Below are 48,789 nucleotides of genomic sequence, written 5' to 3' on the forward strand. Positions count from 1 at the left end.
ACCACGATCACCGGCCGTTCGCTCGCTTTCAGGATCGCGATGGCCGCCTTGATCTCGTCCGGATGCGGCGCCGGGCGGGGATTGATCGTGAGGCCGTGCGCGGGCCGGACGTCGTCCTTGTGGGCGCGCATGTGCAGCACGTCGATCGGCACATCGAGCAGCACCGCGCCGCGGCGGCCGGTGGTCGCCTTGCGGATCGCCAGCGCGGTGAGATCCGGGATACGCTCGGTGTTGGTGATGCGATGCGCGTATTTCACCATCGGCAGCGTGACGGCGATCTGATCGACGCCGCCTTGCAGCGCATTGGTCTCGGCCTCGCGCAGCGGCGGCGAGCCGACGATGAACAGCGTGGGAATGCTGTCGAGCTGCGCGTTCAGGATCGCGGTGACGCCATTGGTGAAGCCGGGTCCGGCGGTGATCACGCAGACGCCGAGCTTGCCGGTGGCGCGCGCATAGCCGTCGGCGGCGTGGCCGGCCGAGGATTCATGCCGGAAGTCGATCAGTCGGATGTCGTTTGCAATGCAGCCGCGATAGAAGGATTCGAGGTGACCGCCGTGGAGCGCGAACACGGTGTCGACGCCGGCGTCGCGGAGTGTGCGGGCCAGCAATTCGCCGCCCTCGAGCCAGTCGGCGGCCGGTGATGTCGCTGCGGACATGGGTGTTTCCTTTTGTTGTTGGTCGGCGCGAAGGGGCGGCTCAGGGCGCGGGCGCCAGATGCCCGAGGAAATTCGGCTGCCCGGTGCGGGCGGTCAGGCCACCATCGACCGCGAAGGCGACGCCGGTGACGTAGGACGCATCGTCGGACGCCAGGAAGGCGATCGCGCCGGCGATTTCCTCCGGAGAGCCGGCGCGGCCGAGCGGGATCGACCGGTCGTACTCCGCCATCACGGCCGCATTGTCCCGCAGCTTCAGCGACAGCGGCGTGGCGATCAGGCCCGGGCACACCGCGTTCACACGGAGCCCCTCGCGGCTGTAGTCGAGCGCCATGTTGCGGGTAAGATTGATCACCGCGCCCTTCGCGGCGTTGTAGGCGGCAAAACCGTAGTCCCCGAACAGGCCGGAGATCGACGCGGTGTTGACGATGTTGCCGCGCGTCTGGATCAGATGCGGGATCGCGGCGCGGCTGGCATGAAAGATCGAGTCGACGCAGATCCGGAAGACCCGCTGCCAGGCCTCCGGCGTCACCTCGGTGATCCGCCCGAATGCGCCCATGCCGGCGTTGTTGATGAGGATATCGAGCCGCCCCTGCTCGCGCGCTGCGACGTCGATCAGCTCCGAGACCTGCTCCGGCACGGTGACGTCGGCCACCACCGTCGAAATCCGGTCAGCAACGTCGGCCAATGCTTCGGCCTGTCGTGCCAGACCGTCCTGATCAATATCGGAAAGATAAACGTGCGCGCCTTCGCGCGCGAGGCGGGCAGCCGTGGCTGCGCCAATGCCCGATGCGGCTGCCGTGACGACAGCCACCTTGCCGTTGAAACGCATGACGATGCGTCCTCCCGAAGTCCGCGCCGCTTGGCAGCTGCGGTGTGACGTTGACCGTCACTTTTGATATAACGCGTTATATCAATTGCCGAGGCTGACCGTCAAGGCGTGGCAAGTGACCCGATCGCCGCAGGCGATTTCGCGAATGCCGCGCGGGCGACTACAACAATCAGCTCAGGTCACGGATACAGGACTGCCCCATTGCCCCCACGCGAGCAGGCCCGCGAAGAGCTCCGGCAGAAGATCATCGCCGGCGCGCGCGCGTTGCTGTCCGAAACCGAGTCGGCGGAGTTCTCGATGCGGGCGCTGGCCGCCCGGGCCGACGTCGCGCATATGACGCCCTACAACGTGTTCGGCTCCAAACAGGCCGTACTGCTCGCCGTGCTGGACGCCGACATGGCCGACTTCACCCGCGCGGTGCAGCAACGCGACGTCGCCGATCCGCTGGCCGAACTCTACGAAGTGGTCGGCCTATGCGCCGAGTTCTGGTTTTCCGACCCGGTCTTCTACAAAACGCTGTATCGTGAGCTCCTCGACCTCAAGGGCGCGCCGCATCAGGCGCTGGCGACGCCGCTGCGCGACGGGTTCTGGCGGCGGCTGACGCATGCCCTGGCGGAGCACGGTTATCTGCAGGCTTTCGTCGCCGAGGCGCCGCTGGCGATGAACCTGCGCCGCATCGCCCTGCAGGCGATCAGCGTCTGGATCTCCCGCGATCTGTCTAAACCCGAGGTCGAGGCCGAGCTCGGCTACAGCACGTCGCTGGCGCTGCTCGGCGTCACCACCGCGGCGGCCTCCGACCGCGTGCGCGAGCGGCTGCTCACCTACCAGAGCGTCCTGACCGCGGCCGAGGCGAGCCGGAGCACAGCCGAGACCGGCAACTAGCACGGAACTTGCTTTGGTGCGTCCGACATGGATGCCGCATGAACCTGATCAGTCTTGATATCCGCATGCTCCGGTCGCTGATCTCGGTGGTCGAGACCGGCAGCATCACCGAGACCGCGCGCCGCCTGGGCCGCACTCAGCCGGCGATCACGCTGCAATTGCAGCGGCTCGAAGAGCTGACCGGCAAACAGCTGTTCCTCCACAGCGGCCGCCGGCTGACGCTGACGGAGGACGGGACGATGGTCCTGACCTACGCCAAATCGATCCTCCGGCTGCACGACGAACTGATTTCCCAGCTCGCCTCGCAGGAGATCGAAGGCCAGGTCGTGCTCGGCACGCCCGATCTCTACGCAGCCTTCATGCTGCCGTCGATCCTCGCCGTCTTCCGCAAATCGTTTCCGCGCATCCAGGTCGAACTCAACTGCGCGCTGTCGACGCCGCTGGTCGGGCTGGTGAAACGCGGTGACGTCGATATCGCCCTGGTGACGAGGATGAACGACTTCACCGGCGGCCAGGTGGTCCGGCACGAACAGCTGGTGTGGATGACCGGCGAGCACTCGCGGGCACATCTCGAACAGCCGATTCCGCTGGCGCTGCTGCCGTCGGGAAACATCTACCGCGACTACGCGATCGACGCGCTGGAGCGCGCCGGGCTGCGCTGGCGCATCGCCTGCGTCAGCGAAAGCGTCGGCGGCTTGCAGGCCGCCGCCTTTGCCGGCATGGCCGTGACCGTGATGGGCCGCAGCGCGCTGGTGCCGACGATGCGCGAGATCGGCGCCGCCGAGGGCCTGCCGCCGCTGCCGAAGGTCGAACTGCTGCTGTACAAATCCAGCGCCGCGACCTCGAAGGCCGCGACCGCATTGCACGATTATCTGGCGCACTATCTGCGCCTGGACGAGGACCTCGGCGCCCGCGGCACGCCGATCGAGCTGTCCTGAGCGGCGGCCGGTTCAGCCGCGCTGCGACGGCCACATCGCGGCCCAGGGCCGGGCGCGTTCGAATGCCGCCGCCACGCGGAAGATCGTCGGCTCGTCCAGCCATGGCGCCACGATCTGCAGCCCGATCGGCAGGCCGTCGCGATCGAAGCCGCACGGCACCGTCGCGGCCGGCAGGCCGGCCAGGTTGATCGGCCAGGTGAACGGCGACCAGCCGAGATGCGGATCGACATCGACACTGTCGATGCGGCCGACTCCGAGCGTCCCCGCCTCGAACGCCGTGACCGCAACCGTGGGCGTCACCAGCACGTCGACGCGCTCGAACAGTTTCAGGAAGGCGCTGCGGGCCTGACCGCGCCGATAGCCGGCTTCGATATAGTCGGTGCCGCTGTAGCTGCGGCCGAGATCGACGACGGCGCGATACTCCGCCTCCGAACTCGCCAGTTCCTCCGCACTGCGCGCCGCGACCGCGGCAGCCTGTTCGGTGAAGGCGATCGGCTTCAGCGTGTGGTCGAGGATGCCGGGATCGAGTGCAGGACCATCGCGCCTGACCGCGGCGCCGCAGGCCTCCAGCACTCGCACCGCCTCTGTGAAAGCGGCGCGCACCTCTTTGCTGACCGCCGCGTAGCCGAAATCCACACTGGCGCCGATGCGCAGGCCGTCGAGCGGCGCGGCATCGGCATCGAACCGGCGCGACGGCACTGGCAGGCTCGCGGCGTCGCGCGGATCGAAGCCAGCGATCAGTCCGAGCACCAGCGCCGCATCGGCGACCGTGCGGGTGATCGGCCCGGTATGCGCCAGCGACGCCCAGGACGGCGGCGCGAAGCCCGGCGAACGCGGCACCAGGCCGAAGGTCGGCTTCAACCCGAACACGCCGCAGAACGACGACGGCACCCGGATCGACCCGACGCCGTCGGTGCCGATCGCGATCGGGCCACAGCCCGCCGCCACCGCCGCCGCCGCGCCGCCGCTCGAGCCGCCGCTGGTGCGGGTGGTATTCCACGGGTTGCGGGTGATGCCCGACACCGGGCTGTCGGCGGTGAGTTTGTACCCGGACTCACAAGTCGTGGTCTTGCAGGTGAGGATCGCCCCGGCGGCCTTCAGCGCCTCGACCACCGCGGCATCGGCCTGCGGTACGAACGCCTTGTTTATCGGCGAGCCCGCATAGGCCGGCACGCCGGCCACATAGACCAGATCCTTGATCGTCACCGGCACGCCGGCGAGCGGCCCGCAGGCCTCGCCGGACTGCATCGCCTTGCTGAGGCGATCCGCCTCCGCCCGCGCCTGCTGATACATCGGCGTGACCACCACGTTGCAGGCGGCATCGGTCGCCTCCAACGCAGTAATCACGTCGTCGACGACGTCGCGTGGCGTGAAGGCCTTGCGCCGATAGCCGTCGATCAGCTCGACCGCGGACAGGGCGCCGAGCCCGGCGGACGCCGACAGGCGCGTCGCGACAGGAGAACCGTCAGTCATCATGTATCTCGCAGTTCAGGCCAGGGCCGCGTCGACCGCGCGCTTGGCCATTACGGTGACCAGATGGGCGCGATAATCGGCTTCCGCATGGATGTCGGAGGTCAGGCCCTCGGTATCGATCTTGATCGCCGCGATCGCCGAAGGATCGAAATGCTGCGTCAGCGCCTGCTCCATCGGCGGCACCCGGAACACGCCCGGGCCGGCGCCGGTGACGGCGACGCGCACGCCCTCGGCAAATTGCGCCACGAACACCCCGACCAGCGCATAGCGCGAGGCCGGTGCCTTGAACTTGGCGTAGCCGGCCTTGAGCGGCACCGGAAACCGCAGCGCCGTGATGATCTCGCCGTCGCGCAGCGCGGTTTCGAACAAGCCGACGAAGAACTGATCGGCCGGGATCTCGCGCATATTCGTCACGACAGTCGCGCCGAGCCCGAGCACGGCGGCCGGATAGTCCGCAGACGGATCGTTGTTGGCGACCGAGCCGCCGATCGTGCCGCGATTGCGCACCGCCGGATCGCCGATCAGCGACGCCAGCGTCGCCAGCGCGGGCAGCCGCTCCGCCAGAAGGGTGGAGCGCGCGACTTCCGCATGCCGGGTCATCGCCCCGATGGTGATGGTGGCGCCTTCGTCCGTGATGCCGGAAAGGCCCGGCAGCTTCGACAGGTCGATCAGCGCCGGCGGCGTCGCGAGCCGCTGCTTCAGCGTCGGGATCAGGGTCATGCCGCCGGCGACGAGCTTGCTGTCTTCGACGGCTGCGAGCAGTCCGGCCGCCTCGGGGATCTGGCTCGGCTGGTGATAGGCGAACGATTTCATTGTGGTGTTCTCCTTACTCGGCGGCGATCGGCAGCGACGCGTTCTGCAGCAGGCGCCAGATCCGGTTCGGGGTCGCCGGCATGTCCACATGGGTGACGCCGAGATGCGACAGCGCGTCCACCACCGCGTTGATCACCGCCGCGGGCGAGCCGATGGTGCCGACCTCGCCGCACCCCTTCACGCCCATCGGCGTGTGGGTGCACAGCGTCGAATGCGTCGCGATGTTCATCATCGGCATGTGATCGGCGCGCGGCATGCAGTAGTCCATCAGCGAGCCGGACAGCAGTTGTCCCGAACCATCGTCATAGACGGCGTTCTCATACAGCGCCTGGCCGACGCCCTGGACGATGCCGCCGTGCAGCTGGCCTTCGACGATCATCGGATTGATCACGGTGCCAACGTCGTCGACCGCCGTGTAGTTCAGCAGCTCGACCACGCCAGTCTCGGGATCGATCTCGACCTCGGCGATATGGCAGCCGCCCGGATAGGTGAAGTTGACCGGATCGTAATAGGCCTGCTCTTCGAGCCCCGGCTCCAGCACTTCGAGCGGATAATTGTGCGGCACATAGGCGGCGCCGGCGATCTCCTCGAAGGTCTTGACGCGGTCGGTGCCTGCCACCGAGAATTTTCCGGCTTCGAAATGGATGTCCTGCTCGCTGGTCTCGAGCAGATGCGCGGCGATCTTCTTGCCCTTGACGATGACCTTGTCGGCGGCCTTGGACAGCGCCGCGCCGCCGACCACCAGCGAGCGCGAGCCGTAGGTGCCCATGCCGAACTGGACGCGGTCGGTGTCGCCGAACACGATATCGACGTTGTCGAACGCCACGCCGAGCTTCTCCGAGACGATCTGCGCGAACGTGGTCTCGTGACCCTGGCCGTGATTGTGGGTGCCGATCAGCACCGTCACCTGCCCGCCCGGATGCACCCGGACCGTGGCGCTCTCGTAAAGGCCCCCGCGCGCGCCGAGCCGTCCGGCGAAGCGCGACGGCGCGAGACCGCAGGCCTCCACATAGGTCGAGTAGCCGAGGCCGCGGAATTTGCCGCGCTTGGCGGACTCCGCTTTGCGCGCGCCGAAGCCGGCGACATCGGCGGTGGCCAGCGCGCCGTCGAGGCAGCCCATCGGATCGCCGGAATCGTACTGCACCAGCACCGGCGTCTGATACGGATAGGCTTCCTTCGGGATCATGTTGCGACGGCGGATCTCGACGCGGTCGATCCCCATCTCGGCGGCCGCGACGTCGACCATGCGCTCCAGCACGAAGGTCGCTTCCGGCCGGCCCGCACCGCGATAGGCGTCGACCGGCACGGTGTTGGTGAACACCACCTTGACGTTGCAGTAGATCGCCGGCGTCGTATAGACGCCGCCGAGCAGCGGCGCGTACAGATTGGTCGGAATGTTCGGCCCGAAGGTCGACAGATAGCCGCCCATATTGGCGAGCGTCTTGACCCTGAACGCGAGAAACTTGCCGGTCTCGTCGAGCGCCAGTTCGGCCTCGGTGACGTGATCGCGGCCGTGGCGGTCCGACAGATAGCCTTCCGAGCGGCTCGCCACCCATTTCACCGGTCGCATCACGCGCTTCGCCGCCCAGGCCAGCGCGGCTTCCTCGCCATAGTGGAATTGCTTGACGCCGAAGCCGCCGCCGACGTCCGGCGCGACGACGCGGACCTTGTGCTCGGGCACCTTCAGCACCAGGCCGCTCATCAGCGTGCGGACGACGTGCGGAAACTGGCTGGTGGTCCACAGCGTGTGCTGGCCGGTGCCGGGATTGTAGTCGGCGACTGCGGCGCGCGGCTCCATCGGATTGCCGATCAGGCGATTATTGACCAAGCTCAGCTTGGCGATATGCGCGGCCTTGCGAAACGCGCTTTCGACCGCGGCCTTGTCGCCGAGCTCCCAGTCGCAGCAGATGTTGTTCGGAATATCGTCGAACAATTGCGGCGCGCCGGGCGCGACCGCATCGAGCACGCCGACCACCGAGGGCAGCACGTCGTAGTCGACGTCGAGCAGCTCGGCGGCGGCATTGGCCTGTTCCGGCGTCTCGGCGATCACCAGCGCCACCATGTCGCCGACGAAGCGGACCTTGCCTTGTGCCAGCACCGGGAACGGCGGCTCCTTCATCGGCACGCCCTGGGCGTTGCTGATACCCCAGCCGCAAGGCAGCGTGCCGAGTCCGTCGGCCGCAGCGTCCTCACCGGTCAGGATCGCAACCACGCCCGGCGACGCCAATGCGGCGGACTTGTCGATTCCGCGCAGCACCGCATGGCCGTGCGGCGAGCGCACGAACACACCGGCGGTCATGCCGGCGATCTTGATATCGGACACGTAGTTGCCGCGTCCGGTGAGGAAGCGCTGGTCTTCCTTGCGCTTCGGAGCCGCGCCGATGCCGATCACATTGCTCATGGTCACTCTCCCCCGGCGGCGTGCATGGCGGCGGCGCCGGCCATCACCGCGACGACGATGTTCTGATAGCCGGTGCAGCGGCAGATATTGCCTTCGAGGCCGTGGCGAACCTCGGCTTCGGTCAGGTTCGGCTTGTCCTGCGCCAGCGCGATCGCGGTCATCAGCATGCCGGGCGTGCAGAAGCCGCATTGCAGGCCGTGATGCTCGCGAAACGCCTCCTGCATCGGATGCAGCCGGTTCGACCCGGGCTCGCCCTGCAGGCCCTCAATGGTCAGCAGCGCGGCGCCGTCGAGGCTCGGCGCCAGTAGCGTGCAGCTCTTCACCGGCACGCCGTCAAGATGCACCACGCAGGCGCCGCATTGGCTGGTGTCGCAGCCGACATGCGTGCCGGTGAGGTCGAGCTGTTCGCGCAGCAGATCGGCGACCAGCATGGACGGCTCGGCCTCCACGGTGGTCGGCCGGCCGTTGAGGGTGAAGGATATCTGCACGATCGGAACTCCTTGATGCGCGACGAACGGGTTCAGGCGAGAGGCCGGGCGAGATCGGTCGGCCAGGTGGCGACGACGACGTCTCCGACAGCGAGCGGATCGGCGAAGAAGGTCTTTTCCGGCACGTAGGCGACGAACTCGTCGTCCGGCACGGTGTCGAGCATCACCTTGACGAAATAACCCTGATACTCGATCGCCAGCACGCGGCTCGGCAGCGAGGTCGAGCAGCCCGCCGGCAACGTTCCGCCAGGGCGGATCAGCGCGACGTCGTCGCGGCGGATGGCGATGTCGATCTTGTCGCCGACGCCGAGGCTGGAGCGCACCCGCAGCGGCACTTCGATCGCGCTCGAGGCGGCCTGGCCCAGCACGAAGCTGGCGCCGTTGACCTTCTGGACCCGGCCGGACAGCACGTTCTGTCCGCCCATGAATTCGGCGACGTAGCGATCGTGCGGCTGAGCATAGACCTCGCGCGCCGGGCCGGCCTGCTTGATCCTGCCGTTGTCCATCACCACCACGAGGTCGGCGAGCGCGATCGCCTCGAGCTGCGTATGCGTGACGTGGATGAAGGTGATGCCGAGTTCGCGCTGCATCCGCCGCAGTTCCTGGCGCATCTGGACGCGGAGCTGTTCGTCGAGCGCCGACAGCGGCTCGTCGAGCAGCAGCACCCGCGGCTCGGTGATCGCCGCCCGCGCCAGCGCCACGCGCTGCTGCTGGCCGCCGGAGAGTTGCGCCGGCAGGCGGTCGGCGAATTTGGTGAGCCGCACCTTCTCGATCATCGCGTCGGCGGCGCGCAGCCGGTCGGCCTTGGCCATGCCGCGGACCCGCAACGCAAACGCGATGTTGTCGCGCACCGTGAGATGCGGAAACAGCGCGTAGGACTGGAACATCATCGCGGTGCGCCGCTGCACCGGCGGCAGGCCGACGACGTTGTGGCCGCCGATCAAGATCTCGCCGGCGGTCGGGTCCTCGTGACCGGCGATCATCCGCAGGATCGTGGTCTTGCCGCAGCCCGACGGGCCGATGAAGCAGCAATAGGCGCCGTCGGCAATCTTCAGATTGACGCCGTCGACGACGTTGCTCATGCCGTCGAAGCTCTTGCAGACGCCCGCCAGTTCGATATCGCCACGTTCGATCTTCATCCAGCCAACTCCTAACCGTGCGCCGCGCCGCCACCGCGTCGCTTCTGGATCAGCACGATGGTGCCGAGCCCGACGCCGATGACGATGAAGGAGACGATCGTCGTCACCGTGCCGAGCGCGTAGAGCGACGGCGACGTGACGTTGAGCGTCATGCTCCAGATTTCGAGCGGCAGCGTATTGAGCGATCCCGCCGTCTGCAGGCTGCGGGCGAATTCGTCGTAGGACAGCGTGAAGCCGAACAGCGCGACCGCGACCAGACCGGGCGCCAGCACCGGAATCATCACCAGCCGGACGGTCTGCCAACGGCTGGCGCCGAGGTCGTAGGCGGCTTCTTCCCAGGCGTTGTTGAAGCGCGACATCACCGCGAACATCACCAATACGCCGAACGGCAGCGTCCATGATAGCTGTGCGCCGAGCGCCGACGTGTACCAGGCAGCATTGAGGCCGAGCGCCTGGAACAGCAGTCCGGTGCCGAGGCCCAGCACCAGGCCGGGGGCCACCAGGCTGCCGATCATCATGGTGAACACCGCGCTGTCGCCGACGAAGCGGCGGCGGAAGCCGAGGCCGGCGAGGAACGACACCACCACGGTGATCACCGTGACGATCATCGCCAGCTTGATCGAGCGATCGAACGAGCCTTTGACGTCGCCGGTGCGCGCCTGGGTGGCGAGATCGACGAACCAGTGCAGCGAGTGGCCCTTCATCGGAAACACCAGGCCGCCGCGGATATCCTGAAACGACAGGATGTAGATGCAGATCATCGGGCCGTAGAGCGCCAGCACGTAGAGGGCAAACAATCCGGCCAGCACGTAGAACGTCCACGGCCGCTGACCGCGGCTCGGCGCGATCGCCTTGCTGGCCGCCGGCTCGATCGTCTCGGCAGTATCGACCACTGCGGTGCTCATCGGGTAATCTCCCGGCGGATATCGACGGTGCGCAGGATCAGCGCCACCACGCCCATCAACACCAGAGTCAACAGAACTGCGCTGGCCGCCGCGGTCGGATATTGCAGCACGCCGACGTCCTCGTAGAACGCACTGACCACCGAGGCCGAACCGCCACCGGACATCACCTTCACCACGAAGAAGTCGCCCATCACGATCGAGACCACGAAGATGCTGCCGAGCGCGATGCCGCTCTTGGACATCGGCACCACGATGTGACGCATGATCTCGAAGCGGCTGGCGCCGGCGTCGATCGCGGCCTCGATCACCCGCTTGTCGATGCGCGCCATCGAATTGAAGATCGGCACGATCATGAAGATCGTCAGCTGATGCACATAGGCGATCACCACCGCGAGATCGGAGAACAACAGCACATCGAGTGGCTGGCGGATGACGCCGGTCGCCATCAGCGCCTCGTTGATCAGGCCTTCCTTGCCGAGCAACGGGATCCAGGAAATCATCCGGATGATGTTCGAGGTCCAGAACGGCACCGTGCAGATCAGGAACAACCCGATCGCCAGCAGCGGATTGCGGACGTGAAACACCAGGAAGTAAGCGACGAAGAAGCCGATCAGCAGCGTGAACAGCCAGGTCAGCACGGTGAACTTGATCGTCGCCAGATACAGCTTCAGCGTCAGCGCCGAGCTCAGCACCTCGACGTAGTTGGACAGCGTGAAGCCCGGCGTCAGGCCGCCGAAGCCGTCGGTGGTGAACACGCTCGCCGCCACCACCACCAGGATCGGCGCCACGAAGAACGGCACCAGCACCAGAACCAGCGGCGAGACGTACAACCACCCGGCAAGGTTGGCGCGTGGCAAGGGAGAATTCGACTGCATCGGCACGACCAGGCTGGAGGTCACGGGCCCGACCGGCGCGAGAGCGCGCCGACCGGCTCATCATGATCAGTGCAGGTTTCAGGCCACCTTGAAGTCGTTCCAGCGCTTGTTCATGTAGGCGGATTCATCCATCAGCGTGTTCCAGCACGAGATGTTCTTGACGCGCTCGAGGAACGAGCCGCCGTCGCGCTTGGTGCCGGCCTTCTCCATCGGCACGCCGTAAGGATCGTTGATGACTTCGGGCGCCGGCTTGCCCTCGTACCAGAACGCCCACTCGGCCGGGGTCAGGAATTTCTTGGCGGTCGACGGCACCGCGCTGTAGTAGCCGTAGCGGGCCACGAAGCCGCCCTGCCAGCCCGACAGATACCAATTGAGATATTCGTAGGCGGCATCGAGCTTCTTGCCCGACAGGTGCTTCATCAGGCCCATGCCGTTGCACCAGCCGCGATAGCCTTCCTTCCCGTTCTTGATGTTGACCGCGGCGTAGACGCAGGGAATTTCCTTGACGCGGACGGCGGCGACGGCCGGCGACCACATCGACTGGATGATCACTTCGCCCGCCGCCATCAGCTGCACCGACTGATCGAAGGTGGTCCAGGTGGCGCGGAACTGACCGGCCTTTTTCAGCTCGATCAGCTTGTTGCAGGTGAAGTCGATCTCCTCCTTGGTCATGTTGCCCTTGTTGCCGTACTTGATCAGTCCGGCGCTTTCGAAACACAGCGCGGCGTCCATGATGCCGATCGCCGGGACGTCGAGGATCGCGGCCTTGCCCTTGAATTTGGGATCGATCAGTTCCTTCCACTCGGTCACTTCGTGGCCGACCAGATCGGGCCGGTAGCCGATCGAGTCGGCGTTGTAGACCTGCGGCAGGAACGTCGCCCACTCGGTGACGCCGTCGTGCAGATCGGTGGAGTCGGGCTTGGAGATGTACATCGCCTCATAGGGCGAGATGCCTTCGCGCGGGATCTTGTGACCGTCGATCTCGCCCTTGGTGAAGATCGGCAGGATGTTGTCGAATTCCTTGATCTTCTTGATTTCGATGCCCTGGATGACGCTGCGCTTGGCGGCCAGCTTGGCCTGCCAGCCCTCGAGGTCGGCGATATCGACCGTGTTGGGCTGACTGATGAAACGGTTGATCGCCGCCGAGGTGTCGAGATTCTGCATCGTCACCTTGAAGCCGAGATCCTTGGCGGCCTGGTCGCCGATCGCCTTCACCACCGAGTAGGACACGCCGACATGGCGCAGCTCGATGTCCTTGATCTCCTGCGCCCAGATCGTCGGAAAGCCGCGGATCGCATCGCTGCCGACCGCCGCGCCGGCGACCGCCGCGGCGCCCTTCAGCAATGTGCGACGGCTCAGTTTCTTCGCCGGCTTGGCTTTCGTCTCCGTCGGGTCGGAAGAGGATACTCCGCTGTCCTTGTCGATCATGGCGCCCTCGCTGACTGCGTTGAAGATGCACATCATCACGTAGCTGACGGATGATGCGATCGGTCACGCACGAGGCTAGGGGCGCGATTCAGCGAAGTAAAATTGGAAGCAAAAATCGGCGACATAAACCGAATTAATGACGCCGCCGGCTGCACCGGCTTTCGGCACCCCGCCCAAGGATGCGTCAACCGGCGACTAGAAACCAGTCGGACGGCAGCTGCATCCCGGCGACGTAGTTGGCCGCGGACCGCCTCGGCGAGGCGGCCCGACGCCGGCGGAGTCACCTGCTAACATGATGGAATCGTTTCGCCGTTTCAGGCGCGCAGGCGTTTGAGGAGATATCGCCAGGCGGACACGGCGGCTTGCGACGCGGCCGAACGCCGCAGCGTTCGCGCCCTAGAGCTTCGGGCCTTGATCCTGCTGTGCCTCGCGCGTCGCGTTCGCGTCGAGCGTCGCCCACCCGCGCTGGCCGGGCGGCTGCGGCAACTTCTGCTGCAACGTGTTGTTGCGCAGGATGTGCGACTTCGAGATCATGTGGGCGGTGATCGGGGCGGTCAGGAATAGGAACAGCGTGATCAGCAATTCGTGCAGCGACAGCTCGCCGCGAACCAGCGCGAAATAGAGCAGCGAGGCGATCAGCAGTGCACCGATGCCGAGCGTGGTGGATTTGGTCGGCGCGTGCAGCCGCTGCATGATATCCGGCAGCTTCACCAGCCCGAACGAGCCGACGAACAGGAAGAGCGCGCCGATCAGGATCAGCGCCGACACCAGGAGCTCGCTGAACCACGCCATCGCTTACTCGATCACATTGCCGCGCAGCAGATATTTGCAGAACGCGACGGTGGACAGGAAGCCGACCGCGACGAACAGCAGCGCGATCTCGAAATACAGGCTGGTGCCGTACCAGATGCCGATCACCACGACGAGCCCGATGGTGTTGGTCACCAGCGTCTCCAGCGTCAGGATGCGGTCGAGCACGTCGGGGCCCTGGGCGAGCCGATACAGATTCATCAGCGCCGCAACGGCGATGATGCAGACGGCGATCAGGCACGCGGTCGCGATCATCCGAAGATCTCCTTCAGCCGGCGCTCGTAGCGGGTCTTGATCTGAGCCACCGTGTCGTCCGGATCGGTGGTGTGCAGGCAATGCACCAGGATGGCGCTGCCGTCGGCGGCGAGATCCGCGCTGACGGTGCCGGGCGTCATGGTGATGGTGCCGGCGAGCAGCGCGATTGCCTCGGCCGAGGTGAGGTCGATCGGCACCACGACATAGCGCGTCTGCAGCCGCGCCGTCGGCCAGAACAGCACCCAGATCGCGACCTGGATGTTCGACACCACGATGTCCCAGCCGACCACGGCGACATATTCGATGATCTTAAGCGGCCGGCGGATCACCGGCCGCACCGGCCAATACGGGCTGGTGAACAGCGGGATCGCACCGCCGAGCACCAGGCCGAGCAGCACGGTGCCGAGCGAGATCGAATTGATCAGCGCCACCCAGACGGCGGCGATCAGCAGCGTGAACACGGGATGCGGCAGCAGGCGCCTCATCGTGCGCCCTCCCGCGACAGGACTGCCAGCGACGCGGGGTCGACGGCGCGCACATAGGACGTGACGTCGAGCGCCTGCCGCGCGGTGGCGGCGAGGTCGCGCGTCACCGGGCCGGCGAACAGCGCCAGCAGCACCGTGGCGCCGAGCAGCGCGGTGATCACGCCGGCCTGCAACGCGATGCGCGGCGGGGTGATGGGCGTATCGTCGGAAGGTTTGGCTGCGACCTTCCAGAACAGCGTGCTGCCGGCGCGGGGGAAGCCGATGATCACCACGAGGCTGGTGCCGAGCACGATGCACCAGCTCGCCGCCGCCAGCGGGCTCTGCCAAGTCGCGTCCAGGATCAGCAGCTTGCCGAGGAAGCCGGACAGCGGCGGCATGCCGGTGATGGCGATGGCGGCGACGAAGAACAGGCCGGCGAGCAGATTGGCGTGCGGCAGCGGCGGCGCCGGTGACAGGCGATCGGCAGGGCGGCCGCGCTGCGCGATCACCAGATCGGCGAGCAGGAACAGCGCCGCGCCGCTCAGCGTCGAATGCAGCAGATAGTAAAGCCCCGCGGCGAGGCCGGCCTGATCGAACAGCCCGAGCGCCAGCAGCAGCGAGCCCATCGACCACACGATGGCGAAGCACACCAGGCCGGTCAGCGACGCGCTCGCCAGCACGCCGATGGCGCCGAGGATCAGCGTCGCCAGCGCGGCCGGCACCACCCAGGGCGCCGCGATATCAGCCACGCTGCCGGCATTGGCGCCGAACACCACGGTGTAGACCCGGACGATCGAATAGGCGCCGACTTTGGTCATCATCATGAACAGCGCCGCGACCGGCCCGGCCGCCGCCGCATAGGCGGTCGGCAGCCACCATTGCAGCGGGACGAGCGCAGCCTTCAGCGCGAACACCAGCAGCAACAGCAGCGCGCCGACGCGCAGCAGCGCCTCGTCGCCGGGCGCGACCTGCGTCACCCTGCCGGCGAGGTCGGCCATGTTGAGCGTGCCGGTGACGGCGTAGATCAGGCCGACCGCGAACAGGAATAGCGTTGAACCGATCAGGTTGATCGCCACGTAGTTGAACCCGGCGCGCAGCCGGCGCTGGCCGCCGCCGTGCAGCATCAGCCCGTAGGAGGCGATCAGCATCACCTCGAAGAACACGAACAGGTTGAACACGTCGCCGGTGAGGAACGCGCCGTTGAGGCCCATCAGCTGAAACTGGAACAGCGGATGGAAGTGCCGGCCGGCCTTGTCCCAGCCGGCCATCGCGTAGATCAGCACTGCGACGGCAAGCAGCGCAGTGAGCAGCAGCATCGTCGCGGCCAGCCGATCAAGCACCAGCGCAATGCCGAACGGCGCGCGCCAGTTGCCGAGCAGATAAGGTTGCGGCCCGCTATCCGCGGCCGTGGCGTAAAGCCAGATCGATAGTCCGAGCAGCGCCAGCGTCGCGGCGCCCGAGACGATGCGTTGCGCGACGACATCGTGGCGCAGCGCCAGGATGAGAAACGCCGCGACGGCGGCGGGCAGCACGATCGGGGCGACGATCAGATGCGTCATCGGCCGGCCTCGTGCTGGTCGCCGGCATCGACGCGTTCGCTGCCGCTTTCGAGGAAGCCGCGCAGCGCCAGCACCACCACCAGCGCCGTCATGCCGAACGAGATCACGATCGCGGTCAGCACCAGCGCCTGCGGCAGCGGGTCGACATAGTCGGCGACGCCCTTGCTGATGATCGGCGCCTTGTCGATTCCCAGCCGCCCCATCGCGAACAGGAACAGGTTCACCGCATAGGACAGGAAGGTGGTGCCGATGATGACCGGGAAGGCGTGCCGGCACAGCACCAGATACAGGCCCGTCATCGTCAGCACGCCGATGGCGCTCGCGACCAGGATTTCCATTCAGCCCTCCTGCGCCGAAGACGCGCCGCGGGGCGTCAGCGGGATGTCGGAGGGACCGACCGGTGCCGGGCCGCGCTTGGCGCGGCGCTCGACGCGCGAGATCTGCGACAGCGACAACACCACGGTGCCGACCACGGTGAGGAACACGCCGGTGTCGAACAGCATCGCGGTGGCGAGTTCGATCTCGCCGATCAGCGGCAGATGGAAGTAACCGAACGAGCTGGTGAGGAACGGCCGCCCGAACGCGAAGGCGCCGAACCCGGTGGCGGCCGCGATCAGCACGCCGGCACCGAGCAGGCGATGGCCGTCGATACGGCGCTGCTCGGCGCTCCAGGCGTAACCGCTGGCCATGAACTGCATGAGGATGGCGATGGCCACGATCAGGCCGGCGATGAAGCCGCCGCCCGGCTGATTGTGACCGCGGAAAAAGATGTACATCCCGACCGTGATGGCCAGCGGCAGCAGCACGCGCGCCGCAACCACGAGCGGCAGCGGATGCGCGTCGGCCGAACCATGGCGCTGGCGCATCGCATCCAGCCGTCGCGCCGCGGCGCCTTCCAGCGCGCTGGCGAGCAGCGCGTAGATCACCAGCGCGGCGATGCACAGCACGATGATCTCACCGAAGGTGTCGAAACCGCGGAAGTCGACCAGGATGACGTTGACCACATTGGTGCCGCCGCCACCCGGCTTGGATTGCGCCAAGTGATAGGCCGAGATCGAGCTGCCGTCGCGCGTCATCACCGCATAGGCGAGCGCCGCCGCCGCGACGCCGCCGATGCCGGCGATCACGCCGTTGCGCAGCCGATGCGACAGCGGCTCGGTGGGCGTCAGCTTCGGCAGCAGATTAAGCGCCAGCAGCAGCAGGATCACGGTGACGACTTCGACCGAGATCTGGGTCAGCGCCAGATCGGGTGCCGAGAACTGCATGAAGGTCAGCGACACGATCAGGCCGGCGACGCTGCTCAGGATCAGCACCAGCAGGCGGTGGACATGGAACGCCATCACGGCGAGGCTGGCTGAGACAAGCAGCAGCCAGCCGACCAATGCCGGCAGATTGACCGGCAGCATCGCGCGTGTGCCCGCTTCGTAGCGGCCGCCGAGGAAGCCCGCTGCGCCGACGATCAGGATGGTCGCAGTGATGACCGCCAGATAGCGCGGCAGCGAGTCATTGTGCAGCCGGCGGATGACCCAGCGCGACGCGCGCACGCTCGCTGCGATCACAGCATCGAACATCCTCTTGGCGTCGGGCCGCGGCAGCGCGCGGCGCAGCGTCTCGAGCGGCGTGTGGATCAGCAGCAGCGCCAGGCCGCCGGCCATTGCGATGCCGCTCATCAGCAGCGGCCAAGTGAAGCCGTGCCAGATTGCCAGCGGATGAAAGTCGAGCGGTGCGGTGCCGACCACCGCCTGTGCGGTGCGCTCGACGATGCCGCCGGCGAGAAACTGCGGCGCAACGCCGATCGCCACCACCAGGATCACCAGCACGGCGACCGGCGCCCACATTCCGAGCGGCGGATCGTGCGGGTGGTGGTCCAACTCGGACCGCGCGCGGCCGAAGTAAGTCCCGAATACGAACCGTGCCGAATACGCGACCGACAGCAGCGCGCCAAGCGTCGCCGCGGCGGGGACGATCCAGACGCTGCCGAGCACGGAGGTGTCGGCGGCGGCTTCCAGCATCATTTCTTTCGACAGGAAGCCGTTGAGCAGCGGCACGCCGGCCATCGACGCGGCGGCGATCAGCGCCAGGGCCGCGCTGATCGGCATCAGCCGCGCCAGGCCGCCGAGCCGGCGCAGGCTGCGCGTGCCGGTCTCGTGATCGACGATGCCGGCGCTCATGAACAATGCGGCCTTGAAGGTGGCGTGATTGAGGATGTGGAACATGCAGGCGATCACGGCGAAGCGGGTGCCGAAGCCGAGCAGCATCGTCATCAGCCCGAGATGGCTGACGGTGGAGTGCGCCAGGATGCCCTTGAGATCGTCCTTGAACAGGGCGATCCAGGCGCCGATCAGCATCGTCACCAGCCCCGTGGTGGCGACGATCGCAAACCACGCCTCGGTGCCGGACAGCACCGGCCACAGCCGCGCCAGCAGGAAGATGCCGGCCTTCACCATCGTGGCGGAATGCAGATAGGCCGACACCGGCGTCGGCGCCGCCATCGCGTGTGGCAGCCAGAAGTGGAACGGAAACTGCGCCGACTTGGTGAACGCCGCGCCGAGCACCAGCAGCAGGATCGGCAGATACAGCGGCGAGGCCTTGATGGCGTCGCCACGCTGAAGAATCTCGGTCAGGTCATAAGACCCCGCCGCCTGCCCGAGCAGCAGCATGCCGGCCATCAGCAGCAGCCCGCCGCCGCCGGTCACCACCAGCGCCATCCGCGCGCCCTGGCGGCCTTCCGGCAAATGGCTCCAATAGCCGATCAGCAGGAAGGAGCTGAGGCTGGTCAGTTCCCAGAACACGACGAGCAGCAGGATATTGTCGCTGAGCACGATGCCCAGCATCGCGCCCTGGAACAGCAACAGGAACGCTAGGAACCGCCCCATCGGATCATCGCGATGCAGATAGAACCGGGCGTAGATGATCACGAGCAGGCCGATGCCGAGGATCAGCGCGGCGAAGAACAGCCCGAGCCCATCGAGAAAGAAGCCGAACGACAGCCCCAGCGCCGGCACCCATTCGGCACTGTAGCGTACCGTGTCGCCGGCGATCACCGCGGGCGCCTGCGCCAGCAATAGCAGCAGCGCCGCGAGGCTGATCCCGCCCGTCACCAGCGCACAGGCATTGCGGCCGGCCCGGATCACGATCGCGGGCAGCACGGCGCCGAGCAGCGGCATCAGAACGATCAGAGCGAGCTGCATCGACTCCCTGGGTACAAGACACGCCGCCCCGTGCAAAAGGCGACAGACTCCGGGCGCAGGACGCTCGGCTTCGGAGACAGGCAGCGTGTGCAGGATTGCATCGGCGATGCAAGGGCAAGGACCAGCGGCCGACAACCGGGCAACCGGGCCCGGATCGCGGGCCCGATTCTCCGAGGCGGAATTATCGCCTGCGCCGGCGTCCGGCAAAAGGCGGCATATCGGCGCGGCTGAGGCTTAAGTCCCTACCCGCAGTGCGGCGCCCTGCTTGCGCAGCAGGGCGATCACCGACAGCGGGGTGATCAGGCCGGTGCGGGGGTTGTCGGAGGGGATGTTTTCGATGGTCATCGAGAACCGCGCCGAATCCGCGTCGACCTCGATGCGGTGAGTGTTGCGGGTGACGCTCGGGTCGGCCCAGATCTCCACCATGGTGCGGTCCGGGCCGATGCCGGCGAGCGACAGCGCGACGGCGACGTTGAGATTGGCCGGAAAGCCCTTGCCGGCCTCGCGCGCGCTGCCGTCGAACAGCTTGAGCGGCTCGCGCAGATGGTCGATGTCGATGCCGTTGTCGACAATGAACGGCGCGCCGCGCAACCCGTCGACCGGCTTGCGGGTGATCATCCGCACCGAGTGAATGGTCCCGACCGCGGCGGCCGTTACCGCGTCGAGGCCGATCAGCGCGCCGGTCGGCACGATGATCTGGCCGCCGTTCGCCTTTGCCAGATCGATGAGGTCCTCGTGCTGCAGCAGCGCCGCGGCGCTGAGCACGATCGCGCTCTTACCGCGATTGACGAAAGGTTCGACGATCGCGCGCAGCAGCTTGGCCGGCGCGGCCTCGATCACCACGTCGGCATGCTCGTGCAGCTGATCGACCGGCACCGCGGCCGGCGGCGCCGCGAACGTCGCGAGGAAATCGCGATGCTTGTCGGGGCTGCCGCTGGCGACCGCCGTCAGCGTCAATCCGTCCAGGCCGCGATCGAGTTCACGGGCGATCGCGGCGCCGATGGCGCCGAGCCCGGCGATGGCGACGCGTTGCGGGGCTCGGCTGCTTCTCATCGGTTCGTCCTTCCGGCTCAGACCACGCGCTCGCGATGCACGCAGCGGCAGTCCATCTCGTAGTCGAGGCCTTCGACCGGCGGGCGGTTGAAGTGCCAGGTCAGGCCGTGGCGGAACACGCCGCGCTTGCCGAGTTCGCTCTCCAGGAACGGATGGATGTCGTGCACGGTGTAGAGCTGCGCGCCGGTGATGTCGGCCCAGGTGCCGCCGAACGCGCTCATCCGCCGCTCCATCTCGCCGAGCACGAACTGCGCCTTCTTCTGCAGGCCGGCCGGGCTGGTGTCGCCGAGCGCGACGGTGTGGTCGCGATAATTGCCCTTACCCTCGGGCGCCTCGCCGCTGCCGGCGATCACGAAAGACTTCGGCGCGTTCTCGGCAGGCACCGTGTAGGAGAACGCGTAGAAGCTCGGCTCCGCCGGCGGATCGATCGCCGGACAGACATTGCTGCGCGCGATCGGGTTGGTGCGATCCTGCATGATGCCCCAGTCGACCAGCGTCTTGATGTAGACCTCGTTGAAGTCGACGAAACCCTGTTCGGTGAACGGCGCGGGCGAGCGCAATTCACAGGCGCCGAACGCGGTCAGCGGCCTGCCGGCTTCCTTCAGGATCTCGGCGATCTTCGCGAAGCCCTGCTTCAGCGGCACCGGATTGGCAAAACGCACGCGCTCGATCGCGAAGCCCGGCAGCGCGGCGATGCCGCAGGAATATTGGAAGACGCCCAGCATGTAGCGATAGCCGCTGTTCGGGGCTTCGACGGTCTCGATCATGATTCCTCTTTCGATCAGCAAGTGAAGCTTGAGATTTTTATTCCTGCAGCACGCCCAGATAGGCGTCGCGGACGATCGGATCGGCGAGCAGCTCCTCGCCGGAGCCCTCGCGGACGATGCGGCCCATATCCATCACGAAGGCGCGGTCGCACAGATCGAGCGCGATGGTGACGTCCTGCTCCACCAGCAGGATCGAGACGCCGTCCTTGTTGAGCGTGCGCAGCGCCTCGACCAGCTGCTCGACCAGCAGCGGCGACAGGCCGAGCGAGAGTTCGTCGATCATCAGCAGCAGCGGCGCGCTCATCAGGCCGCGGCCGATCGCGCACATCTGCTGCTCGCCGCCGGACAACGTTGCGGCCTGCTGATTGCGGCGCTCGCGCAGCCGCGGGAACGTCGTGTAGATCTGGTCGAGGTCCTGCCTGATCTCGGCGCGGCTGGCGCTGCGCAAATACGCACCCATCAGCAAATTCTCTTCGACGCTCATCGCGCCGAACAGCCGGCGGCCTTCCGGCACATGGACGATGCCGTGCGACAAGATCTCGGCGGCGCTGCGGCCGGCGAGGTCGTGGCCCTCGGAGCGATACTCTCCCCCGCGCACCGCGACGAGGCCGGACAGCGTCCGCATCAGCGTGGTCTTGCCGGCGCCATTGGAGCCGATCAGCGCGGTGATCTCGCCGCGGCGCACCGCGATGTCGACGCCCCACAGCACCTGGATCTCGCCATAGCCGGCATCGAGTCCCTTGGCTTCGAGGATCAGATTGTCAACCATGGCGGGCGGTCCGTTGCGCGTATTGCTGGCCGAGATAAGCCTCGACCACGGCCGGATTGCTGATCACCTCGCGCGGCGGGCCGTCGGCGATCGGGTGGCCGTTGTGCAGCACGACGATGCGGGTGCAGACGTTCAGCGCCACTTTCATCAGATGCTCGATCATCACGATGGTGATGCCGCCGGCGGCGAGCTGATGGATCAGCTTGGTGGCGCGCTCGACCTCGGCGCTGTTGAGGCCGGCATTGACCTCGTCGAGGAACAGCAGCTTCGGCTTCATCGCCAGCGCTTTCGCCAGTTCGAGCCGCTTGCGCATCGCCAGCGTCAGCGTCGCGGCGGACTGCTCGGCCTGCGCCTCGAGGCCGACGAAGGCGAGATGCTCGCGCGCAGCTTCACGCGCCGATTTCAGGCTGGCGCCGGGCTGCGAGAACAGCGCGGCGGCCGCGACGTTGTCGAGCGCGGAGAATTCGGCGAACGGCTGCACGATCTGGAAGGTGCGCGACAGCCCGAGCCGGGCGGCCTGATAGGTCTTGATCCTGGTGATGTCCTTGCCGTCGAACAGGACGGTGCCGGTGTTGGCCGGGGTGACGCCGCAGATGGTGTTGACCAACGTGGTCTTGCCGGCGCCGTTCGGCCCGATCAGGCCGAGCACTTCGCCGCGCGCGACCGACAGGTTGACGTCACGCAGCGCCTGCAGGCCGGAGAAGCGGCGCGAGACGCCGGTGAGGCGGAGCAACTCAGACATGCTTGGTCCTCCGCCACAGACGATCGGCACGCAGCGAGGTCAGGCCGTGCGGCAGGAACAGCAGCAGCAGCACGATCAAGACGCCGAGCACGCCGGTGTGGATGTGGGTGTAGTTGCGCCACACCACTTCCTCGAGCCCGAGATACAGGAACGCGCCGCAGGCCACCCCGAGCGGCGAGCCGAGCCCGCCCATCAGCGCCATCACGATCGGTTTCACCGAATACAGAATGTCGAACACGTCCGACGGATCGATGTAGTGCACCCAGGCGGCGTAAATGCCGCCGGCGACCGCGACGAAGCAGGCCGACAGGCCGAACGCGGCTGCCTTGGCGAGCGTGGTGTTGAGGCCGACCATGGTGGACGCGGTCTCGTTCTGGCGGATGCAGTTGAGCGCGAAGCCGAGCTTGGAGTTGGCAACCGCGATCACCATCAGGGCGGTGAGCAGCATCACGCCCCACATCGTGTAGAAATAATAAGTCGCCTCCGCCATCACGCCGGCGCCGGAGGTGAGCGGGATATTCAGCCCCATGCCGCCGCCGGTCAGGTCGGTGGCGTTGTTGACGAGTTCGCGCAGCACCTCGGCGAGCGACAGGCTGGCGATCGCGAAATAATGCCCGCGCAGCCGCAACAGGATGGCGCCGAGCAGCCCAGCGGCGAGCAGCGCCAGCACGCCGGAGACGATCAGCGCCAGGCTCATCGGCACGCCCTTGCCCATCAGCACGCCGGTGCAATAGGCGCCGAAGCCGAAGAACGCCGCGGTGGCAAACGACGGATAGCCGGCAAAGCCGCCGACAATGTTCCACGACAGCGCCAGCACCGCATACATGCAGGCGATGGTGCCGAGCCGCAGCGCATAGGCGCCGCCGAACAGCGGCAGCGCCGCCACGCAGGCGATCAGGATCAGGAGAGCGACGTGGCTGCGGGTCATTCGAAGCCCTTTCGGCCGAGCAGGCCCTGCGGGCGCAATACGAGAAAGATGATCAGCAGCAGGAACGACAGCGTGGTGGCGTGCGCCGGGCCGAGATAGGTGGCGCCGACGCTCTCGACCAGCGCCAGCAGCAGCCCGCCGGCCAGCGCGCCCGACACGCTGCCGAGGCCGCCGAGCACGCAGACCACGAAGGCTTTGCCGAGGAAGGTGGAGGAGGTCAGCGGCGAGATCGGAAAGATCAGCGCCATCAGCACGCCGGCGCAGCCGGCGAGCGCGGCGCCGAGGCCGAACGCCACCGCGTAGATCGACGGCACGTGCACGCCCATCAGCACCGCGGCGTCGCGATCGAGCCGCACAGCCACGATAGCGCGGCCGACCTTGGAGCGGCGCAGCAGCAGATACAAAAGGCCGGTGAGCGCCAGCGCGGTCGCTGTCGCGATCAGCCGGTCGACCGGCACCACCACGCCGCCGAACGCCAGCGAGCCGAGCGGCGGGGTCAGGATCAGCTTGCGATAGTCGGCGGTGAAGAAGTAGATCATCGCGTTGTTCAGGATCAGATCGAGCCCGAAAGTCAGCGTCAGCGTCACCAGCACCGGCGCAGTGATCACCCGGTTGAGGATCAGCCGCTGGATGACATAGCCGAACGCGAAGAACAGCGGCGCCGCGATGAAGATCGCGTACCACGGCGACAGATGCAGCGACTGGTACAGCATAAATGCCAGATAGCCGCCGAGCACGATGAACGAGCCGTGGATCAGGTTGATGACGTTGAGCACGCCCCATACCAGCGAAAACCCGATCGCGATGCAGGCATAAAGACTGCCCAGCACCAGCGCGTTGATCAGGATCTGGATGGCTTGCATGAGTGCGGGTTCACTTGGGTTGGGAGACAGCAGGAACGTCGACAGCGTGGCGACGAAGCAGATATCGGAGTGTCTACGAGGCCTTAGCCCCGTCATTGCGAGCGCAGCGAAGCAATCCAGCGCAGTGCACGGAGTTGGATTGCTTCGTCGCTGCGCTCCTCGCAATGACGGGAGGAGAGGCCGCGAGCAGATCAGTGACGCTTACTCCACGCCGACCTTCAATTCGCCCTGCTTGATCGCCTGCGGGAACAGCACCACCGGCTTGCCGGCCTGGATCTGGAAGACCGGCGGGTCGAGCGAGTTGATCTGGCCGTTGGCGCCGAACTTCACCGGGCCGAAGAAGGTGACGACGTCCATCTTGGCGAGTTCGTCGCGGACCTTGTCGCGGTCGGTCGAGCCGGCCTTCTCGATGGCGATCTGGAACAGCGCGCCGCACAGCGCCGCCGAGGCATGAGCGTAGTCCGGCTCGGCGTTGTACTTCTCCTTGAACAGCTTCACGAAGTTGGCGGTCGAGCCGAAGATGTCCTTGCCTTCATATTGCGCGGCCGGATGCCACCAGGCGGCGCTGGAGACGTTCTCGGCGCCCTTGCCGAGCGCGTCGATGAACTCCTGATAGGCCGGGCCGGCGATCATCGACACCACCGGCGCCTTGATCTGCTGATCGGCCATCTGCTTGCGCACCAGCAGCAGGTCGTTGGTGTAGCCGGTGACGAAGATCCACTGCGGCGCCAGCGCCTTGATGGATGACAGCGTCGCCGAATGGTCGAGCGTGCCGATCGCGTATTTCTCGAAATACGCCACTTCGAAGCCGGCCGCCTTGGCGGACTTCTCCATTTCCTGGGCGATCGCCAGCGGGAACAGGTCGTTGCGGGCCAGGATGGCGATCTTCTTCACCTCCGGCACCTTGGCCTTGACCATCTCGGTCAGCGGCGTCGTCAAGGTGTCGTTGGGCGTGAAAGTGCCGAACAGATATTTGTAGTTCTGATCGTAGACCTGCACCGACGACGCCGTCGCGGCCAGCGTCGGCACCTTGTATTTCTCGGAGACGGTGCTGGCGGCCTTGGCGGCGCCGGAGCCGAACGGTCCGAACAGGAAGTTGACGTTGTTCTGGGTGATCAGCTGCTCGCTGGCCTGCACGGCGCGCGGCGTGTTCGACTGATAGTCGGTGTAGACGATCTCGACCTTGTACTTCTTGCCACCGACATTGATGCCGCCGGCCTTGTTGGCCTGCTCGGCCCACAGATTGTAGCCCTGCTGCTGCTTGATGGCTTCCGGGGCGAGCGGCCCGGTGATCGGCAGCGGCGCGCCGATCTTGATCACGTCGTCGGCCGACGCTGCGGCGATGTGAGTTGCGGAGGCCAGCACGGCCAGGCCGAGCGGGACGGAGAGGCGGACGCAGCGAGCAACCCACGTGTGAAGCATACGGAAGTCTCCAGGGGGCGATGATGGCTGGGCACAACTGTGCCAAACCGCCCGTTCGAATAAAAGCATTGAATTTGGAAGTCTTAGATCGAATAATTCGAACGTTAGCCAATCGCTGCCGCAATCTTCGGCAGGCGAAAAGACGAGGAAATACAGCAATGATCGAGTCCGCGGCGATCCGCTATTTCCGCGAGGTGACAGAAGCCGGTTCGATCAAGCAGGCGGCCGCGACGCTGCGGATCGCGCCGTCGGCGATCAGCCGGCAGATCCAGGCGATCGAGGAGGAGCTTTCGGTCAAGCTGTTCGAGCGCAACGCCCGCGGCATGGTACTCACTGACGCCGGGCGGCTGGTGTATCGCTACGCGGTCGACAATCGCAGCCTGCTCGACGGCATCCGCGCGCGGGTGCAGGAATTCGAGACGATGCGTCGCGGCCAGATCAAGCTGGCGACCGTCGAGGGCATGCTGTCCAACTTCTTGTCGAACTTCCTGATCGAGCTGTCTGCCGACTATCCGGGCATCTTCGTCTCGACCACCGTGCTCGGCTCGCGCGCGGTGGCCGAGATCGTCGGCCGCAACGAGGTCGATCTCGGCCTGGTGTTCGGCCGCGCGCCGCGTCGCGACCTGATCGAGCTGGCGCGGATGCGGCAGTCGCTGTGCCTGATCGTGGCGCCGACCCATCCGCTGGCGACGCGGGAGTCGTGCACCGTTAAGGAACTGGCCGGGCTGCGCGTGGTGGTGCCGGATCCGTCGTTCGGCATCCGGCAGGAGGTCGACCGCGCCTGCGCCACCGCCAAGATCAGGCTGGAGATCTGCAGCGAGACCAATTCGCTGGCGTTCGCCCAGATGCTCGCCTGGCGCACCGACCTCGCCACCTTCCTGCCGCGCAACACCGCGATGCCGGCGATCGAAGCCGGCCGCATCGTCGCAGTGCCGCTCCGCGACCCGCGGCTGGAGGCGACGCAAGTGACGCTGGTGCAACTCGCCTCGCGCACCATCTCGCCGTCCTGCCGGATGGTGGCGGATCTGCTGGTGGCGCGGATGAAGAGCGCGAGGGAGTAGCTACTCCTCAGAGGCGACCACGCCAGCCCCATCGTCATTGCGAGCGCAGCGAAGCGATCCACGCCACACGTGCGGCGCTGGATTGCTTCGTCGCTTCGCTCCTCGCAATGACGGGGAGAGGTCGTGCTTAAGGAGTTAGCGGCTTCAGGCCGCCTCATCCCGGAGGTGATACCAGCGATACAGCATGCGCTGGCCCAAGCGCCGGAACGGCTCGAACGTGTGGGTCGGCAGCGGCGAGGTGAAGATCGGCAGGTCCTGGCCCTTGAAGTGCTGGCCGGCGATCATCTGCGCCATGCGGCGGCCGGCCTGCGCCGAATAGGACACGCCGTTGCCGCCGTAGCCGAGCGCGTAGAACAGGTTCGCCTGCGGATCGGGACGGAAGATGCGCGGCATCATGTCGTGGCTGACGTCGACCCAGCCCCACCACGAGTAATCGATCTCGATTCCCTGCAGCGCCGGGAATTTGCGGTGCAGGCCGTCGATCAGCAATTGCAGATGCTTCGGCGCGTCGGCGTCGGCGCCGGTGATCGACGAGCGGCTGCCGATCTGGATGCGGTTGTCCGGCAGCAACCGATAGTAATAGCGCAGCGTCCGCGTGTCGGTGAGCACCAGCTTGGTCTTGAAGCCGGTCGCTTCGAGTTCGGCGGCGGTCAGAGGCCGGGTGACGATCGAGTTGGACAGGATCGGCATGCAGCGGCCGCGCAGCACCGGCGTCAGGCCGGGCGCCGTATAGGCGCCGGTGGCGATGCCGACCGCGCGGGCCCGGACAATGCCGCCCGGCGTGCGCAGATGCAGCTTGCCGCCCTGCTGCTCGATGCTCGCGACCGGGCTCGCCGGATGCACCTTGACGCCGAGATCGCGCGCCATCTGCTGATAGCCGAAAGCGAGCTTGGCCGGATGCACGCCGGTGCCGAGCGGCTCCAGCACCGCGCCGACCGCTTCGGCCTCGTTGAGATAGTCGCGGCGGAGCTGCTCGGCGCCGATCACGCTGGTCTGCTCGCCGAACGTGTCGCGCAGCAGCGCCGCCTCGGCCGAGATCTTGTCGAGATTGCGCTGCCGATGCGCGATGTAAAGATGTCCGCCGCGCTGCGGCTCGCAGTCGATCGGGCTCTGCCGCACCAGCTCTTCAAACGTCTCGAAGCCGTCGCGCACTTCGGCGTGCAGCCGCTTGGCGACGTCGAGACCCCAGCGCGCGATCCATTGCGAGCGCGTCAGCCGGCCGGCGGCGTTCTGGCCCTGGCCGCCGTTGCGGGTGCTGCAGCCCCAGGCGACGCGATTGGCTTCGAGCACCACGGGCTTGAGGCCGTGCTCACGCGCCAGGAAGATCGCGCAGGCGAGCCCGGTGTAGCCGGAGCCGACGATCGCCACGTCGGCGTCGATGTCGCCGCTGACCGGGCCGTCGTCGGCCGGCGGCGCGCCGGCGGTGGCGTGCCAATAGGTCGGCGCGTAGTCGCGGTTATGGCCGGGACCGTCGCTGACCAGCGGGTCGTAATGCGGATCGTAGGCCGCCAGCGGCGGCGTCTTCAGCGGCCGGTTCATCATGCGGCTCCCTTGGCGGGCAGCGCCGGGCGGTCTTTGCGGAACGCGCTCTTGCTGACGATCTTGTCGCCGCGGAAGCCGAACAGATCGACGCCTTCGGCCTCGATGCGCGAGCCGTCCTTGGCGGTGGCGCGGAAGATCCATTCGGAGATGCCGCGATCGCCGAACACGGCGTGACGGGTGCATTCCCAGCTCACATCCGGGAAGGTCGCGAAGGTGCCTTCGAACGCGGCGCGGACGTCGGCGGCGCCGCTGATGCGGCGGCCGCAGGCCTCGGGGCCGGCGGCGGCGTCGAACACGATGTCGTCGGTCATCACCGCCATCACGCCGGCGCCATCGTGGCGATTGAAGGCGGCGAACAGAAGTTCGAGTTGGCGCAGGCGCTGAGTATCAAGTTCCGACATAGCGAGGACATTCCATCATGGTGGGCACAGGGGCGTCTCCGTGATGATGGCGCGGATCGGCCGGCAGCTTCGAACGCAGGCTGTCACGAGCGATCGGCCATGCTTAGAACCAGATGCCGCGATGTCTGCGGCCAGAATCCCGGGCCTAACTGGCCCAACGGCTTGGCCCCGGCTGGACCTTCGCGCGCGAGGCGCAATCGCCAAGGTGATGCGATGATCAACATCGCCACCCGCATCAATCCCGCCATCGCGCCCGCCGTGTCGGACGTGTTCACGCAACTGCAGGGCCGTCACCTGGTCGGCAACGCGCTGGTTCCGGCCGTGGCCGGGGCGACGCTCGACGTGATCGACCCCGCCACCGGCGCGGTGCTCGCGGCCGCGCCCGCAGCGACCGCCGACGACGTCGCCCGCGCGGTCGAATCGGCCTCGGCGGCGTTTCCCGGCTGGGCCGCGACGCCGGCGCGGCAGCGTGGCAAACTGATCGCCGAGGCGGCGCGCGTCATCGCTGGGCGCAGCGATGTGATTTCGGCCGTGCTGGCGCTGGAGACCGGCAAGGCGATCCGCACCGAATGCCGTGGCGAAGTCGCGACCGCGATCGACATCGTCACGATGTATGCGGGGCTGGCGTCGGAGCTGAAGGGCGAGACGCTGCCGTTCGATCCGCAGATCCTCACCTACACCAGCCGCGAGCCGCTCGGCGTCGTCGCCGCGATCCTGCCGTGGAACGTGCCGCTGGTGCTGATGATGCTGAAGATCGCCCCGGCGCTGGTGGCCGGCAACACGGTGGTGGTGAAAGCCTCCGAAGAAGCGCCGTTCGCCACCATCGAGATGGCGCGGCTGATGGCCGAGCTGCTGCCGGCCGGCGTGCTCAACGTGATCTGCGGCACCGGCCGCGATTGCGGTTCGGCGCTGGTCGAGCATCCCGCCGTCGCCAAGGTGACGTTCACCGGCTCGCAGGCGGTCGGCGAACTGATCTACCAGACCGCGGCGCGAAAAATCATTCCGGTCAGCCTCGAGCTCGGCGGCAAGAGCCCGATGATCGTCTATCCGGATGCCGACATGACGCGCGTCATTGCCGGCGCGATCGCCGGGATGCGCTTCACCCGCCAGGGTCAGAGCTGCACCGCGGCCAGCCGCATCTACGTGCACAGCACGCTGATCGCCAGCTTCATAGCGCAGCTCAAGGACGCGCTCGCCAAGCTGGTGATCGGCGATCCGCTGGATGAGGCGACCGATATCGGCACGGTGATCTCGGCGCGGCAGAAGGCGAAGATCGAATCCTACCTGGCGCTCGGCGAGCGCACCGCCGGCGCGCAGGTGGCGCGCTGCGGCGAGATTCCGCGTGCCAGTCACCTCAAGGACGGGCTGTATCTGCAGCCGACCATCGTCACCGGCCTGCCGGAAGATTCGCCGCTGATGCGCGAGGAGATCTTCGGCCCGGTGGTCTGCGTGCAGCCGTGGGACGACGAGGACGACGTCATCGCCCGCGCCAACGACAGCGATTTCGGCCTCGCCGCGACGGTGTGGACCCACGACCTGCGCAAGGCCCTGCGCGCGGTGCAGCGGCTCGACGCCGGCTACGTCCAGGTCAATCAGAACCTGACGATCCAGCCGAATCTGAGCTATGGCGGGTTCCGCAAGTCGGGTCTCGGCAAGGAAGCCTCGCTGGAAGCCATGCTGGAGCACTTCACCAAAAAGAAGACCGTCGTCATCGATATGCGGTGAACGCCATTATGCAGGACCTGATCGCCGCCGCGCAGGCGAGCCTCGCCGGCGCGCTGCCGTCGCCGCGGATCGTCGCCGAGACCATGGCGGCGGTGGCGGCGGCGTCGTTGCTGCGCGGCTTCACCGGCTTCGGCTTCGCGATGGCGGCGGTGCCGCTGATGGGCCTGTTCATGCCGCCGTCCAGCGCGGTGCCGATCGCGGTGCTGCTGCAACTCTTGACCGGCCTCAACGATCTGCGCCGCAACCGGCGCGACTGCCACTGGCCGTCGCTGCGCTGGCTGATCGCCGGCGCGGTGATCGGCTCGCCGCTTGGCGTGCTGGCGCTCAGCGTCGCCCCGGCGCCGGTCGCCCGCATCGTCATCTCGGTGATCATCGCCATCGCGGTGCTGATGCTCGGCCGCGGCTTCGCGCTCGCCAATGTGCCATCCCGGCCGGTAACCGCGCTGGTGGGCATGATGGCCGGCCTGTTCAACGGACTCGCCGCGATGCCGGGGCCGCCGGCGATCGTGTACTACATGTCCGGGCCGTTCCGCGCCGTGGCGGCGCGCGCCTCGCTGCTGGTGTTCTTCCTCGTCACCTCGATCGCGGCCTTCGTCAGCATCGCGCTGGTCGGCCTCGCCACACCCACGGTGCTGTGGCTGTCGGTGCTGGCGCTGCCGGTGACGTTCCTCGGCACCCGGATCGGCGAACTCGGCTTCCGCCGCGGCAGCGAGCAGCTGCACCGCCGCGTCTCGATCGTCAGCCTCGGTGTGATCGCCCTGATCAGCGCCGCCAAGGGCTTCGCCGAGCTGAGCTAACTGCGCCTCACAGGCATTGCGACACGGCCGGAATCGCGACGCCGGTCCACACCGTCGCGACAAGCGCCGCGACGGTCGAGCCGATCGCGACCTTGCGGATGAAGCCCCCGGTCGCTTCGCCGCGCGGCTGCCGCACACAATAGATCAGCAACCCGACCAGCGCCGCCAGATGCACGGCCCAGATCGCCAGCAGCACCGCGCGCGACAGGCTGATCTCGCCGATCAGCCGGGCCTGCCAGCCGAACGCGCAGCCCACCGACAGCGCCGCGTAGAGCAGCGTGAACGCCGACGCCCAGATCACGAAGCCGGCGGCGATCAGCAGCAGCGAGGTCGCGCGAGTGGGCGAGCGCGTCATCGCGGCGCTCCCATCACCAGCGGCAGGCCGAACACGATCAGCAGCGTGCCGACCGCAAGCGCCGCCGTGTAGACGTTCCAGATCGCGCCGATGCGCAGGTCGACGCTGCGCCGCGCCGAGACGTAGCCGGTGCGGCTGCGCCAGATGCCGAAGCCGGCGAACACGGCGCCGATCGCGACATGCAGGCCGGCATACAGCAGGATCACCAGCGTGGTGGCCGCATAGGCATGCCGGGTCGGATCCGGCACCGTGGCGACCAGATTGACCAGCCCGATCAGCGCCATGCCCTGGCCCATCAGCGCGGTCGCCAGCGCGCCTTCGCGACGAGGGCCGCTGCCGATGATTGCGCGCCAGCTTGCCGTCAGGCTGGCGAGGCCGGCCAGCACCGTACCTCCCGCGGTCAATGCGACGCCCCACGGCGCCCATGCCATCAGCGCCGGCGGCGGCCAGTTCGGCGCCACTACCCAGAGAAACAGCAGGCCGAAAGCGAGCGACGCATAGGCGGTGGCGTCGGCCGCAAGCGTCAGGCCGATCGCCCACAGCGACGGCGGCGACGCGGCCTCGCTGTGCAGCACCGCGGCCGCGTCGTTGCCGACCGGCAGTGCGCCCTGGTCCTGTGGTTCGCCGGATCCCGGCGTCCACGCCAGAAACGCCGCGACGATCGCGGGCAGCGCCAGCACCGCGACCCAGTACAGCTTGAACAGCACCGCGACGAAGAACACGCCGGTCAGCAGCGCGGTGATCAGCGGCAGCCGGGTCGGCGCCGGCAGCCGCACGATCTGGTCGAGCCGGCCCGACATCACGTCGACGCCGAGGGTTTCCAGCCAGCCGTTGCGGACGAAGCCGAGATAGCCGTCGCCGCGCGCCAACCGGTTGGCGAGCTCCGGCTGATCGGCGAACGGCGACCGCGTGCGCGCATCCGGCAGCGAGCCAAAATTGTAGCTCGGCGGCGGCGTCGCCATCGCCCATTCCAGCGTGCCGGCGCCCCACCGGTTGCGGCGCGCGCGCTTGCCGTGTCGCCAATGCATGAACACGTCGACGGTGAACAGCGCGAAGCCGATCGCCATCACGAAGCCGCCGATCGACGACACCAGATTGAGCCACTCCCACCCGGTCTCGGCCCCGTAGGTCGCGATCCGGCGCGGCATGCCGAGCAGGCCGGTCCAGTGCATGATCAGGAAGGTGAGGTTGAAGCCGATGATGATCAGCCAAAACGCCGGCACGCCGAGGCGGTGGCGCGGGACGCGGCCGGTGAAATGCGGCAGCCAGTAGTACGCCGCCGCCAGCATCGGGAAGATGAAGCCGCCGACCAGCACATAGTGCAGATGCGCGACGACGAAGTGCGTATCGTGGACCTGCCAGTTGAACGGCACGATCGCCAGCATCACGCCGGTGAGGCCGCCGAGCACGAACACCGAGAAGAAGCCGAGCAGATACAGCATCGGGAGCTTGAGCTGCGGCCGCCCGGCCGCCAGCGTGCCGATCCAGGCGAAGATCTGCACCGCGGTCGGCACCGCCACCGCTGTGCTGGCTGCGGAGAAGAACGCCAGCGCCAGATGCGGAATACCGACCGTGAACATGTGGTGCACCCACAGCCCGAAGCTGAGGAACGCCAGCGCCACGATGCTGACCACGATCCAGGTGTAGCCGATGATCTCCCGCCGCGCGAACACCGGCAGAATAGTCGACACCATGCCGGCGGCCGGCAGGAAGATGATGTAGACCTCGGGGTGACCGAACAGCCAGAACAGATGCTGCCACAGCAGCGAATCGCCGCCGCGCGCGGCGTCGAAGAACGGCAGGTCGAAGGCGCGCTCCAGTTCGAGCAGCACCGAGCCGAGGATCAGCGGCGGAAAGCCGAACAACATCATGAAGGCGGTGACCAGCAGGTACCACGCCAGCAGCGGCATCTTGTCGAGCGACATGCCGGGCGCGCGCATCTTCAGGATCGTGGCGATGATCTCGACCGCCGCCGACAGCGCCGAGATCTCCACGAAGGTGATGCCGATCAGCCAGATGTCGGCATTGATGCCGGGCGTGTAGGCCTTCGAACTCAGCGGCGTGTACATGAACCAGCCGCCGTCCGGCGCCAGCCCGAGCGCCATCGCGACGAGTAGGATCGAACCGCCGAACAGATAGCACCAGTAGCCATAGGCGCCGAGCCGCGGAAACGCCATGTCGCGGGCGCCGAGCATCTTCGGCAGCAGATAGATCGCCAGCCCTTCGAACATCGGGATGGCGAACAGGAACATCATCACCGTGCCGTGCATGGTGAAGATCTGATTGTACAGCCCGGGCTCGAGGAAGGCGCTGCGCGGCGTGGCGAGCTGGGCGCGGATCAGCATCGCCAGCACGCCGCCGACGCCGAAGAACACGAAGGCGGTGAGGATGAAGCGGCGGCCGACGATGTTGTGGTTGACGGCCGACAGCCGGCCCCAGCCAGGCGGCGTGCCCCACACCGCTTCGAGCTGCTTGTGCAGGCGGATCGCGCTGGTTGCGGCCGCGGGCATCTCAGGGCGCGGCTCGCTCATCTGGCATCCTTGGGAAGTTGATCGAGCGCGGCCTCGAACGCGTCGCCGTCATGCGCCTCGACGGCGAAATCCATCACGGTGTGGCCGGTGCCGCAGAACTCGGCGCAGACGCCGCGATAATGGCCGGGCTGCGATGCCGACAGCCGCACCACATTGGTGTGGCCGGGGATCGCATCGACCTTGCCGCCGAGCCGCGGGATCCAGAAGCCGTGAATGACGTCGGCGGTGGTGACATGCAGATCGGCGGCGCGTCCGACCGGCAAGTGTAGTTCATTCACCGAGACGCGCGTGCCGTCCGGTCCCGGATAGCGAAAGGTCCACTGCCATTGCCGCACCTCTACGTCGATCCGCACCGGCGCATCGGCGCGCGGATGCGCCAAGAGTCTCTCGCCGACATAGAGGCCGTAGCCGAGCAGCGGCGTCAGCACCAGCGCCGGCAGCACCAGCCCGCCGCCGACCAGCCACAGTTTTGGCGAAGCGCTGCGATCGGTCGCAGGCTTGAGAAACACCCACAACAGCAGCGCCATCACCAGCGCGAACAACAGCGTCGCGCCGATCAGCATCGCCCACCACAGCGACGCGATCGCTGCCGCCGACGGCCCGGCCGGATCGACCGTGGACAGCGGCCCGGCGCAGCCGGCGAGGCCGCTCGCCGCCACCGCGACACTCGCCGCGATGAACCGAACGCGCCCTCGCCGCATTAGCCTGCGAAGAGGTGCCGCATGCCGAAATCCGTCGTCGAAGAAATCCGCAGCTACGACACCAACTCGGTGATCGCACTCGCCGGCCATCCGGTCCACGCCATGCTGGTGGCGTTCCCGATCGCGCTGGTGATCTCGACGCTCGGCTGCGACATCTTCTACTGGTGGAGCGCAGATCCGTTCTGGACGCGGGCCGGGCTGTGGGCCAGCGGCTTCGCGTTCTGGTTCGGCGTCGCCGCCGCCATCGCCGGTACCGCCGAGCTGCTCGCCGTCGAAGGCATCCGCCAGCGCACCACCAGCTGGACCCACGCGATCGCCGGCGTATCGCTGGTGTCGGTCGCCGGCGCCAATTGGGGCCTGCGGCTGGTCGACCACGAGAACGTGCTGCCGGTCGGGCTGATGGTGTCGGCGCTCGGCACCGTGCTGGTGGCGCTGGCGGGATGGCACGGCGGCAAGCTGGTGTTCGATCACGGCGTCGGCATCATGGTTTCGAAAGAGGACTGAAGCGCGCCCGGCGTGCGCAGCCACGCCGGCACGTCGTTGCCCTCGATCGCCGGCTTCGACAGGATCAGCACCAGGATCACGGTGATGACCGCGGAGGTCGCGGCCGTCATCGTCCAGCGTCGCCACGGCGCGTAGCGGCCGTTGTCCTCGAACAGGTTCAGGATCACATGGCCGGCGCGGATGTGGATGATCACCAGCAGTCCGACCCCGACCAATTTCAGCATCATCCAGGTGGCGAACACTTCGCGGGCGAACAGCAGGCCGGTCCCCGCCACCACCGCGATGAAGCCGGCCGGCGAGGTGATGCCGATGAACAGCGTCCGGGTCAGGCGATGCAGCTCGGCGGCGTCCTTCTTCTGCAGCCGGGCGCGCCGCACGAACAGGCCGGGCAGCACCAGGAGCCCGCCGCACCAGACGATCAACGCGGCGATATGGATGGCTTTGAGCCACGCGATCATCGCGCGGGTTCATCGGCGAGGCCCGCGCCGAACCGGCCGACCAGCAGCATCAGCGCCGCGATCAGATAGGGGATCGCCGCCGGCACCCACATGATAAGCCCGGCGAGCTGCTGATCCTGCAGCGCCGACAGCCCCCACGGCGTGGTGACGCCGAGATGCGCGTCGTACAGCGGCATCCGCGCGAAGGTGATCACCGCGCCGAGCAGCCCCATCTGCACCACCGAGCCGAGCAGCAGCGCCAGTGCGCCGCCGAGCCGCGCCGCCGGCGCCAACACCGCACCCCACAGCAGCAACGCGCTGCCGAGCAGGCTCAGCTCCATCACCCAGAACATCCGCGGATCGGCCAATGCGGCCGCATACGGCTCCGGCGCATGCCACAGCCACAGCAGCACCATGTGCAGCACAAACGCCGCGCTGCCGGCGAGGCCGGGCATCGGCAGCCGCGCAAGGCGCTGCGGCAGCGACAGAATCAGCAGCGGCGCGACCGCCGCGACCAGCACGACGTGATGCGCGACCCGCGCCGAGAACAGCGCCGACGTCAGCGCGCACAGCGGCGACACGAACAGCAGCGCCATCAGCGCCCACGCGCTGCCGGCCAGCACGAGCCTGACGTTTCGGTCGTGCGTGCGCTCCCGCATCAGCAGGCCGAGATGCAGCGCCGCACCGCAAGCGAGCGCGACGATCAGCACCGGATCGAGATTCCAGCGGCTCAGCCACTCGGCCGGCAGCGGCGCGGCGCCGCAATACGGCACCGTCATCGCGTCCAGGTCCTGCGCGCAGCTGGATTGGCAAAAGCATGACGCAGTCGCGTCGTCGAGACGTGCAAGATCAGCTCCGGAAATCGCGAGTTGCCCGGATCGCCAACGCGGTGCCGCGCTGCGGGATGCAAATCGGCGTGGTGGCAAATGGTCACATCGGCGCGAGATGGCTGGGGCCGGAACCTTGCGCTAGCCTCGCTGAAAAAACAGGGAGGACCACCAATGTCTGTAATCATCACGCGCCGCCGTCTCATCGCGGCCGGCACCACAGCGCTGGCGCTGCCGTTCGTGGCGCGCGGCGCCTCGGCGCAGGCCCAATGGCCGAGCCGGCAGATCCGGCTGATCTGCAGCTATCCGGCGGGCGGCCAGACCGATCTGCTGGCGCGGGCGTTCGGCGATTACATCGGCAAGCAGGTCGACAAGACCGTGGTGATCGAGAACAAGGCCGGCGCCTCCGGCTCGATCGGCACCGCCGAAGTCGCGCGCGCCGAGCCCGACGGCCACACGCTGCTGTGCTCGATCTCCACCACCTACATGATGAACCGGGTGATGATGAAGAACCCCGGTTACGACATGGACAAGGATCTGACGCTGGTCAGCGCGATCCCCGGTGGCGGCCTGCTGCTGGTCGCCAATCCCAAGCACAACATCAAGAACCTGGATGATTTCGTCGCCTTCGCCCGCAAGGCCGGCAAGGTCAATTTCGGCACCTATAGCGCCGGCTCGGCGCCGCACATGACGATCAACGAGCTCAACAAGCAGTACGGCCTGACGATCGAGCCGATTCACTATCGCGGCGAAGCGCCGATGTGGACCGGGATGCTCGACGGCTCGCTCGACGTCGCGATGGGCAGCTACACGGCTGCCAAGCCGGTGCTGGAAAGCGACCGCGGCACGGTGTTCGCAGTGAACTCCAAGAAGGTCGACGCGCTGCCGCAGATCAAGACGTTGCCCGAACAGGGCGCGACCGCGAAGTTCTTCAAGGTCAGCGGCTTCACCGGCTTTGCGGTGCCGAAGGCGACGCCGCAGCCGATCGTCGAGCGGCTCGGCAAGCTGTGCGTTGCCGCCAATGACGATCCGAAGGTGAAAGCCGCGCTCGCGACCTTCATGCTGGAACCGGCGCTCGGCGCCAAGGAGAGCAACGAGCTGTATCAGCGCGAGCTCCCAGTCTGGCTGGAGAGCGCGCAGGCGCTCGGCCTGCAGCCGGCCTGAGCCGCGATGCTGCGCGTCTATCGGACCGAGAAACTCACCGGCACCGAGATGCGCAGCGACGCCTGATTGAGCTCGGGCGGAAACGGCGGCAGCGGCTCGGCGCGGCGCACCATCGCCAGCGTCTCGGCGTCGAGCGCCGCGTTGCCGGACGAGCGCGCGAGACTGGCGCCGAGCACCTGCCCGCTGCGCCCGACGGTGAAGTTCAGCGTCGCGGTGCCCTGCTGGCCGGCGGCGCGGGCCTCGGCCGGATAGCGCTTGAAGCGCTGCAGATGCGCGGCGAGACGTTGCCGATAGGACGGCAGCACGGCAGCCGCCATCGCGCCGGCCGCTGCCGCCATCGCGTCGCGCGCCCGCCGCTCGACATTCGGCGCGGCGCTGCTGCGCGGCGCCGGCGGCTGCTCGGACGGATGCAGCTTGGCGAGACGCTGCGGCTTCGGCGTCACGCGCTTGGGCTTGTCGGGCGCGCGCTTGTCGGCCTCGGCCTGCGGCGCCGGCTTCGACTCAGGCGGCAGCGGCACCGGCGCGTTTTCTTGCACGGGCGTCGGCGCGATCTCGGGCGTCACTGCGGCCTGCGTGGTCAGCTCCGGCTCGGCGCTGGGCGCCTCGGCCTCCTGCATGGTCGGGCCGGGCGCGAGATCGAGCGGACTCGCCTGCGGCGCGGCGGTGACCGGCGCCAGATCGATCATCACCACCGGGGTCGCCTCGCCGGGCGTCTGATCGTGCACATAGATAGCGAGCGCGGTGGCGACCGCCGCGGCATGCACCCCGACGATCACCGCGGCGGAGAGCAGCCAGCGCGACGCGCCGCTGCGCTCCGGGAAGGCATGCAGCGCGCAGGCATTCATCGCTCCCCTCCTCCGTCGAGTCCGACCAGCGCGACCTTGAGATAGCCGGCGTCGCGCAGCAGATTCATCGCCGCCATCAGCTCGCCATAGCTCACCGCCTTGTCGGCGCGCAGAAAGATCCGCTCGTCCTTGTTGCCGTGCGTCGCAGCGGCGAGCGCGGCGCCGAGTCCGTCGCGCGGCACGCTGTCCTCGCCGATCGCCAGCGACAAATCCGACTTCAGCGACACCAACACCGGCTTGTCCGGCCGCGGCTGCGGCGCGGCGGTGGAGGCCGGCAGATCGACGCCGAGGTCCACAGTGGCGAGCGGAGCCGCCACCATGAAGATGATCAGCAGCACCAGCATCACGTCGATGAACGGCGTGACGTTGATCTCGTGCGCCTCGGCGAGTTCCTCGTCGCCGGCGCGACGTGTGCCGAGCCTGGCGCCCATCGGCCTATCTCACGGCCCGCGCCGGCCGCGCCGCCGGGCGCGCGGCTTCGCGGCTGATCAGCAGCATCAGCTGCGCCGAGGCGTCGCCGAGCAGCGCCCGATAGGATGCGATGCGCCGCGACAAATGATTGTAGATCACCACTGCGGGGATCGCCGCGACCAGGCCCAGCGCGGTCGCCAGCAGCGCCTCGGCGATGCCCGGCGCCACGACCGCGAGATTGGTGGTGTTGGCTTTCGAAATTCCCACGAACGCATTCATGATACCCCACACCGTACCGAACAGCCCGACGAACGGCGCCACCGCGCCGATGCTGGCGAGCAGCCCGGTGCCGATCGCGATGCGGCGCGCGGCGGCGGCCTCAACGCGCTCCAGCCGCAGCGCGACGCGGTCGGCAAAGCCGTCATCCTGCAGCCCGCCCGACAGGCTGGCCTCGCGCGCGACCGAGCGGATCATCTGCGACACCGCATCGCTCGCCTCGCCGCACTCGGCCTCGACCTGCCCCAGCGTCGTGCCGTTTTCCAGGACGCTTAGTCCGCGTCGCGCCTGCGCGGCGACGCGGCGCAGTTCGATCGACTTCGAAAGCCACACCGTCCAGGCGGCGAGCGACGCCAGCGCCAGCCCGATCATCACCGCTTTGACGACCACATCGGCGCCGACGAACATCCCCCACGGCGACAGGTCGCGCGGCAGCGTCACCATCTCGGCGGCCGCAGCCGCGCGTCCCGGCGCGAGCATCAGCCCGCCGAGCAGCGCGGCGACGCCGCAGCGCCGCGCGATATGGTCGCGATCAGCCAACGCTCTCCCCGCCGAGCTGATCGGCCAGCGCGCGGAATCGCGCCAGCTGGTCGGCGCGTAGTTCGCGATGCTCATCGCGGCCGACGAACACCTTGAACATGATGCCGCCGCTGTGGTTGAGGAACGCCACGAAGGCGCTCGCCTTGCCCATGAACGGGCGCTCGACGAACGCCACGCCGCCGCAATTGTCGTGGCGCAGATGGCCGTGCAGCCCCTTGGGCTGCGACAGGTTGAAGTAACCGCGGCCGATCTCGCCCGGCGGCACCGCGCCGGTGAATTCGAAGATCGCGTCGTCGCTGTGCACGATCAGCGTTACCTCGCCCCAGCTCGCGATGTCGTTCATCGCCGCCACGAAGCCGGCGCCGGGCCCGAGCCGCGCCATGCCGGCCGGCAACGCCTCGATCACTTCGCGCGGCGCCACGCCCCATTGCCGCGCCACATCCTCGATCACCGCGGCCGGGTTCTCGGCCATCTGCGCCTTCAGATCGGCGGCGGCGGATTTCACGACCGATATCGCCATGATGCTGTCTCCTGATCAGGCCGCGACCGAGTTGCGCTCGGTCCGCAGCACTTCGAAACCCTCGAACCGAGGATGGCCGAGATACAGGCTCTGCCCGGTGTCGTTGCCGGCGCGCGCATGCGAGCGGCGGAATTGCTCGGACCTCGTCCAGCCGTCGAACGACTCCTTGTCGATCCACGTCGTGTGGGTCGAATACAGCGTGTGGTCCTCGGCCTGCGGGCCCTTGAGGAGATGAAATTCGACGAACCCCGGCATTTCGCTGAGATAGGATTCGCGCGACTGCCAGATCGCCTCGAAGGCCGGCTCGGCGCCGTGCTTCACTTGAAACCGGTTCATCGCAATAAACATCTCGTCCCCCTGCATGATGGATGGTTGGCCCGCCGCGGAATGTTGCGGCGGGCATCGTTTTAAGCTCCGCCGAAATGCACCTTGATGCCGCCTTTGTAGACGATGCCCGGCCCGGGGCTGCTGAACAGCACGTCGTTCTGCGTGGTCCCATCGGTCGACGAGCCCGGAATCGCGTAGGGCCGGTAGTAGCTGTTGAGCAGATTGTCGACCGAGAAGCTCAGCGTCACGTCGGCGGTCGGCCGATAGGCGACGTTGAGGTTGACCAGATCGTAGGACGTCGCCGGCAGATAGCCGGACGGCAGATTGGTGTTGGCCGCGTAGGACGCCCATTGCGCTGCGATCGTCAGCTGCCGGTCGAGCAGCCGCAGACCGCCCGAGGTGACGACCTTGCGGGACGGCACCGAGGCGAGGCCGAGGCCGGTGTCCGGATTGGTGCCGCGCAGCACCGAGGCCGACACGCCGACGAACCACAGGCCGGCGTCGTAGGCGGTCTCGACCTCGACGCCGTCGATCCGCGCCCGCGGGATGTTCTGATACTGATAGTATTTGCTGTAGAGCCCGAAGCTGGGGCCGAGATTCGACACCTGCGGGGCCGACGCCACCAGATCGATGTAGTTGTCGACGTCGTTGCGGAACGCGTTGATCTTGCCGCGGAAGCTGTCGCCGGCCAGGAACACGTCGTTGAACTTGAGATTGAGGCCGGCTTCCTTGTTCTTGCCGACCTCCGGCCGCAGTCCTGCATTGGGCATCAGACAGAACAGGCCGGAGGTGCCGCCCGGACAGGTGAACAGCGCCGGTCCGCCGCCGGTCGCATGCGCGCCCGAGATCAGCGTCTCGGTGATCGACGGCGCGCGGTAGCCTTCCGCATAGCTGACATAGGGCGTGATCCCGGCCAGCGGCGTGACGCCGATGGTGATCTTCGGCGACAGCCGGCTGCCGCTCGCGGTGGTGTCGGCGGATGTCAGTTCGTAATGATCGAACCGCGCCGCGCCGATCACTTCCAGCCAGCTCGCGTAATTGTTCTTGAGCTGGACGAAGCCGCCCGACACCGTGCGTTCGCCGCTCGGCGTGGTGACGTTGGAATTGCCGCGCGAATCCCAGGTGGTGACCTTGTCGTTGAAGGCGTCGACGCCGTAGGTCACGGCGGTGCGCCAGTCACCCACTTCGAACCGCGTGGTGTTGTTGGCGTCGATGCCAATGGTGTCGAGCCGGTAGCCGCGCTGGTCGCCGACGCAGCCGGAGATGTTGTTGCCGAAATTGCCGGCGCCGCAATAGGCCGAGCCGCTGGTCGAGTTGTGGTAGGTCTTGGTCTGGTCGTTGTCGGTGCGGTTGCCGTACAGGCTGATGTTCCAGTCGAACAGCATGTCGTCCGGCCGCGAATATCTCCAGCTCAACGTGCCGGTGGAGTTACGCACGTTGGAATCGTACACCGACGAGCCCTGATACAGCGCACGCTGCGCCGCGGTCAGCACCGGTCCGCGGTTGAACTGGCCGATGTCGTAATTGTAGTTTTGGAACAGGCCGCCGATCTTGATCTCGTGGCCCTCGGCCGGCCGCACCGTCAGCTTCAACAGGCCGCCGGCGATGTCGTTGCCGGTGTTGCCGATCTCGGTGCCGGCGCCGTCCTTGTAGTTGCCCTGCGTGCGATACAGCGCGCCGCCGAACACATCCACCGTGGGATCGACGCGGACGCCGCCGAAGATCGAGCCGAGCCCCCGGGCATTGTTGCTGCCGTAGGACCCGGTCATATCGACGCCCCAGCGCTCGCCGGCGCGTAGCACGTCCTCGATGTCCTTGGTGCGGAACGACACCACGCCGCCGATCGCGCCCGAGCCGTAGATGTTGGCGCTCGGCCCGCGCACCACGTCGACGCCGCCGATCAGTTCGGGATCGAGGAAGAACGAGCCCTGCGCGTTGTGGCCTGAGCGCTGATAGTTCTGCCGCGCACCGTCCACCACCACGCCGACGCGCCCGAAATCCTGCAGGCCGCGGATGTTGATGGCGGTCGACGGATCGTCGCCGCGATCCTGGAACGACACGCCCGGCGTCGCCACGAAGATGTCCTGCAGCCGGTTCGGCTGCAATTGCTGGATCTGGCCGGCCGTGATGGCGCTGGCCGGCGCCAGCGCATCGATGGCGCGCTCCTCGGTCTTGGTCGCCACCACGGTGATGGCATCGAGCGACTGCGTCGAGACGCCGGCCTGCGCATAGGCGTCGCGCGGCTTGGAAGCCGCGGCCTGCGGCTTCGGCGCCGACGCGCGCGCCACCGGCTTCTGTTTCTTGGGATCGGCCGGCGCCGCGGTCTGCGCCGCGACAGGCGTCGCCAGCGCGACCACCGATACAGATAACAACAGCGCACAGACGCGCGAACCCAGCCCCACCATGACAGCCCCGATCGAGTGATGTTGATTGCGGCTGGCGGGCTCGCCCGAAGGCGGCTGGCTGGCAGAACGTCGGCGATCGCCAACGGATTGCATTTTCGTAACCAAGCACAACCCCAGGGTCAACGCCGCAGGGTTGCGGATTAAAGTGATTATAAAGTAGCGCGGCGGCCGCGTACTACGCGTCCGCGAATTCGCGGATATCCGCCGGCTCGGCCGGCAGCGTCGTCCGGTCGACGGCCGACAGGATCAGCCGGATGGTCGCAGGAGTCGCGACAACGCGCAGCACCAGATCGGCGAGGTCGGCGCGGGTGATGCGGCCGTGCACGCGCGGATCGGCATACAGCGCGCCGCTGCCGGTCGGCTCGCCTTCGGTGAGGCCGCCGGGGCGGATGATGGTCCAGTCGAGATCGAGCGCGCGCAGATGATCCTCGGCGCGGGTCTTGGCGTCCAGCACCGGCCCGATCGCCGCGATGATCCGCTCCGACGCGAATGGCCGGCTATCACCGCAGGCGAGCGACGAGATCTGGATGACGCGGCGCACACCGCAGCGCGCCGCCGCATCCGAGATCGCGTCGTTGCCGGCTTCGTCGACCAGCCGCCCGTCCGGCAGCGTGCCGCCGACCGACGACACGATGACGTCCGGCGCGGCGAGCTTCACCACCGCGGCGACCGCAGCCGGATCGCCGAGATCGACGACCGACGAATCGGCCGCACCGACGAGGTCGAGCAGCCGCCCGGCATCGCGGCCGGCGGCGTGGACGGTCCAGCCGCGCGCCGCAGCTTGCGCCACGAGGGGCCGGCCGGTGCGGCCGGTCGCGCCGAATATCAGGATCTTCATGCGTCCGTCCCGCGCTTCGTCATTGCGGAGCGATCCTACGCGATGCCGCAGCCATGCGCATCGCCGAGCGCGGCGGATTGCAGCCCTGCCAGCAGGCCGCTGGTCAGGTTGCTGATCCAGAACGAGCCCGCACAGCTCGGGCGGAAACCGTCGCCGCTGAGATTGCCGAGCCCCGCCGCCGTCCAATTGGCCAGCAGCGGCGCCACCGCGACGCGGAAGCCGGGGCGGATGCTCTCGACTGCCGCGAGATCGAGCTGGCCGGATTCCAGCCCCGCCGCGATCATCGCATGCGCCGCATGATCGGCCGGCACCAGCGCGACGCCTTCAACCGGCTGTTGCCCTTGCGCGATCATGTCGCGGCGCTGCGCCAGATCGATGACGTTGCGCCAGCGCACGCCGTGCGCCTGCCCGCCGGCCCCCGCACCGAACGGCAGGCAGGTGACGCCGCGCTTGATCGCCGAATTGTAGCGGTTGAACTCGCGCGCCGAGCGGACCAGATGCGACTGCGACACCTGCAGCCAGCCGAGCGCCGTCAGCCGCTCCACCGCGTCCGCATAGATCCGCGCCTGCCCGCCCGCCGTCGGCGGCGCCGGCAGCTTGCCCTTCTCGACCGCCATCGCCATCGGCCCGCCGGGAAACATGTTGAGGGCGTAGAGCGTGACGCCGTCGAGCCCGATCTCGTCGACGGTCTCGATATCGCGGCTCCAGTCGCTGCGCGTCTGGCCCGGCAACCCGTAGATCAGATCGCACACCACCGCGGTGCGGCCGAGCGCCACCAGCTCGGCGAGGAACAGCGCCACCTCCGGCCCGGCGAGTTTGCGGCCGAGCCGCCGCCGCACCTCGGTGGCAAATGTTTGCACGCCGATCGACAGCCGCGTCACGCCGGCGTCCGCCACCTTGGCGGCCTTGGCAACGTCGAAGCCGAACGAGCGGCCTTCCAGCGTGATCTCGCAGTCGCTGGTCAGCGGCAGATAGCGATGCAGGCCCTCGACCAGCCGCGCCAGATCGTCGGCCGCCAGCGCCGACGGCGTGCCGCCGCCGATATACACCGCGTCGATCGGCGCCGACGCCACCAGCGGCGCCCGAGCCTTGGCGGCGAGCTCAGTGAGCAGATCGTCCACATAGGCCGGCCCCGCTTCGGGCCGCCACACGTTCTGGAAGAAGCCGCAGAACAAACAATGCGTCTGGCAGAACGGCACGTGCAGATACGCCACCGCGGTCTCGTCGCGCGGCGTCGCGAACACGCGCTGCATCACGGTGTCGACATTCTCCGCATCGATCGGCCGGCTACCGCGCCATGGCGGCGAGAACGAGCGCCGCTCGAACGCCTCGGTGAGCGGATCGCAGCCGACGCGTACGAAGTAATCGCTGACGCGCACCGCGGCGCTCTGCGCCGGATGCCGTCCGTGCCCGACCTGCGACGATCCGCCGCCCATCTGGGCTTTCAACATCCGCGTCATCGTCCCCCGCTCCGCCTCAGGGCGTGCGGCAGCGATGCGCCGGCGAACGCAGCGCCGCGCAGGTGCTGGCCGGCACGACCATCCTGATTCCAATCACAACTTCAATGAGGAGCTGGCGGGCGCTGCGGATCGCAGGGAGCTGGCTGGCCGAACTACAAGGCGACCAATCGAGGGATCACCCATGCGGCGAACTTGAAGCCGCACCCGCGAGGCGTCAAGCGACGCACCACACGTTTAAAGTGATTATAAGACACATTCCCGCGGGATGATCCTATAACGGCGACTGATAGTTCAACTGATCGGCGGCGGACTCATGATCGAACGCGCAACGCACGGCACCCCGGCGCCAGCCGGCCCGCACGACCCATCGGCCCGGCGCGCCATTATGATGATCGACAATCAGGTCGAGAGCCGCGACCTGTTTTCGCTCGGCCGCGAGATCGTGATCGCGCACGGCGACGACAGATACCGGCTGCGCCTGACGTCGCAGAACAAGCTGATCCTGACCAAATGACCCGCGCGGCCCAGCTCGGCGCGGCGCTGCTCGCCGCAACGCTCATACTGCCGCTGCCCGCTCACGGCGGCGGCCCGGTGGTGCGCGACGCACACGGCCGCGACGTGATGATCAGCGACTCTTCCCGCACCGTCGCGGTCGGCGGCGCCATCACCGAAGTGCTGGTCGCGCTCGGCTTCAGTCACCGCATCGTCGGCGTGGATTCGACCAGCACGTTTCCGCCCGAGGCGGTGAAGGACAAACCGAACGTCGGTTACTTGCGTCAGCTCTCCGCCGAAGGCGTGATCGGGCTGAACCCGACGCTGATCCTGGCGATGGACAGCGCCGGTCCGAAGCAGACCATGCAGGCGCTCGAAGCCGCGAAGATCCCGCTGGTGTCGATCCCCGAGACCTTCACCGAGCAGGGCCTGCTCGACAAGATCCGGCTGATCGGCCACGCCATGCAGGCCGACGCCGGCGCGACCTGCCTCGCCAATGCGGTCGCGCAGGATTTCGATCAGCTCCGATCGCTGCGCGCCAGGATCACCAGGCCGGCGCGGGTGATGTTCGTGATGTCGCTGGTCAACGGCCAGGCGATGGCGGCCGGCCGCAACACCGCCGCCAACGAGATCATCGAACTCTCCGGCGGCGTCAACGCGATCGACGGCTATGACGGCTACAAGACCATCAACGACGAGGCGATCGTCGCCGCCAAACCCGACGCCGTGATCACCATCCGGCGCAGCCGCGATTCCTTCGAGGCCGACGCGTTCTATGCGCATCCAGCGTTCGCGCTGACACCGGCCGGCGCCAACCGCGCCTTCCTGGCGATGGACGGGCTGTATCTGCTCGGCTTCGGCCCGCGCACGCCCGCCGCGGCGCGCGACGTCGCCGCCGCGCTGTATCCGCAGCTCGCGGCGCAGGCCGGCGGCTTCAACCCGAAGGCGGCGAGCGCCGACTGCCGCTCATGAGCGTGATGGAGATCGGCCGCAGGTGTGTGGCGCGGTCGTTCCGGCCGCGCACCGGCGCGACGCTCGCGGTGTTACTCATCCTGTTCCTCATCGCCGCCGCGACGGCGCTGACCGTCGGCGCTGCCGGCATTCCGCTGTCGCGGCTGCCCGCCGCGCTGCTGCTGCACGATGCGCAGGGCAATGCGCCGGCGCTACGCGACCAGATGGTGCTGTGGTCGATCCGGCTGCCGCGTATCGTCACCGCGGCGATCGTCGGCGCGCTGCTGGCCGCAGCCGGCACGCTGATGCAGGGGCTGTTTCGCAATCCGCTCGCCGACCCGGCGCTGGTCGGCGTCGCCAGCGGCGGCGCGCTCGCCGCGGCGCTGTCGATCGTGCTGCTCGATCAGCTGCTCGGCAGCCAGCTGCGCTTCCTGCAGGATCATCTGCTGCCGATCGCCGCGTTCGGCGGATCGCTCGCCACCACCGTCCTGCTGTATCGTATCGCCAGCCGCGCCGGCCGCACCTCGATCGCGCTGTTCCTGCTCGCCGGCATCGCGATCGCGGCGATCGCCAATGCGGGGATCGGCGTGCTGGTGTTTCTGGCCGACGACCGCCAGCTACGCGACATCACCTTCTGGATGATGGGCTCGCTCAGCGGCGCGAGCTGGGCCAAGGCGTCGTCCTGCGCGCTGGTGCTGGCGATCGCGCTCTTGGTGTTCGTCAAGGTCGCGCGGCATCTCGACCTGTTGGTGCTCGGCGAGTCCGAGGCGTTTCACACCGGCGTCGATGTCGAGCGGCTGAAGCTGCTGTCGATCGTGCTGGTGTCGTCGATGACTGGCGTCGCTGTGTCGATCTGCGGCGTGATCGGCTTCGTCGGCATCGTCGTGCCGCATCTGCTGCGGCTGGTGATCGGCCCGTCGCACCGGCTGCTGCTGCCGGCCTCGGCCTGTCTCGGCGCCGCCATGCTGGTGGCGGCCGACACCGTGGCGCGCACCATCGTGGCGCCGGCCGAAATGCCGATCGGCATCCTCACCGCCGCGATCGGCGCGCCGTTCTTCCTCGCTCTGCTGCTGCGGCAGCGCAAGCTGGTCGGGCTGTGAGCGCGCGGCTGCAAGCGATCGGGGCGAGCTTTGCGACCGGCGGCGCCACGCTGGTGGATCGCATCGATTGCGACATCGCGCAGGGCGAACTGATCGCCATCGTCGGCCCCAACGGCGCCGGCAAATCGACGCTGCTGCGGATGCTGTCCGGCGACCTGCGGCCGACCTCCGGCGCGATTCGCCTCGGCGGGCGCGAGCTCTCCTGCTATCCGCCGCGCGAGCTCGCCGAACGCCGCGCCGTGCTGGCGCAGCACGTCAGCATCAGCTTCCCGTTCACCGTGGACGAAATCGTCCGGATGGGTGCCGGCGAGCTGGCCGGCCGTGCCGCGGAGGCGGCGATCGACGCCGCGCTGCAGGAGGTCGGCCTCGCCGACTTCCGCGCCCGCGACATCACCACGCTGTCCGGCGGCGAACAGCAGCGCGCGCATTTCGCCCGCGTGCTGGTGCAGCTCTGGACCAGCGAAGCCGCGCGCGGCCCCGGCATTCTGCTGCTCGACGAACCGACCTCGAGCCTCGACATCCGCCACCAGCTCGACCTCGCCCAGACCGCAAGACGCTGCGCCCGCAACGGCGCCACCGTGATCGCCATCCTGCACGATCTCAACCTCGCGGTGCGCTTCGCCGATCGCATCCTGATGCTCCACGCCGGCCGCCTCGCCGCCGACGGCTCGCCTTCGACCGTGATGCAGCCCGACCTGATCGCCCGCGTGTTCGACGTCGACCTGAGCATCCGCACAGACCCGGCCGGCAGCCCATTCGTGCTGCCGGAATTGGCGACGGTGTAGGCTGACGACGTCGAATAGGTGGCTGTAGAACTTAGACATCCAGATATCAGGCGACGCGGTGATGGCTCCCCTCCCCCTTGCAGGGAGGGGTCGGGGGTGGGGGTCCCCAGGCACTGAGCCCGCGTCCGCCCCCCCCCCCCCCCC

49 protein-coding genes (1 of these 49 cut by a window edge) are annotated in these 48,789 nt (G+C 67.7%); 11 read left to right on the forward strand and 38 right to left on the reverse strand.

The window, feature by feature from the left end; all coding sequences use genetic code 11:
• Both IP86_RS13500 and budC read right to left on the reverse strand, forming a co-directional pair.
• On the reverse strand, window positions 1-656 hold the 5' portion of the coding sequence (locus tag IP86_RS13500; protein ID WP_054163046.1) for a thiamine pyrophosphate-binding protein. It extends 1,093 nt beyond the left edge of the window; the window shows 656 of its 1,749 coding nt (coding positions 1-656); the start codon lies at window positions 654-656; its stop codon lies beyond the left edge, outside the window.
• A 40-nt stretch (window positions 657-696) separates the two neighbouring features.
• The gene (budC, locus tag IP86_RS13505; RefSeq protein ID WP_054163047.1) at window positions 697-1,485 is read right to left on the reverse strand and encodes a meso-2,3-butanediol dehydrogenase; all 789 of its coding nucleotides are present in this window, start codon (window positions 1,483-1,485) and stop codon (window positions 697-699) included.
• Between the two features lie 201 nt (window positions 1,486-1,686).
• Between budC and IP86_RS13510 the strand changes: the two genes are divergently transcribed.
• Window positions 1,687-2,367, forward strand: coding sequence for a TetR/AcrR family transcriptional regulator (locus IP86_RS13510; RefSeq protein WP_054163048.1), 681 nt, complete (start codon window positions 1,687-1,689; stop codon window positions 2,365-2,367).
• Window positions 2,368-2,405: 38 nt separating this feature from the next.
• Window positions 2,406-3,305 (forward strand): LysR substrate-binding domain-containing protein, encoded by a 900-nt coding sequence (locus IP86_RS13515; protein WP_054163049.1) that lies wholly within the window; start codon window positions 2,406-2,408, stop codon window positions 3,303-3,305.
• 12 nt (window positions 3,306-3,317) lie between these two features.
• On the opposite strand, the gene IP86_RS13520 is transcribed toward IP86_RS13515, so the two are convergent.
• The 21 genes from IP86_RS13520 to IP86_RS13620 all read right to left on the reverse strand — a co-directional run bounded on the left by IP86_RS13520 (window position 3,318) and on the right by IP86_RS13620 (window position 25,650).
• Window positions 3,318-4,778 carry an amidase gene (locus IP86_RS13520; protein WP_054163100.1) on the reverse strand — a complete coding sequence of 487 codons (1,461 nt, stop codon included), beginning with the start codon at window positions 4,776-4,778 and terminating at the stop codon, window positions 3,318-3,320.
• A 15-nt stretch (window positions 4,779-4,793) separates the two neighbouring features.
• Window positions 4,794-5,591 (reverse strand): FAD binding domain-containing protein, encoded by a 798-nt coding sequence (locus IP86_RS13525; RefSeq protein WP_054163050.1) that lies wholly within the window; start codon window positions 5,589-5,591, stop codon window positions 4,794-4,796.
• 13 nt (window positions 5,592-5,604) lie between these two features.
• Entirely contained in the window at window positions 5,605-7,992 is a 2,388-nt protein-coding gene (locus IP86_RS13530; RefSeq protein WP_054163051.1) for a xanthine dehydrogenase family protein molybdopterin-binding subunit, read from the reverse strand.
• Between the two features lie 2 nt (window positions 7,993-7,994).
• Window positions 7,995-8,480 carry a (2Fe-2S)-binding protein gene (locus tag IP86_RS13535; RefSeq protein WP_054163052.1) on the reverse strand — a complete coding sequence of 162 codons (486 nt, stop codon included), beginning with the start codon at window positions 8,478-8,480 and terminating at the stop codon, window positions 7,995-7,997.
• 32 nt (window positions 8,481-8,512) lie between these two features.
• Entirely contained in the window at window positions 8,513-9,619 is a 1,107-nt protein-coding gene (locus IP86_RS13540; protein WP_054163053.1) for an ABC transporter ATP-binding protein, read from the reverse strand.
• Between the two features lie 11 nt (window positions 9,620-9,630).
• The gene (locus tag IP86_RS13545) at window positions 9,631-10,524 is read right to left on the reverse strand and encodes an ABC transporter permease (RefSeq protein ID WP_054163054.1); all 894 of its coding nucleotides are present in this window, start codon (window positions 10,522-10,524) and stop codon (window positions 9,631-9,633) included.
• Complete coding sequence (locus IP86_RS13550) at window positions 10,521-11,399, reverse strand: ABC transporter permease (RefSeq protein WP_054163101.1); 879 nt, start codon at window positions 11,397-11,399, stop codon at window positions 10,521-10,523. The genes IP86_RS13545 and IP86_RS13550 overlap by 4 nt, the downstream gene beginning before the upstream one ends.
• 78 nt (window positions 11,400-11,477) lie before the next feature.
• A complete protein-coding gene (locus IP86_RS13555) occupies window positions 11,478-12,827 on the reverse strand; it encodes an ABC transporter substrate-binding protein (protein WP_054163102.1) in 1,350 nt (449 codons plus the stop codon).
• Between the two features lie 396 nt (window positions 12,828-13,223).
• The gene (locus IP86_RS13560; protein WP_054163055.1) at window positions 13,224-13,619 is read right to left on the reverse strand and encodes a Na+/H+ antiporter subunit G; all 396 of its coding nucleotides are present in this window, start codon (window positions 13,617-13,619) and stop codon (window positions 13,224-13,226) included.
• Window positions 13,620-13,622: 3 nt separating this feature from the next.
• The gene (locus IP86_RS13565; RefSeq protein ID WP_054163056.1) at window positions 13,623-13,892 is read right to left on the reverse strand and encodes a K+/H+ antiporter subunit F; all 270 of its coding nucleotides are present in this window, start codon (window positions 13,890-13,892) and stop codon (window positions 13,623-13,625) included.
• Window positions 13,889-14,377 carry a Na+/H+ antiporter subunit E gene (locus tag IP86_RS13570; RefSeq protein WP_054163057.1) on the reverse strand — a complete coding sequence of 163 codons (489 nt, stop codon included), beginning with the start codon at window positions 14,375-14,377 and terminating at the stop codon, window positions 13,889-13,891. The genes IP86_RS13565 and IP86_RS13570 overlap by 4 nt, the downstream gene beginning before the upstream one ends.
• Complete coding sequence (locus IP86_RS13575; protein ID WP_054163058.1) at window positions 14,374-15,915, reverse strand: monovalent cation/H+ antiporter subunit D; 1,542 nt, start codon at window positions 15,913-15,915, stop codon at window positions 14,374-14,376. The genes IP86_RS13570 and IP86_RS13575 overlap by 4 nt, the downstream gene beginning before the upstream one ends.
• On the reverse strand, window positions 15,912-16,253 hold the full coding sequence (locus IP86_RS13580; RefSeq protein ID WP_054163059.1) for a Na(+)/H(+) antiporter subunit C: 342 nt from the start codon (window positions 16,251-16,253) through the stop codon (window positions 15,912-15,914). Before IP86_RS13580 ends, IP86_RS13575 begins: the two co-directional genes overlap by 4 nt.
• Window positions 16,254-19,106: a monovalent cation/H+ antiporter subunit A gene (locus IP86_RS13585; protein WP_054163060.1), complete on the reverse strand. Its 2,853-nt coding sequence runs from the start codon at window positions 19,104-19,106 to the stop codon at window positions 16,254-16,256.
• A gap of 234 nt (window positions 19,107-19,340) precedes the next feature.
• Window positions 19,341-20,159, reverse strand: coding sequence for an aspartate dehydrogenase (locus IP86_RS13590; RefSeq protein WP_054163061.1), 819 nt, complete (start codon window positions 20,157-20,159; stop codon window positions 19,341-19,343).
• A 17-nt stretch (window positions 20,160-20,176) separates the two neighbouring features.
• The gene (gene cnbZ / locus IP86_RS13595) at window positions 20,177-20,926 is read right to left on the reverse strand and encodes a 2-amino-5-chloromuconate deaminase CnbZ (protein ID WP_054163062.1); all 750 of its coding nucleotides are present in this window, start codon (window positions 20,924-20,926) and stop codon (window positions 20,177-20,179) included.
• Between the two features lie 37 nt (window positions 20,927-20,963).
• Window positions 20,964-21,695 carry an ABC transporter ATP-binding protein gene (locus IP86_RS13600; protein ID WP_054163063.1) on the reverse strand — a complete coding sequence of 244 codons (732 nt, stop codon included), beginning with the start codon at window positions 21,693-21,695 and terminating at the stop codon, window positions 20,964-20,966.
• Window positions 21,688-22,437, reverse strand: coding sequence for an ABC transporter ATP-binding protein (locus IP86_RS13605; protein WP_054163064.1), 750 nt, complete (start codon window positions 22,435-22,437; stop codon window positions 21,688-21,690). Before IP86_RS13605 ends, IP86_RS13600 begins: the two co-directional genes overlap by 8 nt.
• Entirely contained in the window at window positions 22,430-23,365 is a 936-nt protein-coding gene (locus tag IP86_RS13610) for a branched-chain amino acid ABC transporter permease (RefSeq protein WP_054163065.1), read from the reverse strand. Before IP86_RS13610 ends, IP86_RS13605 begins: the two co-directional genes overlap by 8 nt.
• Complete coding sequence (locus IP86_RS13615) at window positions 23,362-24,228, reverse strand: branched-chain amino acid ABC transporter permease (RefSeq protein ID WP_054163066.1); 867 nt, start codon at window positions 24,226-24,228, stop codon at window positions 23,362-23,364. Before IP86_RS13615 ends, IP86_RS13610 begins: the two co-directional genes overlap by 4 nt.
• A 201-nt stretch (window positions 24,229-24,429) precedes the next feature.
• On the reverse strand, window positions 24,430-25,650 hold the full coding sequence (locus tag IP86_RS13620; protein WP_054163067.1) for an amino acid ABC transporter substrate-binding protein: 1,221 nt from the start codon (window positions 25,648-25,650) through the stop codon (window positions 24,430-24,432).
• Window positions 25,651-25,808: 158 nt separating this feature from the next.
• Here IP86_RS13620 and IP86_RS13625 point away from each other — a divergent pair, with 158 nt between their 5' ends.
• Window positions 25,809-26,711: a LysR family transcriptional regulator gene (locus IP86_RS13625; RefSeq protein ID WP_054163068.1), complete on the forward strand. Its 903-nt coding sequence runs from the start codon at window positions 25,809-25,811 to the stop codon at window positions 26,709-26,711.
• 144 nt (window positions 26,712-26,855) lie between these two features.
• Here IP86_RS13625 and IP86_RS13630 read toward each other — a convergent pair whose 3' ends face one another.
• Complete coding sequence (locus IP86_RS13630) at window positions 26,856-28,250, reverse strand: NAD(P)/FAD-dependent oxidoreductase (protein ID WP_082363993.1); 1,395 nt, start codon at window positions 28,248-28,250, stop codon at window positions 26,856-26,858.
• A complete protein-coding gene (locus IP86_RS13635) occupies window positions 28,250-28,654 on the reverse strand; it encodes a nuclear transport factor 2 family protein (RefSeq protein WP_054163070.1) in 405 nt (134 codons plus the stop codon). Before IP86_RS13635 ends, IP86_RS13630 begins: the two co-directional genes overlap by 1 nt.
• A gap of 213 nt (window positions 28,655-28,867) precedes the next feature.
• On the opposite strand from IP86_RS13635, the gene IP86_RS13640 reads away from it, so the two are divergent.
• Both IP86_RS13640 and IP86_RS13645 read left to right on the forward strand, forming a co-directional pair.
• A complete protein-coding gene (locus IP86_RS13640) occupies window positions 28,868-30,379 on the forward strand; it encodes an aldehyde dehydrogenase family protein (protein WP_054163071.1) in 1,512 nt (503 codons plus the stop codon).
• The gene (locus IP86_RS13645) at window positions 30,376-31,176 is read left to right on the forward strand and encodes a sulfite exporter TauE/SafE family protein (protein ID WP_245290615.1); all 801 of its coding nucleotides are present in this window, start codon (window positions 30,376-30,378) and stop codon (window positions 31,174-31,176) included. The genes IP86_RS13640 and IP86_RS13645 overlap by 4 nt, the downstream gene beginning before the upstream one ends.
• A 7-nt stretch (window positions 31,177-31,183) precedes the next feature.
• On the opposite strand, the gene IP86_RS13650 is transcribed toward IP86_RS13645, so the two are convergent.
• From IP86_RS13650 to coxB, 3 genes are read right to left on the reverse strand one after another with little or no spacing between them, the layout of a single operon-like run.
• Window positions 31,184-31,531 (reverse strand): hypothetical protein, encoded by a 348-nt coding sequence (locus tag IP86_RS13650; RefSeq protein ID WP_054163073.1) that lies wholly within the window; start codon window positions 31,529-31,531, stop codon window positions 31,184-31,186.
• Window positions 31,528-34,062, reverse strand: coding sequence for a cytochrome c oxidase subunit I (gene ctaD, locus IP86_RS13655; RefSeq protein WP_054163074.1), 2,535 nt, complete (start codon window positions 34,060-34,062; stop codon window positions 31,528-31,530). Before ctaD ends, IP86_RS13650 begins: the two co-directional genes overlap by 4 nt.
• Window positions 34,059-34,721, reverse strand: a complete 663-nt coding sequence (gene coxB, locus IP86_RS13660; RefSeq protein WP_349509532.1) for a cytochrome c oxidase subunit II — start codon at window positions 34,719-34,721, stop codon at window positions 34,059-34,061. Before coxB ends, ctaD begins: the two co-directional genes overlap by 4 nt.
• Window positions 34,722-34,784: 63 nt before the next feature.
• On the opposite strand from coxB, the gene IP86_RS13665 reads away from it, so the two are divergent.
• Window positions 34,785-35,267: a DUF2231 domain-containing protein gene (locus IP86_RS13665; protein WP_054163076.1), complete on the forward strand. Its 483-nt coding sequence runs from the start codon at window positions 34,785-34,787 to the stop codon at window positions 35,265-35,267.
• Here IP86_RS13665 and IP86_RS13670 read toward each other — a convergent pair.
• Window positions 35,231-35,725 carry a CopD family protein gene (locus IP86_RS13670; protein WP_054163077.1) on the reverse strand — a complete coding sequence of 165 codons (495 nt, stop codon included), beginning with the start codon at window positions 35,723-35,725 and terminating at the stop codon, window positions 35,231-35,233. The genes IP86_RS13665 and IP86_RS13670 overlap by 37 nt on opposite strands.
• Window positions 35,722-36,483 (reverse strand): cytochrome c oxidase assembly protein, encoded by a 762-nt coding sequence (locus IP86_RS13675; protein ID WP_054163078.1) that lies wholly within the window; start codon window positions 36,481-36,483, stop codon window positions 35,722-35,724. The genes IP86_RS13670 and IP86_RS13675 overlap by 4 nt, the downstream gene beginning before the upstream one ends.
• Before the next feature lie 222 nt (window positions 36,484-36,705).
• Here IP86_RS13675 and IP86_RS13680 point away from each other — a divergent pair, with 222 nt between their 5' ends.
• On the forward strand, window positions 36,706-37,695 hold the full coding sequence (locus IP86_RS13680; RefSeq protein WP_054163079.1) for a Bug family tripartite tricarboxylate transporter substrate binding protein: 990 nt from the start codon (window positions 36,706-36,708) through the stop codon (window positions 37,693-37,695).
• A gap of 17 nt (window positions 37,696-37,712) precedes the next feature.
• On the opposite strand, the gene IP86_RS13685 is transcribed toward IP86_RS13680, so the two are convergent.
• The 8 genes from IP86_RS13685 to hutW form a co-directional block, all read right to left on the reverse strand.
• A complete protein-coding gene (locus tag IP86_RS13685; RefSeq protein WP_054163080.1) occupies window positions 37,713-38,540 on the reverse strand; it encodes an energy transducer TonB family protein in 828 nt (275 codons plus the stop codon).
• Complete coding sequence (exbD, locus tag IP86_RS13690) at window positions 38,537-38,971, reverse strand: TonB system transport protein ExbD (RefSeq protein WP_054163081.1); 435 nt, start codon at window positions 38,969-38,971, stop codon at window positions 38,537-38,539. Before exbD ends, IP86_RS13685 begins: the two co-directional genes overlap by 4 nt.
• A gap of 4 nt (window positions 38,972-38,975) precedes the next feature.
• Window positions 38,976-39,707 (reverse strand): tonB-system energizer ExbB, encoded by a 732-nt coding sequence (gene exbB, locus IP86_RS13695; RefSeq protein ID WP_156332499.1) that lies wholly within the window; start codon window positions 39,705-39,707, stop codon window positions 38,976-38,978.
• Window positions 39,708-39,759: 52 nt separating this feature from the next.
• Window positions 39,760-40,287, reverse strand: coding sequence for a heme utilization cystosolic carrier protein HutX (gene hutX, locus IP86_RS13700; RefSeq protein WP_054163083.1), 528 nt, complete (start codon window positions 40,285-40,287; stop codon window positions 39,760-39,762).
• A 15-nt stretch (window positions 40,288-40,302) separates the two neighbouring features.
• Entirely contained in the window at window positions 40,303-40,635 is a 333-nt protein-coding gene (hmuQ, locus tag IP86_RS13705; RefSeq protein ID WP_054163103.1) for a heme-degrading protein HmuQ, read from the reverse strand.
• 59 nt (window positions 40,636-40,694) lie between these two features.
• Window positions 40,695-43,019 carry a TonB-dependent hemoglobin/transferrin/lactoferrin family receptor gene (locus IP86_RS13710; protein WP_054163084.1) on the reverse strand — a complete coding sequence of 775 codons (2,325 nt, stop codon included), beginning with the start codon at window positions 43,017-43,019 and terminating at the stop codon, window positions 40,695-40,697.
• Between the two features lie 175 nt (window positions 43,020-43,194).
• A complete protein-coding gene (locus IP86_RS13715; RefSeq protein WP_054163085.1) occupies window positions 43,195-43,857 on the reverse strand; it encodes an SDR family oxidoreductase in 663 nt (220 codons plus the stop codon).
• Window positions 43,858-43,892: 35 nt separating this feature from the next.
• Window positions 43,893-45,317 (reverse strand): heme anaerobic degradation radical SAM methyltransferase ChuW/HutW, encoded by a 1,425-nt coding sequence (hutW, locus tag IP86_RS13720; RefSeq protein ID WP_054163086.1) that lies wholly within the window; start codon window positions 45,315-45,317, stop codon window positions 43,893-43,895.
• Between the two features lie 313 nt (window positions 45,318-45,630).
• Between hutW and hemP the strand changes: the two genes are divergently transcribed.
• Genes hemP through IP86_RS13740 form a run of 4 tightly spaced genes read left to right on the forward strand, consistent with a single transcriptional unit; the run spans window position 45,631 to window position 48,645 of the window.
• Window positions 45,631-45,831, forward strand: coding sequence for a hemin uptake protein HemP (gene hemP / locus IP86_RS29380; RefSeq protein ID WP_054163087.1), 201 nt, complete (start codon window positions 45,631-45,633; stop codon window positions 45,829-45,831).
• The gene (locus IP86_RS13730) at window positions 45,828-46,781 is read left to right on the forward strand and encodes a heme/hemin ABC transporter substrate-binding protein (RefSeq protein ID WP_054163088.1); all 954 of its coding nucleotides are present in this window, start codon (window positions 45,828-45,830) and stop codon (window positions 46,779-46,781) included. Before hemP ends, IP86_RS13730 begins: the two co-directional genes overlap by 4 nt.
• Window positions 46,778-47,860, forward strand: a complete 1,083-nt coding sequence (locus IP86_RS13735; RefSeq protein WP_054163089.1) for a FecCD family ABC transporter permease — start codon at window positions 46,778-46,780, stop codon at window positions 47,858-47,860. The genes IP86_RS13730 and IP86_RS13735 overlap by 4 nt, the downstream gene beginning before the upstream one ends.
• On the forward strand, window positions 47,857-48,645 hold the full coding sequence (locus IP86_RS13740; protein WP_054163090.1) for a heme ABC transporter ATP-binding protein: 789 nt from the start codon (window positions 47,857-47,859) through the stop codon (window positions 48,643-48,645). Before IP86_RS13735 ends, IP86_RS13740 begins: the two co-directional genes overlap by 4 nt.
• The last annotated feature ends 144 nt before the right edge of the window (window positions 48,646-48,789 follow it).

This window comes from Rhodopseudomonas sp. AAP120, from assembly GCF_001295845.1.
Lineage (GTDB): Bacteria > Pseudomonadota > Alphaproteobacteria > Rhizobiales > Xanthobacteraceae > Rhodopseudomonas.

What these genes read in the sequence shown, in the direction of transcription:
- budC (WP_054163047.1), bottom strand. Translation starts at nt 1,485, where the DNA reads ATGCGTTTCAACGGCAAGGTGGCTGTCGTCACGGCAGCCGCATCGGGC.
- IP86_RS13515 (WP_054163049.1), top strand. Translation starts at nt 2,406, where the DNA reads ATGAACCTGATCAGTCTTGATATCCGCATGCTCCGGTCGCTGATCTCG.
- IP86_RS13520 (WP_054163100.1), bottom strand. Translation starts at nt 4,778, where the DNA reads ATGACTGACGGTTCTCCTGTCGCGACGCGCCTGTCGGCGTCCGCCGGG.
- IP86_RS13525 (WP_054163050.1), bottom strand. Translation starts at nt 5,591, where the DNA reads ATGAAATCGTTCGCCTATCACCAGCCGAGCCAGATCCCCGAGGCGGCC.
- IP86_RS13530 (WP_054163051.1), bottom strand. Translation starts at nt 7,992, where the DNA reads ATGAGCAATGTGATCGGCATCGGCGCGGCTCCGAAGCGCAAGGAAGAC.
- IP86_RS13540 (WP_054163053.1), bottom strand. Translation starts at nt 9,619, where the DNA reads ATGAAGATCGAACGTGGCGATATCGAACTGGCGGGCGTCTGCAAGAGC.
- IP86_RS13545 (WP_054163054.1), bottom strand. Translation starts at nt 10,524, where the DNA reads ATGAGCACCGCAGTGGTCGATACTGCCGAGACGATCGAGCCGGCGGCC.
- IP86_RS13550 (WP_054163101.1), bottom strand. Translation starts at nt 11,399, where the DNA reads ATGCAGTCGAATTCTCCCTTGCCACGCGCCAACCTTGCCGGGTGGTTG.
- IP86_RS13555 (WP_054163102.1), bottom strand. Translation starts at nt 12,827, where the DNA reads ATGATCGACAAGGACAGCGGAGTATCCTCTTCCGACCCGACGGAGACG.
- IP86_RS13560 (WP_054163055.1), bottom strand. Translation starts at nt 13,619, where the DNA reads ATGGCGTGGTTCAGCGAGCTCCTGGTGTCGGCGCTGATCCTGATCGGC.
- IP86_RS13565 (WP_054163056.1), bottom strand. Translation starts at nt 13,892, where the DNA reads ATGATCGCGACCGCGTGCCTGATCGCCGTCTGCATCATCGCCGTTGCG.
- IP86_RS13570 (WP_054163057.1), bottom strand. Translation starts at nt 14,377, where the DNA reads ATGAGGCGCCTGCTGCCGCATCCCGTGTTCACGCTGCTGATCGCCGCC.
- IP86_RS13575 (WP_054163058.1), bottom strand. Translation starts at nt 15,915, where the DNA reads ATGACGCATCTGATCGTCGCCCCGATCGTGCTGCCCGCCGCCGTCGCG.
- IP86_RS13580 (WP_054163059.1), bottom strand. Translation starts at nt 16,253, where the DNA reads ATGGAAATCCTGGTCGCGAGCGCCATCGGCGTGCTGACGATGACGGGC.
- IP86_RS13585 (WP_054163060.1), bottom strand. Translation starts at nt 19,106, where the DNA reads ATGCAGCTCGCTCTGATCGTTCTGATGCCGCTGCTCGGCGCCGTGCTG.
- IP86_RS13590 (WP_054163061.1), bottom strand. Translation starts at nt 20,159, where the DNA reads ATGAGAAGCAGCCGAGCCCCGCAACGCGTCGCCATCGCCGGGCTCGGC.
- cnbZ (WP_054163062.1), bottom strand. Translation starts at nt 20,926, where the DNA reads ATGATCGAGACCGTCGAAGCCCCGAACAGCGGCTATCGCTACATGCTG.
- IP86_RS13600 (WP_054163063.1), bottom strand. Translation starts at nt 21,695, where the DNA reads ATGGTTGACAATCTGATCCTCGAAGCCAAGGGACTCGATGCCGGCTAT.
- IP86_RS13605 (WP_054163064.1), bottom strand. Translation starts at nt 22,437, where the DNA reads ATGTCTGAGTTGCTCCGCCTCACCGGCGTCTCGCGCCGCTTCTCCGGC.
- IP86_RS13610 (WP_054163065.1), bottom strand. Translation starts at nt 23,365, where the DNA reads ATGACCCGCAGCCACGTCGCTCTCCTGATCCTGATCGCCTGCGTGGCG.
- IP86_RS13615 (WP_054163066.1), bottom strand. Translation starts at nt 24,228, where the DNA reads ATGCAAGCCATCCAGATCCTGATCAACGCGCTGGTGCTGGGCAGTCTT.
- IP86_RS13620 (WP_054163067.1), bottom strand. Translation starts at nt 25,650, where the DNA reads ATGCTTCACACGTGGGTTGCTCGCTGCGTCCGCCTCTCCGTCCCGCTC.
- IP86_RS13625 (WP_054163068.1), top strand. Translation starts at nt 25,809, where the DNA reads ATGATCGAGTCCGCGGCGATCCGCTATTTCCGCGAGGTGACAGAAGCC.
- IP86_RS13630 (WP_082363993.1), bottom strand. Translation starts at nt 28,250, where the DNA reads ATGAACCGGCCGCTGAAGACGCCGCCGCTGGCGGCCTACGATCCGCAT.
- IP86_RS13635 (WP_054163070.1), bottom strand. Translation starts at nt 28,654, where the DNA reads ATGTCGGAACTTGATACTCAGCGCCTGCGCCAACTCGAACTTCTGTTC.
- IP86_RS13640 (WP_054163071.1), top strand. Translation starts at nt 28,868, where the DNA reads ATGATCAACATCGCCACCCGCATCAATCCCGCCATCGCGCCCGCCGTG.
- IP86_RS13650 (WP_054163073.1), bottom strand. Translation starts at nt 31,531, where the DNA reads ATGACGCGCTCGCCCACTCGCGCGACCTCGCTGCTGCTGATCGCCGCC.
- ctaD (WP_054163074.1), bottom strand. Translation starts at nt 34,062, where the DNA reads ATGAGCGAGCCGCGCCCTGAGATGCCCGCGGCCGCAACCAGCGCGATC.
- IP86_RS13665 (WP_054163076.1), top strand. Translation starts at nt 34,785, where the DNA reads ATGCCGAAATCCGTCGTCGAAGAAATCCGCAGCTACGACACCAACTCG.
- IP86_RS13670 (WP_054163077.1), bottom strand. Translation starts at nt 35,725, where the DNA reads ATGATCGCGTGGCTCAAAGCCATCCATATCGCCGCGTTGATCGTCTGG.
- IP86_RS13675 (WP_054163078.1), bottom strand. Translation starts at nt 36,483, where the DNA reads ATGACGGTGCCGTATTGCGGCGCCGCGCCGCTGCCGGCCGAGTGGCTG.
- IP86_RS13680 (WP_054163079.1), top strand. Translation starts at nt 36,706, where the DNA reads ATGTCTGTAATCATCACGCGCCGCCGTCTCATCGCGGCCGGCACCACA.
- IP86_RS13685 (WP_054163080.1), bottom strand. Translation starts at nt 38,540, where the DNA reads ATGAATGCCTGCGCGCTGCATGCCTTCCCGGAGCGCAGCGGCGCGTCG.
- exbD (WP_054163081.1), bottom strand. Translation starts at nt 38,971, where the DNA reads ATGGGCGCCAGGCTCGGCACACGTCGCGCCGGCGACGAGGAACTCGCC.
- exbB (WP_156332499.1), bottom strand. Translation starts at nt 39,707, where the DNA reads ATGCTCGCGCCGGGACGCGCGGCTGCGGCCGCCGAGATGGTGACGCTG.
- hutX (WP_054163083.1), bottom strand. Translation starts at nt 40,287, where the DNA reads ATGGCGATATCGGTCGTGAAATCCGCCGCCGCCGATCTGAAGGCGCAG.
- hmuQ (WP_054163103.1), bottom strand. Translation starts at nt 40,635, where the DNA reads ATGTTTATTGCGATGAACCGGTTTCAAGTGAAGCACGGCGCCGAGCCG.
- IP86_RS13710 (WP_054163084.1), bottom strand. Translation starts at nt 43,019, where the DNA reads ATGGTGGGGCTGGGTTCGCGCGTCTGTGCGCTGTTGTTATCTGTATCG.
- IP86_RS13715 (WP_054163085.1), bottom strand. Translation starts at nt 43,857, where the DNA reads ATGAAGATCCTGATATTCGGCGCGACCGGCCGCACCGGCCGGCCCCTC.
- hutW (WP_054163086.1), bottom strand. Translation starts at nt 45,317, where the DNA reads ATGACGCGGATGTTGAAAGCCCAGATGGGCGGCGGATCGTCGCAGGTC.
- hemP (WP_054163087.1), top strand. Translation starts at nt 45,631, where the DNA reads ATGATCGAACGCGCAACGCACGGCACCCCGGCGCCAGCCGGCCCGCAC.
- IP86_RS13730 (WP_054163088.1), top strand. Translation starts at nt 45,828, where the DNA reads ATGACCCGCGCGGCCCAGCTCGGCGCGGCGCTGCTCGCCGCAACGCTC.
- IP86_RS13735 (WP_054163089.1), top strand. Translation starts at nt 46,778, where the DNA reads ATGAGCGTGATGGAGATCGGCCGCAGGTGTGTGGCGCGGTCGTTCCGG.